Here is a 57,671-nt window from a genome sequence, read left to right as displayed (position 1 = left end):
ATACACTGCGCGAGGCATCCGCCACGTAGGCGGTGATGTCGTTGGTGTACTGCGGTTCGATCTTCACCGCGGTGTGTGCCTGCGAGGTCGTTGCGCCGCCGATCAGCAGTGGCACCTTGAAATCCAGGCGTTGCATTTCCGCGGCCACGTGCGCCATCTCGTCCAGGGAGGGCGTGATCAGACCGGACAGACCGACGATATCCACGTTCTCCTCGCGCGCGACGCGCAGGATTTCCTCGCAGGACACCATCACGCCGAGGTCTATGACCTCGAAGTTGTTGCACTGCAAAACCACGCCGACGATGTTCTTGCCGATGTCGTGCACGTCGCCCTTCACCGTGGCGAGCAGGATTTTGCCGTTGCTGCTGGAGCCTTCGGACTTTTCCTCCTCGATGTACGGTTGCAGGTAGGCGACCGCCTGTTTCATGACGCGCGCGCTTTTTACGACTTGCGGCAGGAACATCTTGCCGTCGCCGAACAGGTCGCCGACCACGTTCATGCCGTCCATGAGCGGGCCTTCGATCACCTGGATAGGGCGCTCGAACTGTTGGCGCGCCGCCTCGGCGTCTTCCACGATGTAGGTGTTGATGCCCTTGACCAGCGCATACTCCAGGCGCTTGGCCACGTCCTGTTCGCGCCAGCTGAGGTCTTCCGTGCGACCGGTTGCGCCGCCGCTATCGCGGAAGCTTTCCGCCAGCTCCAGCAGGCGTTCGGTGGCGTCGTCGCGACGGTTGAGCACGACGTCCTCGACCGCCTCGCGCAGGTCGGCGGGCAGTTCGTCGTAGACCGCGAGCTGGCCGGCGTTGACGATGCCCATGTCCATGCCGGCGCGAATCGCGTGGTAGAGGAACACCGAGTGAATCGCCTCGCGCACCGGATTGTTACCGCGGAAGGAGAACGACACATTGGAAACACCGCCAGAGACCAGCGCGCCGGGCAGTGCCTGCTTGATGAAGCGCGTCGCCTCGATGAAGTCCACCGCGTAGTTGTTGTGTTCCTCAATGCCCGTGGCCACCGCGAAGATGTTCGGGTCGAAGATAATGTCGTGCGGGTCGAAGCCGAGCTCACCGACCAGCAGGTCGTAGGAGCGCTGGCAGATCTGCTGGCGCCGCTCGAGGTTGTCCGCCTGGCCGTTTTCGTCGAAGGCCATGACGACTACCGCGGCACCGTAGCGCTGGCACAGACGTGCCTGGGCGAGGAACTCTTCCTCGCCGGCCTTGAGGCTGATGGAGTTCACCACCGGCTTGCCGGCGATGCACTGCAGGCCGGCCTCGATCACATCCCACTTCGAGGAGTCGACCATCACCGGCACCCGCGCGATGTCGGGCTCGGAGGCGACCAGGTTGAGGAACGTCACCATGGCGTGGTGGGCGTCGAGCATGCCCTCGTCCATGTTCACGTCGATGATCTGCGCGCCGTCCTCGACCTGGGTGCGCGCGACATCCAGCGCGGTCTCGTAATCGCCGTCGAGCACCAGGCGCTTGAAGCGCGCCGAACCGGTCACGTTGCAGCGCTCGCCGACGTTGACGAACAGGCTGTCCTGGCGAATGTTCATGGGCTCGAGGCCGGACAGGCGACATGCCCCCTCCGGTGTGGGCGGTACCCGCGGCGCAACGCCCTCGACCGCGTCGGCAATCGCGCGGATGTGCGCCGGCGTGGTGCCGCAGCAGCCGCCGGCCAGGTTGAGGAAGCCGCGCCCGGCGAACTCGCGGAAGTCCTCGTGCATGATTTCCGGCGTCTCGTCGAACTCGCCGAAAGCATTCGGTAGACCGGCGTTCAGGTGGGCGCTGAAGTAGCACGGCGCCACGTTCGCCAGTTCCTCCAGGAACGGGCGGATCTCCTTGTAGCGGCGCCCGCAGTTGCTGCCGACGATCAGCGGCCTGGCGTGGGCGATGGCGTTGTAGAACGCCTCCGGGTTCTGCCCGGAGAGCACGCGACCGCTGACGTCGGGGAAGGTCACCGAGATCATCAGCGGCAGTTCGTAACCGAGTTGGTCGAAGGCCTGCTTGACCGCGAATATGGCGGCCTTGGCGTTGAGCGCGTCGAAAATCGTTTCGATCAGCAGCAGGTCTGCGCCGCCCTCGACCAGCGCCAGGGTCGCCTCGAGGTAGGATTCGCGCAGGCGGTCGAAGCTGATGCTGCGCGCGCCCGGGTCGTTGACGTCCGGCGAGATCGACGCGGTTTTCGGCGTCGGGCCGAGCACGCCGGCGACAAAGCGCGGCTTGTCCGGGTTACTCGCCGTCACCTCGTCCGCCACCTGTCGCGCGACCTTGGCCGCCGCCAGGTTGATGGCGTGCGCCATGCCGCCCAGCCGGTAATCTTCCTGGCCGACGGAGGTGGCGTTGAAGCTGTTGGTTTCGATAATATCGGCACCGGCGTCGAGGTAGGCGCGGTGGATATCGGCGATGACGTCCGGCCGGGTAATCGACAGCAGGTCGTTATTACCCTTGAGGTCCACCGGGTGCTCGGTAAGATCCGCACCCCGGTAGTCGGCCTCGGTCAGCCCGGCATTCTGGATCATGGTTCCCATGGCGCCGTCGATCACGAGGATCCGCTGCCTGAGGGCCTGTTCCAGGATGGCTACCTTGTTGTCGGGGGCTGTCATGCCGCTGCCTGTCTCCGTTGTTGTCGCCGTTGGCGTCCGTGCGAAAAAGCGGGGCATTCTAGCAGATTCGCGCCGCGCTGTGCGGTAAGCCCTGGAGCGCTCGCACTTTTGCACACAGATTGGTAAAATACCCGAGTAAATTAGTCGGATAGTGAAATCATGATCACAATTACTGAATCGGCACAGGCGTACCTGGCTGAACTGCTTTCCAAGCAGGAAAATGCTTTGGGCGTACGTGTCTTCATCAACCAGCCGGGCACGCCGCGGGCGGAAACCTGTATTGCCTACTGCCGCGATGGCGACGTGCAGGACGATGACGAGCAGCTGAAATTCGACAACCTCACCGCCTGGATCGAGGCGCGCTCGCTGCCGTTCCTCGAAGACGCGTTGGTCGACTACTCGAAAGACCGCATGGGTGGCCAGCTCACAATCAAGGCGCCGAACGCGAAGATGCCGCGGGTGGACGAGAACAGTCCGCTGGAGGACCGCATCAACTATGTCCTCTACAACGAGGTCAACCCGGCGCTGGCGGCCCACGGCGGCGAGGTCAGCCTGGTGGAGGTCACGGAGGACATGTTCGCGGTACTGCAGTTCGGTGGCGGCTGCCAGGGCTGTGCGGCGGTTGACCAGACCCTAAAAGGTGGCGTCGAGAAGACGCTGCTGGAGCAACTTCCGCAACTGGCGGGGGTTCGCGACCTGACTGACCACTCGGATACCTCGAAAGCCTACTACTGAGGTCTGCTCCCTGGCCGGCGGGTTCTTCTTCCCGTCGGCTTTCTGCACGTCCCGGTTCTTCAGCGGTGCCGCGCTAACCGCATTTCCATACTCGGCCTGATTCTTTCGTCTGGACAGGCTGCACCGCGTCCTGGGCTTCCCGGCTTCACCAAAAATCCTAGCGCCGAGTTTGGTCAGACTCCGTTGGCTTGTCTGCCTGCGGTGCGTCTTCCCTCTCTTCTGGGTAGCGAAACGTTTGCTTTGACGGGCGGGTGGTTTCTTTCGGCTAGCCGGCCTGCAACACGTCCCGGCCCTCCCGGGATCGCCAAAAAGCGTACATCCATGTACAGGCTCGGCGGCGGCCATCCATGGCCGCCGACGTCCCGGGAGGGCCGGGACATGCTGCAGGCCTCCTCACAGCTTTCGATGGAACTGGGGGCTTAGCTTCAGCCCGATTACGCTTGGGCGTTTGGAAATTGGAACGAGTTCGTGGGCGTGGGCGGGCTGAGTATGTTCGCGAGCTCAGGAACTCAGAAACTCAGGCACTCTGTGGCTCTGGAGATGCTGGCCGTGTGGTGTCGATCAGAGTCGCTGGTCGGTATCGAGCTGGTAGGATTCGACAGAGTCTGAATGCCTTTTGCATCCGGAGTTGAGATCGCCTTTGCAAACTCTGAGATTGCCCCCAAGCCGATCGGTCAGGCAAAAGCTGGAAAGAGGATCGGGAGTGCCATTACGCCGGCCGAAAACGTCCGAGGCCATGGATGGCCGAGGCCGAGCTGCCATGGACGGCGCTTTTGCGGTTTTCGGCTGGCGTAATGGCGCTCACGAGCCGAGCGGGCCGAAAGACCTCGAGCACCGATCAGCTTGGCCAGTCCCAAAGTCAGGAGAACCCGAGGCGTCCGGCCCCAGCAACTCAGCGCGCCTTCAGAGCGTCCTTCACCTTGTCGCGCAATGCGCGCAAGCAGGCCTCAGTCTCATCCCACCCGATACAGCCGTCAGTCACCGAAACGCCGTACTTGAGCTGCGACAGATCCTCCGGGATCGACTGGTTGCCGCCGTGGATGTTGCTCTCGATCATCAGGCCGACGATCGACTGGTTGCCCTCGACGACCTGGTTGCCGACATTCTCGACCACCAGCGGCTGCAGGTCCGGCTGCTTGTTGGAGTTGGCGTGGGAGCAGTCGACCATGATGTTCTTGGCGAGCTTGGCCTTCTCGAGGGCCTCCTCGCACAGGCGGATATGAACCGAGTCGTAGTTCGGGCCGCTGCTGCCGCCGCGCAGGACGATGTGGCCGTAGGCGTTGCCGCTGGTGGTGAAGACAGCGACCTGGCCCTTGCGATTGATGCCCAGGAAGCGGTGCGGGCGGGAGACCGAGTTGAGCGCGTTGGTGGCCACCGTCAGGCCGCCGTCCGTGCCGTTCTTGAAACCCACAGCGGAGGACAGGCCGCTGGCCATTTCGCGGTGGGTCTGGGATTCGGTGGTGCGCGCGCCGATCGCGGACCAGCTGATCAGGTCCTGCAGGTATTGCGGGGAGATCGGGTCCAGCGCCTCGGTGGCGGTGGGCAGGCCCATCTCGAGGATATCGAGCAGCAGCTTGCGGCCGATGTGCAGGCCTTCCTCGATCTTGAACGAGTCGTCGAGGTAGGGGTCGTTGACCAGGCCTTTCCAGCCCACGGTGGTGCGCGGCTTTTCGAAGTAGACGCGCATGACGATGTACAGGGTGTCGGAGAGCTCGTCCGCCAGTGCCTTGAGGCGGCGCGCGTAGTCCATGGCCGCCGCGGTGTCGTGGATCGAGCAGGGGCCGACCACCACGAACATGCGGTGGTCCTTGCGGTCGAGGATGTCCCAGATGACCTGGCGGCTGTCGGCCACGGTCTGCTGGACCGCATCGCTCATCGGCAGGGTTGCCCAGAGTTCTTCCGGGGTGACCAGGACGACCTGGGAGTCGACGTTGATATTGTGGACTTCGTTGTTGCTCATTGGGGTACCTGATACATTACATCACGGCTCCGCCGCCCATCCTGGCCGGGGAGGGCGCGACATTCTATAGCAGCGGGCGGTATTTGGGTAGGCGCCCCCAGGCGGCTCGGCAGGAGGCTGGCAGGTGCCCACAGGCGGGTTTTCCTCACACTACGAACGCGGCGCACTCGCGTCTTATCTCGAGCAGGGCACACTCCTGCTGACCCCCAACCAGCGACTGGCGCGCTCGGTGAAGAGCGCCTGGGACCGGCGCCAGGCCGATGCCGGGCTGAGCGTGTGGCAGCCCGCGCCGGTCCGCCCTCTGGACAGCTGGCTGCAGCAGTGCTGGCAGGTTGCCGTCAGCGAGGGCCGCTGCTCCCCGCGCATCTGCCTCAGCGCACTGCAGGAGCGCGAACTGTGGTCCGCGGTGATCGCGCGCGATGCCAGCGACAACGCCGCCTACAACCTGTTGCAACCGGGTAGCGCGGTGGACCTGGCCAGCGCCGCCCGCGACGCGCTGCTGCAGGCGCGGCTGGATGCCCATGCGCCGGGCCTGCGCTCAGAATTCGCCCTGGACGCCGATTGCGCCACCTTCCTGCGCTGGTTGCAGGCATTCGACGCCACGCTCACCGAGCGCGGCCTGGCAACCCGCGCGAACTGCCTGGTCGACCTGCTCGGCGCCAGCGACAAACCTGTGCTCGACACGGTGGTGCTCCTGGATTGTGGTGAGGCCACGCAACTGCAACAGGCTTGCGTCGCGGCGCTGGCCGCGCAGGTCATCCCGGCGCAGGGCGCCTTTGGCGAAGCGGCAGCGCTGCAAGCCTGCAGTTGGCCCGAGCGCCGCGCCGAACTGGCCGCGGTAGCGAACTGGGCGGCGAGGGAGCACAGCGCCAATCCCCGCAGCCGCCTGGGCATCGTACTCGGCGACATGCAGGGCGACCGGGCGACGCTCGAATACGAACTGCGCCGCGCCTTCGACTGCCTCGGCGAGGCCTACGCCGCGCTGCCGGTGAACTTCTCCACCGGCATCACCCTGGAGCGGGCGCCGGTAGTGCGCGATGCATTGCGCATGCTCTCCTGTTGCGAGCGCGATATCCCCCTGGCGGACATTCTCGGTCTGCTTGTCACACGCTTCGCCGGCCGCTGTGCGGCCCTCGACGAAGACTGTGTGCAACTGGTCCAGCGGCTGTATGCGGACGGGCGCGAGCGGGTCGATGGCGGGCGCCTGCGCGCACTTGCGGCCAGCGTATCCGACCAGGGAGTGTCCAAAGACGCCGGGGCCGGTGTCGGACATGTGGGTAACGCCCTGGCGACCCCGCTCCTGCAGTCCCATGCGCTGCGCCTACACCGCCTGCGCCAGTTGCCGTCGGCCTGGGTCGAGAGCCTGCGCGCGGTGCTCGAACTGTGGGGCTGGCCGGGGCCGGGGCCGCTCGACTCCCTGGAATTCCAGCAGGTCGAGGTCTGGTATGGCGTACTCGAGGATTTCGCCGCCTGCGATAACACCAGCGGCGAGTTGGACTTCCCTGCCGCGCTGGCCCTGTTGCGTCGCTGCTGCCAGGCCACTATTTCCCAACCGCAGACCGCGGACAGCCCCGTGCAGGTGCTGGGCCCGCTGGAGGCCGCCGGGCTGCAGTTCGACGCCCTGTGGCTGTGCGGCATGGAGGCCAGTCGCTGGCCGGCGCCGCTGCGTCCCAATCCGTTCATCCCGGTCCGCCTGCAGCGCGTCCACCGCATGCCGCACAGCAGCGCCGAGGATGAGTGGCACTACGCCGAGCGCCTGCTGCAGCAGTATGTCGCCGGCAGTACCCAATTGCTGGCCAGCTATGCGCGCCAGGTTGAGGGCGCGCCGGAGCTGCCCAGCCCGCTGTTGCGCGAGGTGGCCATCACCCACAACGAGGCCGCGGACGTATTGCCCGAAGCGTGGCGCGCGCAGCACAGCGCGGCGCAGGTCGAGGCGCAGTTCGATGATTGCGGACCGGGGCTCGCGGCCCGCGACGGAACCGCCGGCGGCAGCGCGATCCTCCAGAACCAGGCCAGCTGCCCGTTCCGCGCCTTCGCCGTGCACCGCCTCGGCGCCCAGGTGCTGGACCCGCCCCACGCGGGCCTCTCGGCGCGGCAGCGGGGTGACCTGCTGCACGACGCCCTGTTCGCGCTGTGGGGTGCGCTGGGTGACAGCGCCGCGCTGGCGCGGCTGGACGATACCGCATGCGCGCAGGCGCTGAGCACCGCTGTGGATGCCGCCCTGGCCGCAATGCCGGAGCCCGTGCGCCTGCTGGTGGGCGCACCCTGCCTGGACCTGGAGCACCGGCGCCTGGTGCAGGTGTTATCCGAGTGGCTGGACGCAGAACGAGCGCGGCCGCCGTTCCGGGTCAAGGTGCGCGAGGCGCCGGACACGTTTCAACTGGGCGGCCTGACCCTGCGCCTGCGGGTGGACCGCGTCGATACGCTCTCGGATGGGCGCGAACTGGTCATCGATTACAAGTCCGGGCGCTGCGCGATCGGCGACTGGCTCGGCGAGCGGCCGCGGGCGCCGCAGCTGCCGCTGTATGCCCTGGCAACCGGTGCCGCGGGGGTCGCGTTCGCCCAGGTGCGGGCGCGCGACTGTCGCCTGCTCGGCATGGGCGACGCACTGGACGTCCCGGGCGTCGCGGCTGACCCGGCAAAAGCCAGCCGCGGCAGGGAGGAGGCACAGGACTGGCCAGACCTGGTCGGCAACTGGCAGGCGCGGCTCGAGCAGCTGGCGCGGGCCTACGTGGCAGGCGAGGCCGAGGTCGACCCGCTGCGCGGTGCCTGCGACTACTGCGGCCTGCAGGCCCTGTGCCGCGTCGGTATCGAAGGGGAGGGCGACGCGTGATCGCCGATACCGCCCAGCGCGCCGAAGCGCTGGATATCGACCGCAGTTTCTGCGTTACCGCCCCCGCCGGGTCCGGCAAGACCGAGCTGCTGATCCAGCGCTTCCTCGCCCTGCTGACCCGCGTCAACCGCCCCGAACAGGTGCTGGCGATCACCTTCACCCGCAAGGCGGCGGCGGAGATGCTCGAGCGCGTCCTGCAGGCGCTGTGGGCGGCTGAGTCCGCAGCGCCGGTGGATAGCGAACACCAGCAGCGCACCCGCGACCTGGCCCTGGCGGCACTGGCCCACGGCCGGGCGCAGGGCTGGGCCCTGTCGCGGGATATCGGTCGTTTCAATATCCGCACCATCGACGGCTTCTGCGCGGCGCTGGCGCGGCAGATGCCGATCCTCAGCCGTTTCGGCGGCCAGGCGCGGCCGGTCGACGACGCCGACTACCTCTACCGCCTGGCGGTGGGCGAACTGTTCAGCACGCTGGGCAGTGCACGGGCGCACGCCGCCGCGCTGGATGCCCTGCTGCTGCACTTCGATAACGACTGGGGCCGCCTGGAAAACCTCCTGGTAGGCATGCTGGCGAAGCGCGAGCAGTGGCAGGACTACGTGGCCGCCGGCGGCGACCAGGATGCCGCGGAAGCGCGCCTGCGGCGTACCGTGCAGCTGGTCATCGAGGAAGAACTGGAGAGCCTGGTACAGACACTGGCGCCCTGGCTGGACCAAATACTCGATTTGCTGGCTGGGGCCCAGGCGAGCCGCGGGGTGGCGGCGACTGTTCCGTCCCTGCCGCTGGAGCCGGCGCAACTGCCCGCCTGGCGCGCCCTGAAGCCTTTCCTGCTCACCACATCGGGCAGCCTGCGCAAGACGGTGACCGTGCGCGAAGGCTTCCCGGTCAAGAGCGAGGCGGATAAAGCGCGCAAGGCGCAGATGCTGGAACTGCTGCAGGTACTGGCCGCGGAAGTGCCGGACTTGCCCCTGCAATTACAGCGCCTGGGTCGCCTGCCCGACATGGACGACCACGCCGAGGCATGGCAGCTGGTGTTGCACCTGTCGCATGTGCTGCCGCTGCTGTCCGCCTGCCTGCTGCTGGTGTTCGAGCGCGAGGGCGCCGCCGACCATACTCAGGTTGCGCTGGCCGCGCTGGATGCCCTGGGGGAGGACGACGCGCCGACCGAGCTGGCCCTGCGCCTGGACTACCAGATCGAACATATCCTGGTCGACGAATTCCAGGACACCGCACTCAACCAGTATCGCCTGGTGCAGCGCCTGACCCGCGGCTGGGAGCAACACAATGTCGCGCATCCCGAGGCCCCGCGAACGCTGTTTATCGTCGGCGACGGCATGCAGTCCATCTACGGTTTCCGCAACGCCAATGTCGGTCTGTTCCTGCGCGCGCGGCAGGAGGGCTTCAACGGCGTCATCCCGCAGTTGCTGGCACTGCAGTGTAATTTCCGCTCGACCCCGGGCATCGTCGACTGGGTCAACACCACGTTTGCCGAGGCGTTTCCCGCCGAGGACGACCCGCGGCGCGGCAGTGTGCGCTTTACAGCGGCGCAGGCGGTGCGTCCCGCGGGGTACGAACCTGCGGTAGACACACACGCCTTCGTTGGCGATGGCGCCGCCGACAACGAGGCACTGTGGCTGGCCGGTGAGCTCGAGGCGGCCGTGCAGCAACAGCGCTTCGACTCCATCGCCGTGCTCGGCCGCAGCCGTGGCCAGCTCGCCCCGTTACTCGCGGAGCTGCGCCGGCGCGGTGTCGCCTTCGCCGCCCAGGACATGGACTCCCTCGCCAGCTCGCCGGCGATTGTCGACCTGTTGACCCTGTGCCGGGCGCTCGCCAACCCCGGGGACCGGGTCGCCTGGCTGGCGTTGCTGCGCGCACCCTGGTGTGGACTGACCCTGGATGAACTGCACGCATTGGCCGGTCAGGCCAAAGACCCGCGCCGGCAAAACCTGGCGGCACTGCTGCTGGCCGGCGAGCTTCCCGCGATACTGCCGGAGAACGCAGCGGCGCGGCTGGCGCGACTGCGCGACTGCCTGCGCTGGGCCTGGGCCAAGCGCGACCGCCTGGCGCTGCGTGTATGGGTGGAGCAGTGCTGGCGCCAACTCGGCGGTCCCGCCTGCCTGGAAAACCCGATGCAGTTGGAGGACGCCGCGCGTTTCTTCGACCTGCTGCAGGATGCCGAGCGCGAGGGTGTCGGCCTGGATATCGCCTGGCTGGAACAGAAGGTCACCCGCCTGTTCGCCTCCGGCGGCGCGCCGGATGCAGCCTTGCAGATCATGACCCTGCACAAGGCCAAGGGCCTGGAGTTCGACTGGGTAGTGATTCCCGCGCTGGCCCGGGCGCCGCGCAGTGACGACCGGCAATTGCTGCTGTGGGACGACTACACCGCCGCGCACGGGGAGGGCGGCTTCCTGCTGGCGGCGGATGACCACAGCGAGGCGAACACTCCGGGGCTGTACAACTACCTCAAGGGCCAGCGCAGCGAGAAGCAACGCAATGAGTCGGCACGACTGTTGTATGTGGGCGCCACCCGGGCAGCACAACGGTTGACCCTGAGCGCCTGCCTCAAAACCGAAGGCGAGGAGGGCGCAGGCGAGTTGCGCGCGCCGGGGGACAGCGCCTTGCTGTCCCACATCTGGCCCGCGTTCCAGCGCGGGGTGCAGATTCATGAAGACAGCGGCGAGCCAGCGGACACCGTCAGCCGCAGCATTGCGCTGCGGGTGCTGCGCAATCCTCCGCAGCCGGAGGCGATGCCGCCGCAGGCCGAAGGGCCGAATATCCCGGAACCCGTGCTCAACCGCGTCGAGCGTCATGTGGGCACCGCCATTCACCTGATGCTGGAGCGCCTGTCACTGGTCGCGGAGCTGCCCGAGCAGCCGCCGGCACAATACGCGGAACTGGCGCGGCAGTGCCTGGCGCAACTGGGCCTGCACGGGAGCACGCTGGGTACCGCGCTGGAGACAGTCCTGGATGCGCTCAGGCGCACCCTGGCAGACCCACAGGGCCGCTGGCTGCTGGATGCCGCGCACCCCGAGGCGCACAGCGAATTTGCCCTGACCTGGCAGCGCGATGGCGCGATACGCGATATCGTGATCGACCGTTGTTTTGTCGATGCCGGCAGCGGCGAGCGCTGGATCATCGACTACAAGAGCAGCGTGCCGCCCGCGGGCGTGTCTCTGGATACGTTTATCGCCGGACAGGCGCAGGCCTACACAGAGCAACTGGCCGGCTACCGCGATGCCCTGCGTGCGCTGGGCGACGAACCCCTGCGCTGCGCCCTGTACTTTCCGCGCCTGGGTGTCCTGCACCGGCTTACCCAACTCGATACCTGACAGGAGGCGAGCGTGCCCGAATCACGCCTGGGACAGTACCAGCGCATTGTCATACTTACTGGTGCTGGGGTCTCCGCGGAGTCCGGTATCGCCACCTTCCGCGACGCCGGTGGCCTGTGGGAGAACCACGATCCCATGGAGATCGCCACGCCGGAGGCGTTTGCCCGCGACCCCGGCCTTGTCTATCGCTTCTACAACGCGCGCCGTGAACAGCTGCGCAATGTCGATGCTAATCCCGGGCACCGGGCCATCGCCAGGCTGCAACGCGAGTTTGCCGGGGAGGTCTTCCTGGTCACCCAGAACGTGGACGACCTGCACGAACGCGGCGGCAGCGAGCAGGTGTGTCACATGCACGGTGAATTGCGCGCGGCACTGTGCCTGCACTGCGGTGCGCGCCATCGCACCGAGTCAAGTTTCGATCACGCCACACCGTGCCCGGACTGCGCGGTCAGCGGCGGCCTGCGCCCGGATATCGTGTGGTTTGGCGAGATGCCGTATCACATGCAGGAAATCGATGTGCACCTGGCGCGCTGTGACCTTTTTATCTCGGTCGGCACGTCGGGACAGGTCTACCCGGCCGCGGGCTTCGTGCGCGAGGCACTCGCCGCCGGTGCGGATACGATCGAGATCAACAAGGACACCAGCGGTGTTTCGACCTGGTTTCACCAGCAGCGCCAGGGTCCTTCCGGTGAATTACTGCCGCGCCTGGTCGAGGAAATCCTCGGTGCCGGGGCCTGACCCGGCACACCCCGTATCGTTTTTGCAATCACCCGGTCGATGTTTATAATCGGGGGCAGACATACTTTCGCGTGGCCGCGGAACCGTTTCATTCCCGGCCCAGCTGTCGCGCATACCAATAATTGATAACAACAATCGATAACGACAATCGATAACGACACAGCCGCAGAGGAACGGATCCCAGGCTATGAAAGTATTGCGTTCAAGTTCCCTTTATCTGTTTCTGGCTTCACTGGCGCTGGCGACCTTGGTATCGGCACCTCTCTCGCTTGCCGCGAACAAGGTCGACGACCGCTCTAACACCGACGCCCAGGGCCAGCCGCGCACCGATATCATTCCCACCAGCCACGCCGACCTCGAAGACCTGATCGCCAAGGCGCAGGGAATATCCGAGTTTGCGGCGGCCTGCCAGGGCATGGAGTGCCCGATCCTCGATTGCGAGGTCGCCGGCTTCTTCCAGGACAACCTGGACAAGGCCGAGGACTACCTCAAGCATATGCTGCGCTGGCTGGAGAAGGCCAACGATGCGCATTTCGCCCATTTCATGAGCTTGCGCGCGCAAAGTACGCTCACTGGTGAACGCCTGGCCGAGGTACAGGAGATCCTCGCCTACCAGGAATACGTCATGGGTATCGCCAACGCGATGCTGGATATCGCCGATATTTCCGACCTGTTCGAAACCTACGCCAAGGACCCGAGCAAACTCAACCCGGAAAATTTCGAGGAACTGGTCAACCACGTGTGGCGACTCGACAAGTTGATCAAGAAAGTCGAGTCCGGCTCCACCAACGTGGCGAAGGGGCTTTCCGGCGGCAAGGATTTTCCCGCGCCCTACGCCGGGCTGACACCGGATGCCCTGGGGCTGAACGGCAGTGACTGGAATGCGCTCAAGGGCTACACCGGTGAAGTCCTCGGCATGGTCCACGAAACCCGCAAGGGTCTGGCCAAGGGCGAAAAACTCTTCGAGGCCTTCAACAAGCCCGGCGGCGCACGCGCCAACCTGCTATCCGCCCTGGGTTCCATCGCCAGCGCCTGGGGCAAGGCCGAGTTGGAAGAGCGCGCCGCGTTTGCCCAGCAACTGAGCGTCGATCTCGCCGCCGAGGATCTCGCCGCCGCCAGGGCCTACGAGGCGCGGCGCCAGGTGCTGCTGCGCATCGAAAAGGCCGAGGAGGCCCTGGCCGCGGTACAGGCGGCCAACACCGCATTACAGGCCTGCATGGTCAAGGCGCAGTGTCCCCTGCGTTCGAAAACCCGGCCGGGCAACAACCTGCCCGACTTCATCCAGATCGGTCCCAACGGCACCCAGATCGAGAGCTGGGCCTGGGCGCTGTCGCGTATCCAGATCGAACTGGACGATGTGCGTCCGCGCCTGGCGCCGCCCTACCCGGAGTTACGCGATCACTGCCCCGGCACTGATGATGGCGCCGTGCGTATCGGCGACGACTTCCCCGGTGGCGGGCCACACATCCTGATTGGCTCGGACAGCACCCAGTGGTGCCGCTACCAGGGCGGCAACGGCACACCGACCGGGCTGACCCCGCCGCCGGGAGGGACCGATGATGACGACGGTGACGACCCTCGCGACGCCCCGCCCCCGGAGGGCGGCGGAACGCCACCGGACGACGGCGACGACCCGCGCGATGTGCCGCAGCAGCCCTGCGAACAGGAACTGGCCATCATCAACCGCTTCCTCGCCGAGCACGGCGACGCGCTGCGCCGGGAAATCGCCGACCCTTCAACCCCCGCGGAATTGCGCGCGAGCAAGCAATCCGACCTCGACAAGATCGAGGCACGCAAGCGCGAACTGGAGAAGGACTGTCCCGCAGCCGATGGTGACGACCCGCGCGATACCTCACCCCCCGGCAGCGATGGCGACGACCCGCGCGACATCCCGCTGCCCCCGGTGCCGGAGGACGAAGACGACGGCGATGACCCACGCGATGCCGGCCCGCCGAACGAGGAGCCGCCGGCGATCCGCATCTACGTCAAGGCCAAGAGCAGCGTCACCGATGGCCAGACCGAAGTGGGGCAGGGCCTGGCGCGCCAGCAGATCAAGTTGCTGGCGCCTTCCACCCAGGTTGCGCTGCCCGGCCCGGGCGCCGACAAACCGCAGACCGACCACGATCGTGAACCGGTGCAGGGCACGACCGACGACGATGGCAACCTGGCGCTGGACGTGCCCGCCGGCATGCTGCCGGCCGGCTTCATCCCCGCGGGGGGGACGCCGGCCTACGCCGTGAATATCGACAGCGCCAGCCAGGGCAGCGTCAACGCCCTGATGGCCGGCCCCTCCCTGGCTGCCGGCCTGGCCTCGATACCGGTGCCCATGCTGGCCTTCCTCGACGGTTCGCAGGTCATCGGCGGCGATACCTACCTGACCTTCACCTACCCGGCGAGCCTGGATGCCACGATGCAGTCGGTGCTCGCCCTGCTGCCCGGCGTCACCTGGGTCGAGGTCAACTTCTGTCGCGACAAACAGGCCCTGCCGGGTGATCCGCTGTTCACCGGCAAGGGTGCCTGGCAGCAGGACTACGACAACCAGTGGGCGATCAAGCGCGTGGGCTTCGACAGCAGCCAGCAGTCCGCCTGGAACCTGCTCGGCGCTGATCCGCAGCCGGTGGTAGTCGCGGTTATCGACACCGGCATCGACTGGAACCACCTGGACATCTACTGGGCCAACCTGTGGAGCAACCCGCTGGAAACCCCGGACAACGGCATCGACGACGACAACAACGGTTACGTCGACGACATCATCGGCTGGGATTTCTACGGCAACAGCAACAAGCCCTGGGACCACGACGGCCACGGCACCTTTGTCGCCGGTGTCATCGCCGCCGCGCACAACGACGTCGGCATCGCTGGCATCAACCCCCACGCGCGCATCATGGTACTCAAGGCGCTGAACAACTTCGGCCACTCGCGGGCCTCCTACCTGGCGCAGGCGATTGTCTACGCGGCGGACAACGGCGCCCGCATCATCAACATGAGTGTCGGCGGCAAGCACCTGACGCGCATCGAGCAGGCAGCGATCGACTACGCCCGCGACAAGGACGTGCTGATCGTCGTCGCCTCCGGCAACGAGGGCGTGGATATCAGCGGCTTCGGGCCGGCGGGTGCGCCGGGCGTGCTCAGCGTCGGCGCCACCGGCTTCAAGGACGAGCACCAGAAGTTCTCCAACTGGGGCGAGAATCTGGATATCGTCGCGCCCGGCCTCGACGTGCTCGGCCTGCGCGCACGGCGCACGGACACCATGCGCGACATCCCGGAGGTAGAGTATGTCGACGGCGCCAACTATGTCGGCAGTGACCGGCGCTACTATCGCGCCAGCGGCACCTCGTTCGCGGCGCCGATCGTCACCGGCGTCGCCTCCACACTGCTCTCCAAGTGGCCGCACCTGGGTGCGGAGAACCTGCGCCAGTTGCTGCTGCAATCGGCCCAGGACATCGGTGTTTCCGGCGTGGACCAGTTAACCGGCTACGGCCTGGTGGATGCCCGGGCGGCATTGAGCGCCGATCCGGACTTCTTCATCACCGGCGCCATCGACGGGGTGGAAGTCGTGCAGGAGGGCGGGGCGACCAACGTACGCGTGATCGGCTCGCTCGATGCCAGCCGCCTGAAGCGTGCCTGGGTGGAACTGGGCGCCGGGGAATCGCCGGCGAAGTGGAAAAAAGTGACGGGCGACATCAAGGGGAAACGCCTGCACGAGGCGCTCGGGGATATCGACGCCGGCGAGTTTGGCGGCTCCGCCGTGTGGACCTTGCGCCTGATCGTCGAACACGAGAACGGACAGCGGCGAGAGAATCGCTTTGTACTCAACCTCGGCTGAGTCAAGCCGGGGCGGAACGCACATAAAACAGGGGAAACCACATGCAGCGATACCCACACAGAGTTCTGACCAGCTGCCTGCTGGCATTGTGCCTGGCCCTGGCGCCGGCGGCCCAGGCCATCGTCACCGTGCTCGACCCGGGTGGACAGCCGGTGGTGCACAAGACCGTCACCATCACCCTGCCCGGACAGGAGCCGAAGGAAGCCGAGACCGACGACGACGGCATCCTCTTCTGGCTCGATGGCAGCAAGGTCGATGAACTGCCACCCGGCACGATCATCAGTGACGGCTACTCGTTTGAAGTCACGACCGGGATGTCCACCACGACCAAGGTGCTGATCGGGGTCGGTGTGGCCGCGGGTATCGGCGCCGCGATTGCCCTGAGCGATGACGACGGCGGCAACGGCGGGGGCGGTACGCCGACCGAGCCGGACCCGGACCCGCCGCCCACCACCCCGGGGCCGGCCATGCTCAGCGTGGACCCCCTCAGCCTGAGTGCCACACGCACTGTCGGCGACCCCTGTCCACTGGACCTGGGCAGCGTGACTGTCGGCAATACCGGCGAGTCCAGCCTGGATTACACGGTCACGCCCGCCGCCTCGACGGTGGAGAACTTCAGCTACCCGGATGGCGGCGGAACGCTCGCCCAGGGCAGCCAGGACTCCCTCGACTTCGATTTCGACTGCACCCCGGCCACTGACCAGCCCGGCACCGAAACCCACAGCGTAACTATCGATGCCGGCGATGCGGGCACCCAGAGCGTCAGCCTGTCGGTCACCACTGATGCCGCGCCGACCGAACCGCCGGCGCTGGCCAACGATGGCCCGAGCAGCTACACCAAGATCCACACCGTGTCGGTGAGCCCCTGCCCGGACCCCTATGGTCCGCTGCGCATCTCCAATACCGGTGGCGCCCCGCTGGAGTGGAGCATCCCGGATTCCCCGGATTTCGTCACCGTGGGCGCCTCCTCGGGCACCCTGGCGCCGGGAGAAACGGTGGAGATCCCACTGGATTTCCCCTGCAGCGGCTTTGTGATGGGCACCAACATGGGGGAGATCGCGGTCTGGTCCAACGCGCTGGATGACCCGGGTATGGACACCGGTACCGTAACGGTCACCATCGAACTGACCGTACAGGACCCGTGAGGCCGCGCAGCACCCGCAGCTCGTTTCGCACCGGGGAGAGCCGTCGGCGGTATTGCTAAGGTGGTGGTGGAGAGGTTTTGTAGCGCGCTGTCGCTGGCGCTGCTGGTCAGCGCCGGGGCCAGTGCCGGTGCGCGAGAGGGCGGCGGCGAGGGTGTCGGCAATCGTGCATTCGATAACGGCATCGCGAGTGCGCTCGCCGCGCCTGTCACCCGCGGGTCTGCACTCGAGTTGTCGCTCGACGACGCCGTCGCCTTCGCCCTGCGCGCCAATCACCGCTACCTCAACCTCGTCGACCAGGTGGCCGCCAGTGACCTCGACTACGAGGCGGCGCAGACCGTCTACAAAACCCACTTCGGCTCCTCCCTGTCCAGCGATGCGCGCCTCGGTGCCGAGGTGGGCAGCAGCTACAGCCTGTTCATGGACAAGCGCAACGAGTCCGGTTCCCGCTACGGCCTCGGTTTCTATAACTCGACCTTCGGTGACAACACGCTCTCCGAATGGCGGCTCAGCTACACGCTGCCGTTTTTCCGCAATCCGCTGGACAGCCAGCGCCTGGCTATTTTCCAGGCGGAAATCAACGCCGCCCGCAGCCGCCGCCTGGCCCAGATCGGCCGCGACGAACTCGCCAACCAGGTGGTGGCTGCCTACCTGCGCCTGGCCATGAGCATGCAGGCGGAACTGCTCACTGCGGAGGAGTATGCGATCGCCGAGACTTTCCTCGCGCGGCAGCGGGTGCGGCAGCGCAATGGCGAAGTCTCCGCACTGGAGTTGTCCGAGGCGCAACTGAACACGATCGACGCCCGCCAGGCCCAGGACCAGGCGGCCCTGGAGCGCAGCAGCCAGGAGGACAGCTTCCGCCTGTTGCTGGGTATGGATCCGCACCGCGAGCTGTCCATCGATGGGGAGGTGCTGGGCGAAGTGCCGGAGCCGCTGGTGGCGCAGCCGCTGGCGGAACTCGAAACCGGTGCCCTGACCCGGCGCGCCGAGGTGCAGGCGAAGAAGGAAGAACTGCTGATGCTGGGCCGGCGCATCGAGTCCACCCGGGTCGGCGTGATTCCTCCGCTGGAGGTCAGCCTGCATTACTCGCTGGTCGGGGAGGGCGACGGGCTGGAGGATAGCTTCAGCGTCGACGACCAGCGCTTCGGTGTCGGCCTGCGCATGGACACCGACCTGCAGAATTCGGAAGTGCGCATCCGCCAGCGCCAGCTGCAACTGCAGCGCGCCGCACTACAGCGCGAATACGACTACCTGCAGCGCTCGCTGGTGGCCGAAGTGCGCAAGGCTTACCACAAGGCCCAGCGCGCCCACAGCTTCCTGGATTACCTGCAGCAGTTTCTCGCCGTGGCGGAGCAGAAGCACGAGCAGGCGGAGGTGCTCTACCAGCGCGGCGAAGTCACCGAGCTCGAACTGTTCCAGAGCCACCACCAGGTTAGCCAGGCCAACCACCGGATATTGTCGGCAAGGGTGGACTACCTGCTGGCAGAACAGTCGCTGGCCCTGGCCGCCGGCGTGCTGCGGTACTGAGTGTGATCGGCGCGCGGCGACGCACCCTGACCCTCGGCAGCGCTGCCATCGCGCTGGTGCTGGTCGCAGTGGGGCTGCGCCAGTGTTCAGGCAATAGCGCAGCGCCCATGCAGGTATTGTTTGAACCGGTGGCCAGCGTCCGGCAGGCGCCGTTCGAGGCGCGCGTCCTGGCCGGCGCCGAGCTCGACGCCGCCCAGTCCGTGCTACTGTCCTCCGACCTGCCCAGCAACCGCGCCAAGGCGGTGTTCCTGGTGCCCGAGGGCGAGCTGGTCCAGGCCGGGGATGTGGTCGCGCGTTTCGATCCCACGACCTTCCGCGAAGAACTGGAAAACATCGACCATGAGATCCGCGAACAACAGATCAAGTTGCAGCAGGCACAGGCCGACCTCGCGCTGCATGAAAACGGCGCCGGCGACCGCGCCGCGCAGCTGGAGCACGATATCGAAGTGGCGCGCCTGCGCCTGGAGAGTCTCGACCAGGCGAGCATCCCGATCCGCATCGCCCAGGCCGAAAAAGAGGCGCGACGGGCACAGGCCGAAAGTGAGCGGGCCGCGCAGTTGCTGGCCACCGAGCGCGAACTGTTCGAGCGCGGGCTCACGCCGCAGAAGACCCTCGACGAGGCCGAACTGCAGCAGCGCGACGCGCTTGCGGCGCAGCGGCTGGCGCAACACCAGCTCCAGGTGCTGAACGAGGTGACCCTGCCGTCCGAGCGGCGCCAGGCAGAGATGCAGTGGCGCAACAGCCAGCGCGAGGTCGAGGTCTACCAGCAGGCCTACCGGGAGAACCGGCGCAAGCTGGAGGCGGCCGCGGCGCAGATCGAAAACCGAATCGAGCTGCTGCAACTGGAGCGCGAGCGCACCGCCGGCTATCTCGAACAAACGGAGCTGCGCGCCCCGGTCTCCGGCCTGTTGCTGTACAAGACCGTGTCGATGCAGGGCGAGAAGCGCAAGGTCCAGGTCGGTGATTCGCTGTGGAACCGACAGGGGTTCGCGGTTATCCCGGACCTGTCCTCGCTGGTTGCCAGGGTTACCGTCGGCGAGTCGGAGGTGGGCAAGCTGCGTCCCGGGCAAGTAGCCGCGGTCTACCCGGCGGCGTGGCCGGACCTTGAACTGCGCGGCGCCGTGGACACGGTAGGCATGCTCGCGGCGCAGTCGGCGGAGGCCCAGGAACGGCAGTTCTCCGTGCGCATCCGCCTGGAAGAAGTGGACCCGCGGCTGCGGCCCGGAATGTCTGCGCGCGCCTCGATTCTCGTGCAGAGCCTGGACAGTGCCACGCTGATCCCGGTCGAGTCCGTGTTTTACCAGCAGAATCAGGGCGTGGTGTTCCTGTGGCGCGACGGCGACCCACTGCGGGTCCCGGTGCGCCTGGGCCTGAGCGATGGCGAGCAGGTGGTGGTCGAGGAGGGCCTGGCGGCGGGGCAGGAGGTGATGCTGGTGTACCCGGATAATTTCGATGTTGCGGATTGAGGGGCTGGGCAAGCGTTACCCGCACCCGGAGCGCCCGGTCGAGGTGTTTAGCGACCTCGCCCTGGACGTGCCCCGGGGGCAGTTCGTCTCGCTCATGGGACCGTCCGGGGAGGGCAAGTCGACCCTGCTGCACCTGCTCGGCTGCCTGGATCGGCCGAGCGCGGGGCGCTACTGGCTGGAGGGCATCGAGGTCTCCGGCCTGCCGGAGGAGGCCCTGGCGGCGGTGCGCAATCGCAAGATCGGTTTCGTGTTCCAGAGTAGCCACTTTGTCGATTACCTCGACCTGCGCGAGAATGTCGCACTGCCCGGCTTTTACGGCCGCGATAGCGACATGCGCGCGTGCTATGCCCGTGCCGGGCAACTGCTGGAGGATGTCGGCCTTGGTCATCGCCTGCACCACCGGCCGGCGGCGCTGTCCGGGGGCGAGCGCCAGCGCGCCGCAGTGGCCCGGGCCCTGTTCAACCGGCCTTGCCTGGTGCTGGCGGACGAGCCCACCGGCAACCTGGATACCGAGAACTCCCGTCTGCTGCTGACCCGGCTGCGCGAGTTGGCGGACTCGGGCATCACCGTGGTGATGGTCACCCACGACGAGCAGGCGGCGGGTTTTGCCGACCGGGTCATCGACCTGGCCGCGGGTGAGTTGCGGGAGCGAAACGGTGCGCTTGCCTGAACTCCAGGTATGGGTGTGGGCCTGGAAGCTCTGGCGCACCCGCGCCACCCAGGCCCTGCTTAGCGTGCTGGGTGTGGTGAGCGGCGTGGGCGGGCTGGTCCTGGTGCTCGCAGTCGGCGCCGGAGCGCAGCAGGAAATGCGCTCGGCGCTCGGTGCGCTGGGCAGCGGCACCGTGATCCTGCAGGCGGACAACCACGGCGCACTGGATGCAGCACGGCTGGCGCGCATCGGCGCCCTGTTGCCTGAACTGGTGGAGCAATCCACCGGCGTGGCCTATCGCCAGGCCGAGGTCGGTGCGGGGGAGTCTCATCCCGGGCGCGCGCGGCTGGTCGGCGTCGACAGCCAGTATGCATCCATGTTCAGCCTGCGCCTGCACAGTGGGCGCTTCGTCACACCCTACGACGTGGTGCACCGCTCGCCGGTCTGCGTGGTTGGCGCTCGCCTCGGTCGGGCGCTGTTCCCGCGCCGCCAGGTCCTCGGCCAGGTGGTGCAGTACGGCGCGAGCTGGTGCCGGGTGGTCGGCGTATTGGCGGACAATCGCACCCGCCTGCCAGACCTGGAAGGCGTCGGCGTTTCCGCCAGCGATTACCTGCTGTATCTGCCGGTCACGACAATCGTCGGAAGTGGCAGCGCCTACGCACTGGACGAGATCACCGTGCGGTTTTCCGATGAGGCCCATCTCGGCGCCGGTCTCGACAGCCTGCGGCGCATCGTGGAGCGACAGCGTGCCGAGGGTGAGATTCGCGTGGTGGTGCCGGTGGAAGTGTTGCGCCAGAAGCACCGCTTGCAACAGGTGTTCCAGTACCTTTTGCTGGGGGCGACCTTCGTGCTGTTGGTGGTCGGTGGCACCGGCATCATGAATAACATGATGCTCAACGTGTTGTCGCGCCGCGCCGAAATCGGCCTGCGGCGGGCCCTGGGCGCTACGCGTGCGGACATCATCGCGCAGTTCGTCAGCGAGGCCATGGTGATTGCAGTGGCCGGTGGACTCGCCGGCATCATTCTTGGGGCATTGTCTGCGATGCTGCTGGGCTGGGTGAGCGACTGGCAAACGCAGTTCAGCCTGGCCGCGGGCGCCGCCGGGTTCGCGGTATCACTGCTGGTCGGGATCGTCTTCGGCAGCTACCCGGCGCTGCAGGCGGCGGCGGTTTCCCCGGTGCGCTCCCTGCACGAACTGTAGAGCCGACGGCTCACATGCCGCCGACGTACAGGGTCAGCTGCTGGCCCGGACGCAGGTAATCCTCGGGGTCGAGGGAATTCCAGGCGATGATGTCGTCGATGGATACCTTGAAGCGGCCGGCGATGCGGTACAGGGAATCGCCGCGTCGCACCTTGTAACCCCGCTTCTGGGCCTTGCCGTTGGCGGTCATGGCCAGGCTGCCGGACCAGTCGCCGCCGGAGGGGATCATCAGCGTGTCGCCGGCGCGGATCAGGTTGCCGCGGATGCTGTTGACCTCGCGCAGCAGGGCGACCTCGGTATCGAACTTGCGGGCGATGCGGATCAGGCTGTCGCCGCGGCGAATGCGGTAGTGATCCCAGCGCACCCGCTGCTCCGGGTCCAGTGCGGCGATACCCGCATTGAAGCTGGTCTCGCTGCCCACCGGGACCAGCAACTCCTGGGCGGCGTCCGGTGACGTCGCCCAGCGCAACTGCCCGGGGTTGAGCGCCCGCAGGGCGGCGGGTTCCACGCCGGCGAGGAGGGCGGCGCGGGACAGCTCCAGTTGCCCGCCGGTAGCGACCACCGTGAACGCCGGCGTATTGGCCAGCGGCGGCAATTCCACGCCGTAGCGCTCGGGATCGCCGATGATCTGCGACAGGGCCAGCAGGCGGGGCAGGTAGTAGCGGGTCTCCCGCGGCAGCGAGAGCGACCAGAAATCCGTGGGCTTGCCGCGCCGCGCGTTGCTGCGCTGTGCGGAGGCGACCCGTCCACCGCCGGAATTGTAGGCGGCCAGCGCCAGCATCCAGTCGCCGTCGAAATCCCGGTGCAGGGCCTCGAGGTAGTCCAGCGCCGCGCGGGTGGAGTCGCGCAGGTCGCGGCGGCCGTCGTACCACCAGTCCTGGCGCAGGCCGAGGTGGCGGCCGGTGGCGGGCATGATCTGCCACAGGCCAGCGGCGTGGTTGGGTGAGGTGGCGAAGGGGTCCAGGGTGCTTTCCACCAGCGGTAACAGGGCCACCTCCATGGGCATGTCGCGGCGCTCCACCTCGTCGGCGATGTATTTCAGGTAGTAGGCCGCGCGTTCGCCGACCAGGTCGAAGTAGTTGTGCTGGGCGAGGTAGCGCTCGCGCTCGCGGTCGACCTCTGCCCGTTCGATGTCCTGCCAGCGCAGCCCCGCCCGCAGGGTGACCCAGAGGTCATCCTGGACAGCTTCGGCGGTGGGGGCCGGTCGCGCGCGCGCTGGTTGCGCCTTCGCCGTCGCGCTGTGTGCCTCCTGCCCGGCAGCCGGGGTGCTTGTACGCGAACCGGTGTCCGTCGTCGTGGTACAACCTGCGGCTAAAATGCACGCAGTAATTACGGCAAAAAGGTTCCGTAACATATTGAATTAAAAGCCTTATCGGTAAACTTAAAGTAAATTCTCAGTACTATATTGCCGGAATCGGCAGCCCAGATACCAGCCAAAACTGGGGAAAAGCGTCACCCGCGAAAGTTGTCCTTCCAGGCCCGCACACTGGCGAAGACTTGCGCCGGCGCCTCGCCCTGCAGTTGCTCCCCGGCCTTGAGTCCGGCTATCACGGGCGCCTCGCGACAGCGCAGGAACGGGTTGGTGGCGAGTTCGTCGGCAAGGGTCGAAGGCACGGTGGGCGCCCGGCGCGCGCGAGTGGCCTCGGCGGCGGCCTGGCGGGCCTGTAATGCCTCATTCTCCGGCTCGACCGCCCGGGCGAAGCGCAGGTTGGCCAGGGTGTACTCGTGCGCGCAGTAGACCCGTGTGGCTGGGGGGAGGGCGGCCAGGGCGTCCAGCGAGGCGAGCATCTGCGCCGGCTGCCCCTCGAACATGCGCCCGCAGCCACCGGCGAACAGGGTGTCGCCGCAAAACACCAGTGGGTCGTCACCGCTATGGAAGTAGGCGATATGGTCCAGGGTGTGGCCCGGCACGGCGAGGACCTCGAAGGTCCGGCCCAGCACTTCGACGCTATCGCCCTGGCCGACGCGCACATCGATACCCTCGATGGCTGGGTTGTCCGGCCCGTACACGCGCGGCGCGTGGCGCTCGCGCAGCTGTGGCAGGCCGCCGACATGGTCGAAGTGGTGGTGGGTGATCAACACGGCATCCAGTTGCAGGCCGGCGGCCTGCAGCGCCTGTTCCACGGGGGCCGCGTCACCGGGGTCGACGACACAGGCGCGCTCGCCGGCGGCGTCGGTGAACAGCCAGATGTAGTTGTCGTCGAAGGCGGGAATGGGCTGGATGTCGAGCATGGGATACCGTTCACTTGGACTGGAAATGCAGTAACATGTGGCAATCGCCGCGGCACAAAGCGGCTCGTTACGACAGCGAAATGGCCAATCAGTTTACCGACATCAGCGCTATTCTGGAAACCTGGTACCAGGGCGAGCGTGGCAGCTACCTGCTCGCACAGTTGCAGGCAGAGCTCGACCGGCGCCTGGAGACTGCGTTCGGCTACCACATGCTGCAGCTGGGTCCGCTGGACTGCGGACCGCTGTTCGGCGAATGCCGCATCCGCCACCGCATCTTTGCCGGCGAGCAGGCCGGAGCGGACATCGGCCTGCTGTGCGAGCGCGGCGAGCTGCCGCTTGAGAGCGACAGCATCGATGTGATCATCGCCCACCACGCGCTGGAGTTCGTCGAGAACCCGCACCAGGTATTGCGCGAGCTGCAGCGCGTGCTGGTGCCCCAGGGCCAGCTCCTGATCACCGGGTGGAACCCGCACAGCCTGGTCGGCCTGGGCAGCGCACTGCGCGGGCTGCACCGGCGATCGCCCTGGCGCGCACACCGCCCGGTCAGCCCGCACCGCCTCACCGACTGGCTCAACCTGCTGGGCTGCGATGCCGAGCATTGCAGCTACCTGTACAACCTGCCGCCACTGGGCACGGGGCGCCTGCGCCAGTGGATGGAAAAGGGCGACCAGTGGTGCGCTACTCACGGCCTGCCGACCGGCGGCCTGTACCTGATGCACGCGGTGAAACAGGTGCCCGCTCACAAGCGGCCGCGCTCCGTACGCCGCCGCGCCGGCAAGCTGATTGGCCTGGCCGTTCCCGGCCCCGCGGCGCAACCGAGTCCGGCCCCCGCGGCGCGCCCGATTGCCGGCGCCGCACGTAAACCCACGGACCCTGCCCGGCATTGAAAGACGTCGAGATATTTACCGACGGGGCCTGCCGCGGCAATCCCGGTCCCGGCGGCTGGGGCGTGCTGCTGCGTTACCAGGGGCGTGAAAAGTCACTGCACGGCGGTGAGCCCCAGACCACCAACAATCGCATGGAGCTGCGCGCCGCGATCGAGGGGCTGCGGGCGCTGAAGGAGCCCTGCCGGGTCGTCCTGACTACCGACTCCGCTTACGTGCGCAACGGCATTACCAGCTGGCTGCGCGACTGGAAGGCCCGCGGCTGGAAGACGGCGGCGAAAAAGCCGGTGAAGAACGCCGACCTGTGGCAGGCGCTGGACGAGGAAAACGCCCGCCACGAGGTCGACTGGCGCTGGGTCAAGGGGCACAGCGGCCATCGCGAAAACGAGATCGCGGACCAGCTGGCCAACCGCGGCATCGACGAACTGGACTGAGCGAGGAGCGCGCAGCGTGCGACAAATCGTACTGGACACCGAAACCACCGGACTGGAAGTCTCCCAGGGGCACCGCATTATCGAGATCGGCTGTGTCGAGCTGGACAACCGGCGGCTGACCGGCAACCACTTCCACCGCTACATCAAGCCGGACCGGGAGATCGACCAGGGCGCCATCGAGGTGCACGGGATCACCAACGAATTCCTCGCCGACAAGCCGCGCTTTGCCCAGGTCGCCGCGGACTTCATGGAATTCATCGAAGGTGCGGAGCTGGTGATCCACAACGCGCCCTTCGACCTCGGCTTCCTGAACAGCGAACTGCAGCGCCTGGACGCGGAGCGCAGCGCCCTGGAACAGCTGTGCCCGGTCATCGACACCCTGGTCATGGCGCGCAGCAGGCACCCCGGCCAGCGCAACAACCTCGACGCCCTGTGCCAGCGCTACGGCGTCGACAATTCCCAGCGCGACCTGCACGGCGCGCTGCTCGACGCGGAAATCCTGGCCGACGTCTACCTGGCGATGACCGGTGGGCAGACCGCCTTCCAGTTGTCGGATAGCGATGGCGCCGGGAGCGAGGGCAGCGCGCGCGGCGAGCGAATTCGTCGCCTGCCCGCCGGTCGCCCGGCACTGCCTGTCATCGCGGCGAGCGCCGAGGAACTGGCCGCACACGAGGCGCAGTTGGATGCTATTGCCGCCGGCGGCGGCAGGGTGATCTGGCGCGACTGAACCACCAGCGCGGCGATGGACGCCGCGGCCAGTCGCCAGTCGCTAGAGGAACAGGCTGACGCAGGCCAGGCCGACGCCACCCAGCACCAGGGTGTAGGGCAGGGCCATGATCACCATGCGTCCGTAGGACAGGCGAATCAGCGGCGCCAGTGCCGAGGTCAGCAGGAACAGAAATGCCGCCTGGCCGTTCGGGGTGGCCACGCTGGGCAGGTTGGTGCCGGTGTTGATCGCCACCGCGAGGTGGTCGAATTCCGTGCGGGTGATGGTACCCGCGTCCAGGGCCGCTTTTACTTCACTGATATACACCGTGGCCACGAACACATTGTCGCTGATCATCGACAGCACGCCGTTGGCGAGGAAGAACATGGCCGGGCGTATGCTCGCGTCCATGGCCAGCACGTGGCTGATCACCGGGTGGAACAGGTGCTGGTCGTGGATGACGGCGACGATGGCAAAGAACACCACGAGCAGCGCGGTGAAGGGCAGCGCCTCCTCGAAGGCGTGGCCGATCTGGTGCTCCTCCACGATGCCGTTGAAGGCGGTGAGCAGCACGATCACCATGAGTCCCACCAGGCCGACCGCCGCCCAGTGCATGGCCAGGGCCAGTACCAGGATCAACGCGACCAGGCTCTGCACCGCGAGTCGTGCGTTGGTGCGGTTGTTGCGGTGTTTGGCCTCATTCTCCGCGAATTCCTCGAGTACGCCGCGCACACTTTCCGGCAGTTGCGAGCCGTAGCCGAACTTGCCGGTGACCTCGAGCAGGGCACAGGTGGCCAGGCCGCAGACCAGCACCGGCATGGTGATCGGCGCCATGTACAGGGCGAAGGTGACGAAATCCCATTCGGCGACGGTGGCAATCAGCAGATTCTGTGGCTCGCCGACCAGGGTGCAGACACCGCCGAGGGCGGTACCCACCGCGCCATGCATCAGCAGGCTGCGCAGGAAGGCGCGGAACGATTCGAGGTCGTCGCGGTGATGCTCGTGTACGGATTCGTCCTTCGAGTGATCGTGATCCGCGTGGGCCATGCCCTTGCCGGAGGCGACCTTGTGGTACACCGAGTAGAAACCGACGCCGACGCTGATCAACACCGCGGTTACGGTGAGCGCGTCGAGGAAGGCGGACAGGAAGGCGGCCACCAGGGAGAACATCAGCGACAGCAGCACCTTGGAGCGCACCGTGAGCAGGATCTTGGTGAACACGAACAGCAGCAGTTCCTTCATGAAGAAAATGCCGGCCACCATGAACATCAACAGCAGGATAACTTCGAAATTCAGCAGCGCTTCGTGGTAGACGGATTCGGGGGAGGTCATGCCCAGCAGGACCGCCTCGATGGCCAACAGACCGCCCGGTTGCAGCGGGTAGCAGCGCAACGCCAGGGCCAGGGTGAAGATGAATTCGCCAATCAGCAGCCAGCCAGTGACGAACGGCCCCAGGATCAACAAAAACAGCGGATTGAGCACAAGAAAGGCGATGATCGTCTGCTTGTACCAGATCGGGGATGAACCCAGGAAATTACGCCAGAACGCGTTGCTGATCGAATCGGTCATGGAGGCTGTGTCTTCTACGGTCTGAACCTGCGAAATTCTACGCGAAAAATGCGCCGAGTGGCCAAGCGCGCCCAAAATAAATGCCCGTTGTGCAACTTGCGACCGGCAGGACTGCCGCATACCATAGCCGGTCCGTCGACCCCGGCGTCAGCGGGGTCGGTTACCACCGCCTGACGTCCACAGGAGTCACTCTTGCACTACATCTTCGAATACGGCCTGTTCCTCGCCCAGGCAGTCACCCTGGTCGGCGCCGTGCTGATCCTGGTTGCCGGTATCGTCGCCATCGGCCAGCGCAATCGCACCGAACAGCACGAGGGCCATCTCGAAATTCGTAAACTCAATGACAAGTATCGGCATATCGGCGAATCCATTGAGGCCGTGGCCTGCGAAGAGGAAGAACTGAAACAGCGGCGCAAGGCGCGGCGCAAGGAAGAGAAGCAGAAGGCAAAGGCACGCAAGGGCGAGGAGGGTAAAAGCCGGCCGCGCCTTTTCGTGCTCGGCTTCGATGGCGATATGAAAGCCAGCGCCACGGATAACCTGCGCGAGGAGATCACCGCGATCCTCGGCCAGGCGCAGACCGGTGACGAGATCCTGGTGCGCCTGGAGAGCCCGGGCGGCCTGGTGCACGGCTACGGCCTGGCGGCCAGCCAGCTGCGCCGCATCCGCGACGCGGGCATCCCGCTTACCGTCGCCGTGGACAAGGTGGCCGCCAGCGGCGGCTACATGATGGCCTGTGTCGCCGACCGCATCATCGCTGCGCCCTTCGCCGTGATCGGCTCGATCGGCGTGCTCGCGCAGCTGCCCAACTTTCACCGCCTGCTGCAAAAGCACGACATCGATTTCGAGTTGTTCACCGCGGGGGAATACAAGCGCACCATCACCATGTTCGGCGAAAACACCGACAAGGGCCGGGCGAAGTTCGTCCAGGAACTTGAGGACACCCACGTACTGTTCAAGGAGTTCGTCAGCGCCAACCGCCCGGCACTGGATGTGGCCGCGGTGGCCACCGGCGAAATCTGGTACGGCAGCCAGGCACTGGACAATGGACTGGTGGATGCGCTGCAGACCTCGGACGACTTCATCCAGCAACAGCTGAAAGAGCGCGACGTATTCGACCTGCGATTTGTGCACAAGAAGAACTGGCAGGAAAAACTCGGGCTTGCCACCGAGTCGGCGCTGGAGCGGACTTTCCTGAAGATCTGGCAGCAGGGTAGCGACCGTCCGCGACTCTGAGTCACGCTGCTCTTGCTGGGACTGCTTTGATTGACGCTGCTCTGGTTGAGCCTGGCTGGGGTTAACGCTTCTCGGTGGCGATACCCGCGGTGGCGGTGGCTCCCGGCAATTGCTCACAGCGACCGTCGCGGTCGTGTTCGCTCATCAGCTCGCGAAACCGCACCTCAGTGCACAGCGGGTCGAAGAATGGCAGGTCGAACATCACGCCCGAGACTCCCGCTTCCAGCGCCCGGTCCACCTCGACCAGTGCCACCAGGTGCTGCCCCGCAAGCGTGTAGACCAGCGCGGCGCTGACTGCCGGGCTGGAGGCCTGTTCGCGCGCCAGGCTGATTTTCTTCAGGGTCGCCATGGCCTCCTCGAATTGCCCCAGCTGCGCATAGGCCTGGGCGGCGACCGTGGTAATCACCGAGGGGTCTCCCTCGCTGTAGCGCGCTACCAGTTGCCGGTACAACTCGCGCCCGCGCTCGACATTGCCCAGTAGCTGCTCGGTATCGGCGAGGTTGAGCAACACCACGGAATCCCGGCTATCCGCGTCATAGGCCTCGAGGAACTGCTCGCGTGCGGCGGGATAGTTGCGCATCAGCAGGTAGACCATGCCCAGGTTGGCGCGCACCAGCGGATTGGGCTGGATATCCAGGCTGAGCCGCAGGGCCTGCTCCGCCGCCGCCAGCTTGCCCTGCTCCAACAGGATGACCGCGCGCAGGCCCAGTGCGTGAGTGTTGTATTCATAGCGCTTGAGCAGGCCGTCCAACGTGGCCAGGGCCGCATCGGGCTGGCCGTTCCAGTACTGATTGCGCGCCTGTGCGTAGAGGTACTGCATGCTGGGCTGCAGCGCGGCCGCGCGCGCGAAACTCTCGCCGGCGGCCCTGAACTGGTCCTGGGCGCCGTGCCACTCGCCGGTCAGGTAGGCCACCAGTGCGTCGTCGGCCCCCTCCTGTTCCAGTTCCCGGATCACCTCGCGCGCAGCCTGGTAATCGCCGCGGTAGAGGTCCAGGCGAAAGCGACTGCGGCGCAGGAACAGCGACCGTGCCAGCGCGGGATCCGCCAGTTCCAGGGTGCGCTCGAGGCGGTCGAGGTACATCGGGTCACCCATCTCCTCGTAGGTGTCGAGGGCCACCTGTGCGTAGAGATAGTACAGCGGCGCGAAATCCCGCCGCGCCCGCAGCAGCGACTCGACGGCGGCGAGAATGGAGCGCGAGGAGCGGCTGAACTGCTGCGCCGCCAGGTTCAATTCCGTGTACTTCAGGTAGTCCGCCTCGTCGAGCGCTCCCGCACCGTTGTTCGCCGTCGTCTGCCCGGGGAACAGGTAGGTCCACTGGCGGCTGACCGCCTCGTGGGTGCCCAATGGGGAATCGGCGATCACCGAGACCTTGCGGTAACTGGTCACCTGGCCGCTGGGTTTCTCCAGCCGCTGCAGGTCCAGGTCGCACACGGTTCCGCTGCATTTCACCTGGGAAGCGATGAGGATGTCCGCGCCCAGTGCCACGAGCTTTTCCGCGGCGCTGCCCTGTACGGTATCGACTTCGGTCATGCCCACCAGCGACAGGCGCTGGCTACCCAGTACCGCCTCCTGCAGCGACTGTGCGACGGCGGATTCCAGGATCTGCTGTTGCCGCTCGCTGAGCTGGCCGGGGTCGCGCATCACTGGTGGCAGGATGGCGACCGCCTGGGCTTTGGCCGGCGTGCGCAATTGCCAGGCCAGGACGACTGCCGAGACAACCAGCACGGCGACCAGTGCGGCGGTGGCGCGGCGGCGTCCGCGACGCTGCTGGGCGCGCAGTTGGCTGGGTAGGGGGGTTTCGCTCTGGGTTTGTTCGAGCCAGGCGTGGCGCCACTGCGCCGCCGCTTCGCGGGCGGTGAGGGCGCCGCGCTTTGACAACCGGCGCAGCAGGTCGCGGACCGTGGGCGAGACGACTGCGGCGTTATCCGCCAGCAATTCCTGGGCGAGCACGCCGAGGGCGGCGACGTCGTCGGCGCGATCACCGCTGTGACTGGCGATGCCGAAGTCGGTGACCTTGGCGCTACCCTCCGCGTTGATCAGTACATTTTCCGCTTTCAGGTCGCAGTGCACCACGCCCGCGTCGTGGGAGGCGGCCAGGCCCGCCGATATCTCGCTCAGCCAGCGCAGCTTGTCCGCCAGTTCCGCGCGATGTTCGCGCAGGTAGATGCGCAGGTTGCGCCCGCGCACATATTCCATGACCAGCGCTGGCGCTTCCCCGGCCTCGAAGAAATCGTAAATCTGGACGATGTTGGGGTGGTTGAGCCGCGCCAGCAACAGGGCCTCATGTTGCATGCGCTCGTGCCAGTCGCCGTCTTCCGTGAGGTCCGTTCGCAGGTACTTGATCGCTACTTCGCGCTGCAGGCGGTTGTCCAGCGCCAGGTAAACCTCACCCATACCGCCGCGACCCAACGGGCGCAAAATACTGTATTTGCCCTCAGAATCGGGCATCGAACCTTCGGTCATCACTGCTTCTGGGCTTGTTGCCCGGGCATGCTATGGGTAAGGGCGGCACCTTTGTAGATTCGGAAACGCGAACCGCCGAAGCGTACCCGGCCCTTGCTGCGTTCTACCAGCAGTTCCGAGTCCAGCGTCGTGGTGAGAGTCTCGGCGATCTGTTTGCGGGCCCGGAAGATCATGATGTTGATATGCGGCATTTCCAGGCCGAGGTCGCGTTTGAGTTGTTCGTTGTCTATCCAGCCCTGGGTCAGGCTGTCGTAACCGCTGGCGGCCTGGTCCGCGCGCAGGCGCGCCAGGTGCAGCAGCAGGTAGTGATGGGAGCGCTCGCCGAGATCGAGTTTGTGGCCGCTGAATTTCAGCTCCAGGGCGGTGTTTTCCTCGTCCTGGCTGAGGTGGAAGACAAACTCGATGTCTTCCAGGCTGCTCTCCGGCGCAGTGCTGATCTCCGTCATCTGCTCGGTTTCAGCCAGGAAGACCTGCCATTCGCGGCCGCCGTAGCCGACGCGATCGCCGTGATGCAGCATGCGCTCCAGGTGTTGCGGGCTGTCCTGTTCCATGGGGTGCACCATCCACGCCCGCCGGTGGAAGGAGTAGATCACCACCGCTTCCGGCTCGTTCTGGTCCGGGAGGAAGACGAAGGAGGCGAGTTCCAGCGAATCGCTGCCGTTCAGGCCCACCAGGGTGGATTGCGGCGGACCGTCATCGACCACTTCGAGCGCAGGCATTTCCGGCGCGCCGAGATGCAGTTTGTCACCCCGGGCGATCGGCGTGCTCTCGTTGCTGATCAGCCGTTTGTTGCCGAGCCAGGTACCGTTCTTGCTGAGGTCGCGCGCGTTCCACTGGTCGCCGTCCCACTCCAGGGCGACGTGTATACGCGAAGTGATCGGGCTGCTGACGACGGTGTCCGAACGTTCCGCGTCGCGGCCTAGGGTATGGTGCGCGCGCAGAAAGAAGGTTCTCTGTGTGTCTGTATCGCGAATCTGCGCCATCTAAATTGTTTGAAGTGCTGGACCGCGCTGCCCGGGTCCATGGGCTGCGAATTACAGCTTGTTGTTGAAAAGAGACAGTCGTTCAATGACTTAGCAGAGAAAATAGATGAAAAGCACGAATGGCGCAACCGCGAACTGTAATTCTGCGTAATCGCTATTTCTCCGCTGGCCGGGCACCATTATACGCGTGCATGGGATTGCACTTCACGCGGAAATTGGCGGCCAGGGATGGCCGCCTTTTTTTTGTGCCGCGTACGGGCCCGCGAACATGACAGGGAGGGCCTTGCAGGAGGAGTCTGTCAGGGTCGCGACTGCGCTCTCAGGCAAACCCCGTGACCGTTATAAGTTTGAAAATGATGGGGGTTGAGAGCACGGGGTCAGGGTCGCGACTCTGACCCCAGGGTGGTACCCCCTGACTGCCATGCGTCCGGGACTGGTGGGTTTCGCAGTGATTGTGGACATCACCGCCACCGGGGAAGTGGCGGCGCAGGTATGAGGGCCGCGGCAGCGGCTCTGGCTCAGGCGGCCTCGACCCAGTGGGCTTCCACCGGCGGTTGCAGTGTGCCGCTGGGCAGGCCGAACTGGCCGAAGATGCGACCTTCGTAGCGCGGACCCATGGCCTTGCGCAAACCGTCGAGATAGCTGCGGTCGGCACCGGGCGCGGCGATGTACAGGTCACCGAAATACTCGAAGGGCAGCACCGACTCGCGCAACCAGTCCGCCAGGGCCTGGGGGGTGAAGCTGGGCTCACCTTGCGGATGGCCGATCAAGCGGCCGTTGCCAGCGGCGGAGGCGGTGATGAAGAGATCCTCTGCCTGCGCAAGATAGCTGCAGTATTCGTCCCAGGCGGCGTAGGCGAAAGCGAGGCCGTAGATGGCTCGCGGGTAGTGGCGATAGATGCGATGGACGTGATCTTCACTCAATACGTCGAGACTGATAATCACTTTGCGTTCCCCCTGCGTTCTTGTTACACCGCCGGCTTACGCATCGCCGGCGGCGGTTTCACAAAAGTATCTGCAGCGGGTAGGGCGCCCTCAATTACGTGGGATTACATTCGGGCGCCAATTCATTACAGCGAGCCGACCAGGTGGCCGCCGTCCACCGGCAGGGCGACGCCGTTGATGAAGCTGCCGCCGTCACCGGCCAGCAACAGCAGGGGGGCGGCGAGTTCATCCAGTTCCCCCATGCGCCCCGCGGGCGTGTTACGCAGGTAGGCCTGGCCGGCCTCCGAGAGCAGGTAGTCGGAGTTCATTTCGGTGGCGAAATAACCGGGGCACAGGGCATTGACGCGCACGTTCTTGCGTCCCAGTTCCATGGCCAGCGCGCGCGTCATCTGCACCACGCCGGCCTTGGCGATGGCGTAGACAGTCTCGCCGAAGCCGACCCGCAGGCCGAGGATCGAGGCGATGTTGACAATGCTGCAGGGCTTCTCAGCCTCGATTGCGCGGCGCGCAACGGCCTGGGCTACCCGCCAGGCGCCCTTGAGGTTGGTGTCCATGACGAAATCCCAGTTTTCGTCATCCACTTTCAGGCTGTAGCGTGAAGCGGCGACCCCCGCGTTATTGACCAGGATATCGACGCCGCCCATGCGGGTTCCTATCTCGTCCAGCGCCGCCGCTACGCTTTCGGCGTCGGTGACGTCCATCGCCACCGCAATCGCCTCGCCGCCCGCGGCAGTGATCTCCCCGACCAGTTGTTCGAGGCGGTCGCGCCGCCGCGCCGCCGCTACCACCCGGGCCCCGGCGCCGGCCAGGATACGCGCGAAGTGCGCGCCCAGGCCGCTGGACGCGCCGGTTACCAGGGCGACCTTACCCTCCACGCCGAGCAGTTTGTCCATGTCCGCCATTCGTCTATTCCTCCGTGTAGCGCTTGATCAGCATCTTGCCCAGGGCCATCTGGTGCACCTGGTCCGGGCCGTCCGCCTGGCGGCACCAGCGGGCGTAGTTGAAGCCCTCGGCCATGCAGTAGTCGCTGGTCAGGCCGCCGGCACCGTGAATCTGCATGCAGCGATCGATGATGGTCTGCACCATCAGCGGCACGCTGGTCTTGCTCGCGGCGATCAGGTCCATGGCGCCCTTGGCGCCGACCTCGTCCATGCGGGCGCAGGTCTTCAGGACAAGCAGGCGGGCCATCTCGATTTCCGAGAAGCACTTCGCGATGTCCTCGCGTACCGACTGGTGCTCCGCCAGCTTGCGGCCGAAGGTGGTGCGACTCACCGACCGCGCGCAGGCCAGTTCCAGCGAACGCTGGGCGATACCGATGAGGCGCATGCAGTGGTGAATACGGCCCGGCCCCAGGCGCCCCTGGGCGATCTCGAAGCCGCGACCCTCGCCGAGCAGGATGTTCTCCAGCGGCACGCGCACATCGGTAAACCGCAGCTCCGCGTGACCGGTCGGCGCATCGTCGTAGCCCATGGTGGTCAGGGCGCGGACCAGTTCCAGCCCGGGCGTGCCCTTGGGTACCAGCACCTGGCTCTGCTGCTTGTGGCGACTGGGGTTGTCCGGGTCCGACTTGCCCATGACGATAAAGATTTTGGTGCGCTCGTACATGGCGTTGGTGATGAACCACTTGCGGCCGTTGAGCACCCATTCGTCGCCGTCGCGCTCGATGCGCAATTCCACGTTGGTGGCGTCGGAGGAGGCGACCTGCGGTTCGGTCATCGCGTAGGCGGAGCGGATCTCGCCGGCCAGCAGCGGGGTGAGCCACTGCGCCTGCTGTTCCTCGGTGGCGTATTTCATGAACACTTCCATGTTGCCGGTGTCCGGCGCGGAACAGTTGAAAATCTCCGGCGACCAGAACACCCGCCCCATGATTTCCGCCAGCGGTGCGTAGTCGAAGTTGCTCAGGCCCTCGTGATCGACGAACTGTGCCAGGCTCGGCGGCACGAACAGGTTCCACAGGCCCTCGGCCTGTGCCCTGGCTTTTAGCTCGTCCATCAGCGGTACCGCTGCCCAGCGGTTCTCGGCAGTATTGATCGCCTCGGCGTAGGCGTGTTCGTTGGGGTAGACATGCTCCTCCATGAACGCCTGCAGTTGTGCCTGCAGGGCCTGGGAGCGTTCGCTGAATTGGTACATGGGGCGTATCTCTTATTGCGACTGGGGTCGACGGCAAGCTTAGGGGGCGCTCGATAATCACTCAAATTTATTTATATAATAGGTCATCATTAATTTGAGTGATGAGAAAAGATGCGCCTGGACAGGATAGACCTCAATCTTTTTGTCGTCTTCGAGGCGGTGTACCGTGAGCGCAGCGTCACCCGTGTCGCCCAGGAGTTGCACCTGACCCAGCCCGCGGTGAGCAATGCCCTCGGCCGCCTGCGCCAGGCCTTCGCCGACCAGTTGTTCGTGCGCACGCCCCAGGGTATGCAGCCGACGCCGGTGGCAGACAACGTGATCGGCGACGTACGCCGGGCACTGTTGTTGCTACAGGACAGTATCGGCGTCGGCGCGCAGTTCGACCCGCAAAGCTCGGAAAAAGTCTTCCGGCTGGCGGTCAACGACCTGCTGTTGACGCTGCTGCTCCCGGTCCTGCACCGGCGCCTGTTGCCGGAAGCGCCCGGTGTGGTGCTGCAGGCGTTCTACCCCGGTCGCGAGGCGGCGGTGGCGGAACTCAAGGCGGGAGACATTGACCTGCTGGTGGATTCGCCGCAGATCAACGCCCGGGAACTGGGGCAGGCGCCGCTGGCCTGCCTGCCCTATGTGGTTGCGATGCGGCCCGGACACCCGCTGGCAAGCTCTCCGTTGACCCTCGACGCCTACCTTGGCGCAGACCACCTGCATGTTTCCGGCAGGCCGCGCGGGCGCGGGCACGTGGATATCGCGCTGCACGCACTGGGCCGGCGGCGGCAGGTGAAAGTGCGCCTGCAGCACCACGCCCCGGCAGCGGCGCTGACCGCTGACAGCGACCTGTTGTGGACCACCACGGAACTCGCCGCGCGCAACAGCGGTCTGCATTGCGTACCGCCGCCGTTTGCCGTCGAACCCCTGGCGCTCAACCTGTACTACAGCCGCAGCGCTGCGGAGGACCCGGCCAATCGATGGTTGCGCGAGCACTGCCTGGCCGCGGTGGCTGCTGGCGCCCTGCAGGCCGCTTGACTAGAATCCTGCAGGCTCGCCAGCCAGCGCGATGGATTCATGACTATCATCTGGAGAAATACAATGCATAAACTGGCTATTGCCCTGCGCAGCAGCGCGCTTGCCGCTGTCGTCCTGCTCGCTGCCTGCGCCGAAACCGGACCGAAAACCGAAGCCTACGGCGTGTCCTTCGACGGCCTGGAGCAGGTCACCGGTACCGGGTTCGCCGACGTCTATAAAAAGCCGGGGGTGCAACTCGGCGAGTACGACACCTTCGCCCTGGCACCATGCGAAGTGGCGTTCCGCAAGAACTGGCTGCGCGACCAGAACTCTTCCCGGCTGGACCTCACCAGTCGCGTCACGCAAAAAGATGTCGACCGGATCAAGGGGCAGTTGAGCGAAATGTGCACCGGCACATTCCGCGAGGAACTGGAAAAAGCACCGCCCTACAAACTGGTGGACGAGTTCCCCGAGGGTGAGCAGGTACTGGTGCTGGCACCGGCGATCATCAACCTCGACATCAACGCCCCGGACGTCATGTCCGCCGGTCGTTCGCGCAGCTATACCACGCAGTCCGGCGAGATGACCCTGTACCTGGAACTGAAGGACGGCGCCACCGGCGACACGCTGGCGAGGATTGTCGATCGGCGCAAGGACTTCGACGACATGCGCCTGCAGTGGACCAACTCCGTGAGTAACCGCGCCGATGCTCAACTGATCCTCAACCGCTGGGCGAAGTACCTGCGCGACGGGCTGGACGAAGTTCAGGCAGGTAAATGAGGCGCGTGTCGGCCAGCCAGGGCATGACCTGATGACCGGTGCATTGCGCCTGCTCCGGATCGCAGCACTGCTGGTCGCAGCATGGCTGCCATCGGCCGGAGCGGGCGCCGCCCCCGACCCCCTGCCATCCTGGGTGGCGGGGGCGAGTAAATCCGCCATCGTGCAATTCGTAACCACGGTCACCGACGCTGGGTCCGATGGCTTCGTGCCCCCCGCGGAGCGCATCGCGACCTTCGATAACGACGGCACCCTGTGGAGCGAACAGCCGCTGTATTTCCAGGGCTATTTCGCGCTGCAGCAGATTCGCGACATGGCCCCGGACCATCCCGAGTGGAAGGAGCGCGAACCCTATCGCAGCGTGCTGGCCAACGACCTGCCGGCGCTGCTCGCCCACGGCAAGGCCGGCTTGATGGAGGTGTTGCTCACCGCCCACTCGGGGATGACCGCGGACGAGTTCGTCGCCTCGGTGGCGCGCTGGCGCGAGAAGGCCCGCCACCCGGGCACCGGCAAGCCGTTTACGCAGATGGTCTACCAGCCCATGCTGGAGTTGCTCGACTACCTGCGCGACAACGACTTCAAGGTGTATATCGTCTCCGGTGGCGGTGTCGATTTCATGCGGGTCTTTGCCGAGGAGGTCTACGGCGTGCCGCCGGAACAGGTGGTCGGCTCCACACTGGATGCGACCCTGGAGATGCGCGACGGCATTCCCACCATCGTCAAGGCGCCCAAGTTGGTTCTGATAGACGACAAGGCGGGCAAGCCGGTGGGTATCTACCGGCATATCGGTCGTCGTCCGATCCTGGCCGGCGGCAATTCCGACGGCGACCTGCAGATGCTCGAGTACACCACCGTGCAGCGCAGCGGCGCCGATACCACGCCCCGACTGGGCCTGATCGTGCACCACACCGATGCCGAACGCGAATACGCCTACGACCGTGACTCCCACATGGGGCGGTTGGACAAAGCCCTGGATGTGGCGCCCGAGCGGGGCTGGCTGGTCGTGGACATGAAGCGGGACTGGAAGCGTGTGTATCCCGGCGAACAGTGATCGAGCGCCGGTACCCTTGTCAGTAGTGCTGTAGGTCTCTGCAGCGCCGCTGCGACGAGCTACCGGCCCGGGCCGCTCAGAAATTCCAGCGCGCGCTGACACCCATCTGGTAGGTGAACGGTTTGTCGTAGCCCCGCGGCTGGGCAGCTTCACCGCCTGCGTCGGCGTCCAGGTAGTTGAGGTACCCGCGGAAGCTCAGCGATGTGTTGAGTTCGTACTCGCCGCCCACCCCCACCTGCAGGCGCGGGTCCAGCACCGCCGAGGGTGTGCGACCCCACAGTGCATCCGTATTGCGGTCGTAGCTGAAATCCGCAGTCAGCATGAGTCGCGGCGTCACCACGTATTCCAGGCCCACGGCGACATCGCTGGTGCCGCGGGAGTGGCGGGCGATGAAGGGCAGGGCGTTGGCCTGGTCGACCATCTGGTCGAGCGCGTTCCAGTTGTCCCAGCCCAGGGTCAGGTCCAGCGCCAGTTGTTCGCTGAACTGGTGGTACAGGCCCAGCCTTGCAGATTCCGGACGCTCGCGCTGGCTGACAGGGCCGGGAAGGCGGAAGCCCGAGCCGGGCGCGGCAACCCTGCCCGGTCGGTAATCGATGCCGATGTGGGTGGTGTCCGAGAGGCGGTAGTTGAGGTCGGCGGCGGCCGGTTGCTGGTAGGTGAACAGGCGGGGAGAAAGCGCCAGCGCGGGGGGTTCCGCCCGGGCCGAGAGCGTCGGGGCGAGACCCACGAGTGCCGCGCCCACCGCTGTTACAGCCGTACCCGGGCCCTTCAAGGCCCTTGCCAATTGCCCTACCACAGCAACCTCCCCGACCGGCCCGGGAGCCGGTATCTGGTCGCGCAGCCCCCCTAGACAGCCGCTGGAAAATCGCGGCTCGCCGGGCAGTGCGATGAATTCTCAGGTTAGCACACCCTCACCGGCTGTCTACTGCGCCGCCTGTATCGGATATGGCGCTATTCGGCGGGAATACCGAGGGCAAACACCAGCAGGCAGGCGCCGCCCAGCAGGCCGTAGCCGACAACGCGCCAGCGGCGATGTGCCAGGCCGCGCTCACCCCAGGCCACCTGCAGCGCGACCAGGCACTGCAGGGCGTAGAACAGGGCGAAAGCCCGCGATGCATAGGCGATGATCTGGTTCACGTTGCTCGACCAGGTGATCGCGAGGGTTGCCAGCAGCACGAAGGCGTAGGCATAGCGGATGGGCAGTCGGCCGTGGGTAATGTCCTCGACCAGGCCGCCCGCAGCCTCGTTGTCCGCCGCCGCGGCGCTGAACTGGCTGCTGATGGCGGCGATGGCGATCAGCGCCGGCAGAACCGCCGCCACCGGGCCCATCAGGTGAATGATGGCGGTGACGTCGGCGCCGGTATCGCCGGTGAACAACACCGTCGCCAGGCCGATGAAGACCAGGTAGACCGCCGCCGAGATCCATTGCGCGAGGCGCATGGTGGCGATGCGTTCCTCGGCGCAGTGTTCATCGCCCAGGTAGCGCGAGGTCTCGAAACCTTGCACCACGATCAGCAAGCCGAGCAGCACACGCAGGTCGTGCCCGTCGGCGCCGGACGCCAGCGTCGGCAGTTGCCACTGCCCGGAGACGGCCAGGCCGGCGTTGTAGATGGCCAGGGCCAGCAGCAGTGCGCCGATCATCCCCAGGTTCAATGCCACCGTGTACTTTTCCAGCCCTTCGAGCATGTCGAGTCCCCGCCACATGCCGATGCCGCCGATCAGGACCAGCAGCGCAGTGGTGGTGAGTTCCTCGAACATCTCCGATTCGATTCCGAGCCCGGTGCCCAGGAATGCCGCCAGCAGTTGCAGGTAGTAGCTCACGGAAATGAAATAGGCGCCCGAAAGCACGACACGCGAGAGAAAGGCCAGGGTCTGCGTCGGACCGTGGCCCGCGTGTTCGATGGGTTCGAAATAGCGGATGTTGAAGCGGATGGCGCCGCCGATGGTGTAGGCCAGGAGCAACAGGCAGGCCATTGCCGGGAGCGCGTAGAGACCCACGGTCGTGGCCAGCAGCGGGGCGCTGACCAGGAAGCCGCTGCCCATGATGGAGGCCAGCGGCGTGACGGTCGCTTTCCAGCGCGAGGAGCGCGCCAGCCGCGGCGAGAAGGCGAGGTAGCCAGCGATTGCCGCTGCGGCGAGCAGGACGATGGCGTTGATCACGGTGTTCTCCTTTCGTTTTCCGACACTTGTCGAACAGTTGTCCTGTAGTTGTCCTGTAGTTGTCCTGGAGCCGTGCTTGAGCCGTTCTGTGGTCCGACCGAGCCTGCCTGTGATTGCGTGGACAAATGCACTGCGCAGCGCATTGACCGGGGCAGAAACAGCGCTAGCCACGCGGCGATGGGTGTTTTCCACGGCCGATGCAGCGCATAATACGCGTTTCAGAAACCTGATTTTGGAGTAGGCATGCTGCAAGCGACCGAGTCGCTGGCCGACGGCCAGGTACTGGTCAGCCGGGGCCAGGGTATCGCACTGGTAGAACTCAATCGCCCGGAACAGTTCAACGCGTTGACCCTGGCCCTGCTGGACGGCCTGCGCGCGGCACTCGAGGCCCTGTCCGACGACCCCGCCGTGCACGCCATCGTCCTTACCGGGCGCGGCAAGGCGTTCTGCGCCGGCCTGGACCTCAACGTGCTCACCGAGGACAACAGCGTGCTGGCCCGCGACGATTTCCTCGGCTACGACGCGCCGCTGATGCAGGCCTTTGCCCGCTGCTGCAAGCCGCTGATAGGCGCGATCAACGGCGTGGCGGTCACTGGCGGTTTTGAACTGGCCCTGGCCTGTGACTTTATTTACGCGTCGGAAAAAGCCCGCTTCGCCGACACCCATGCGCGGGTCGGCCTGCTGCCCGGGTGGGGGTTGTCACAGAAGCTGCCGCGCCTGGTCGGTATCAACCGCGCCCGCGAGATCAGTTTCACCGGCGACTATTTCAGCGCGCAGGAGGCCTGCGACTGGGGGCTGGTCAACCGCGTGTTCCCGGCGGACGATCTCCTCGAATCGACACTGGAGTGCGCGCGGCAGATCGCAACATGCATCCCCGACACCCTCGAGCACATCAAGGCGATGATGAACGAGGGTTGGGAAGACAGCCTGGCCAACGGCCTGGCGATGGAAGGCCAGCGCTCGCGTGCCTATAACAGCAAGGTGGATGTCTCGGTGATGGAGGAGCGCCTGGCGCAACTTCGCGCGCGCGGCAAGCGCAGCTGAGCACAGTCCTTCCCTCAAGAGCCCCTATTCAAAGAATTGCACAGGAGTTAAATCCCCATGTGGTACGCCATTATCAGCCAGGACGCGGATGACACCCTGGCCCTGCGCATGGCCAACCGGCCGGCACACCTGGCCCGGGTGCAGGAACTGCTCGAGCAGGGACGCCTGCTGCTCGCCGGGCCGCACCCGGCGGTGGATGCCGAGGACCCGGGCGAGGCGGGTTTCACCGGCAGCCTGATCGTCGCCGAATTCGATTCCCTGGAGGCCGCGCAGGCCTGGGCCGACGCCGACCCGTATGTGATCAACGGCGTGCACAAGAGCCTCAAGGTCAAGCCCTTCAAGAAGGTGTTGCCGTGAGCGCGGCAGGCCCGGGGAGGGCGGTGCGGTGAGCGCGGTGCGACCGCGGCGTTCCGTGCTGTACATGCCGGGCTCAAACGCGCGTGCGCTGGACAAGGCGCGCAGCCTGCCTGCCGATGCCCTGATTCTGGACCTCGAGGACGCGGTAGCGCCCGAGGCCAAGGCCGAAGCGCGCAGCCTGGTGGTGCAAGCGCTGCAGGCGGGGGGTTACGGCGAGCGCGAACTGATCGTGCGGGTCAACGCCCCGGGTTCGGCCTGGTGGCGGGATGACCTGGCGGCGCTGGGGCGCAGTGGCGTTCGACCGGATGCGCTGCTGTTCCCCAAGATCGGTTCGCCCGAGCACCTGCTGGCAGCTATCGACGCAGCTGACTCCGCCGATTGCGACGATGGCATCCCGGTGTGGATCATGGCGGAGACACCGCAGTGCATCCTGCAGATCGGCCAGATTGCCTGCACCCACCCGCGCCTTGCCGGCATCGTGCTGGGCACCTCCGACCTGGCCAAGGATACCCGGGTGCGCCACACCCGCGAGCGCCTCGGGTTTATCGCTGCGCTCAACCTCTGTGTGTACGCCGCCCGCGCCAACGAACTGGCGGTGATCGACGGCGTGCACCTCGACCTGGAAGACAACGAGGGCCTGGCCTTCGCCTGTGCCCAGGGGCGTGAACTCGGCTTCGACGGCAAGAGCCTGATCCACCCGCGGCAGATCGAGGCGGCCAACCTGGCCTTCGCCCCCGACGCCGCCGAGCTGGCCTCGTCGCGGGAGATCATCGAGGCGTTTGAAAACGCCAGTGCCGAGGGCAAGGGCGTGGTAGTGGTGCGCGGCCGGTTGGTCGAAGCACTGCACGTGGAGGAAGCCCGGCGCACGCTGGCACTGGCCGAGGCTATCGCGGCGCGCTAGCCGACACGGCGGGTAGCTTCCGCCGGCAGAAAATAACAAGAGAACAATAAGAGCAGACTAAGCGTCGCCCGGCGACGACAGGAGGTCTACATGTTGCAGGAAAAGACCGCCAGGATGAGTATTTTTCGCTTCGCCGAAGCGGTGGATCTCGAGGACACTGGCATCATGCGTCACGCACCGCTGACTCCGGTACAGGCCGAGGGCGTGCAGGCGCTGGTCGACGCCGGCTACGGCGAGGGCGCGCGCTCACGCGTGCTGGTCGACCTGCCCGGATTCAGCCTGGTGCACGTCTGGTTCAAGGCGGAGTTCCCGCTGCTGCTGCACAGTCACGACCAGGATTGCCTGTATTACGTGATCGCGGGGTCGCTGCGCCTGGGCCGCGAGACGCTCGAGGCCGGCGACGGGTTCTTCATCGAAGCTGACGTTCCCTACACCTATACGGCAGGTCCCGAGGGCGTAGAGGTACTCGAGTACCGCAACGCGAACGGCTTCGATTTCGTCAACCACGCCCGCGACGCCGCGTTCTACCAGCGCGCGGCGCAGATAGCCGCCAGCCAGCGCCAAGCCTGGCTGGATATGCCGCCGCCCTCGGCGGCCAGAAAATAACCCCAGAAAAACCGAAAAAAAACACAATGACCGACAATAACCACAATGAAAAAGGAGAACACCGGTGAGCGGTGAAACCTACCAGCCTGGCGTGCCTGAAACCGCCAGCACTTTTCCCCAGTTTATTCGCGCCATCGCGGCCGCCTATGGCGACGCCGTTGCGGTTCGTTTCCAGGATCCGGCGCTGCCGGAAGAAACCATCACCTTCGCGGCACTCGAACGCGAATCCGCCCGGTTGGCCCGCGCGCTGCTCGCCCGCGGTGCCGGCAAGGGCACGCGCATCGGGTTTATCGCGGCGAACAGTGTGGGCTTTGTCGTGCAGTTCTGCGCCATCGCCCGCATCGGCGCCATCGCCGTGCCCCTGAGCACCCTGCTCAAGTCGCACGACCTGGTGCGCGTGCTGCGCCAGTCCGATGTCACAGGCCTGATCGTGCAACGCCAGATCCTGGGCAAGGACTACGCACAGCGTGTCGCCGAAGCACTGCCGGGCCTCTATGGCTGTGCCCAGGAACTGCGCCTGACCGATGTGCCGTTCCTGCGCTGGGTGGTCTCCGATGGCGACGACCTGCCGCAGGGTGTGCGCGCGCGCAGCTGGTTGTTGGCCGAGGCGGAGAGCGTCGACGAGGCCCTGCTCGAGGCGGTGGAGGCGGAGATCTACCCGACCGACCAGGTCATGGAGATCTACACCTCGGGCTCGATGGCCATGCCCAAGGGCGTCAAGCACAACCACGGGGCGGTGCTCGCGCGCACCCACTTCCTGCGCCGCAAACTGCCCTTGCAGTCCGGCCAGGAATACCCGGCGCTGATGCCGATGTTCTGGGTCGGCGGCCTGATGATGTACCTGCTCCCCAACCTGGCCGCCGGTGCGGCCACCCTGTGCGCCGAGGCGACCCTGCGCAACAGCCGCTACGCCATGGGCAGCGTGCTCGCCGAGGGCGACGAGATGCGCCCGCCGGAGGGCTGGCCGATCTGGGCACTGGGTATGACCGAGACCATCGGGCCGTACTCCTGGGGTGACGAGGTGCGCGTGCCGGGCTACCCCCTGTGCCCGCCGCTGGATCACATCGCCGACGGCTTCGAAGTCCGAGTTGCGGACGAGAACGACCAACCGGTGGCCGAGGGCGAGCGCGGCGAAATCCAGGTGCGCGGTTATGCGTTGACACCGGGCCTGCACAAGCTCGAACGCGAGGGCTATTTCACCGCGGACGGCTACTACCACACCGGCGACATGGGTGAACGCCACGGTGAGCGTATCCTGTTTGTCGGCCGCGACGGCGACATGATCAAGACCGCCAGTGCCAACGTCTCCCCGGCCGAGGTCGAGCAGGAAATGCAGCAACTGGAGGGGGTGCACTCCGCCTATGTGCTGGGCATCCCGGACCAGGAGCGCGGCCAGTTACTGGTGGCGGCGGTGGTGCCGCGCGACGGTGAGACCGTCGAGCCGGAGGCGCTGCGCGCCGCCCTGGGCGAGTGCCTGTCGAGCTACAAGGTGCCGCGCGAGTACGTGGTCATCTCGCGCGAGGAAGTGCCGCTGCTGCCCAGCAACAAGGTGGCGCGGCGCGAACTCGAGGTGATGCTCGCGCAGCGACTGGGACGCGCCTGAGCCGGGGCAACCGGCGCCGATGATCGTGTCCGAAAATGGCTAGCAGTCGCCGGCGGCGGGCACTACAGTGTCCGCCATGACTGCTGCCGACCTAGACCCCTCCCACTGTTACGCCGCCGTTAAGGCCCATGACACCCGTTTCGACGGCGTCTTCTTTGTCGGCGTGACCAGCACCGGTGTCTACTGTCGCCCGGTGTGCCGGGTGCGCACGCCGCTGGCGAAAAACTGCCGATTTTTCGCCCATGCAGCCGCGGCCGAGCAGGCGGGCTTTCGTCCCTGTCTGCGCTGCCGGCCGGAACTGGCCCCGGGCAACGCGCCCAGCGATGCGGTGAGCCGGCTCGCCCAGCGCGCCGCCATCCGCATCCGGGAGGGCGCCCTGCAGGGCGATTCGCTGGAAAACCTGGCCGCGCAGATGCAGGTCAGCAGCCGCCAATTGCGACGCGCGGTGGAGCAGGAATTCGGTGTCAGCCCCATCGCCCTGGCGCAGACATATCGCCTGTTGCTGGCCAAGCAATTGCTGACCGAGACCTCCCTGAAGGTTGTCGATATCGCCTTTGCCAGCGGCTATTCCAGCCTGCGGCGCTTCAACGACGCGTTCCGCCGCCACTACCGTTTGAGCCCCTCGGACCTGCGCAGCCAGCGCGGCAGACAGGCGGCGGGCGAGGGCGTGCGGCTGCGGCTGTCCTACCGTCCCCCCCTGGCGTGGGAGGCGCTGGCGGGCTTTCTCGGCTCGCGCAGTGGCGGCGGGCTGGTCAGTTACGACGGCGAGCGTTTTACCGGCAGCTTGCGTACACGCTCTGCGGTAGGCTGGTTCAGCGCGCGCGATGTACCCGGCCAGCATCATCTTGAGGTGCATATCGCGCCTGCGCTGGTCCCGCAAATCAGCCAGGTGGTGGCGCAATTACGCCAGCTGTTCGACCTCGACGCGCACCCGCAGGTCGTCGATGCGCAGCTGGCCGGCGATCCGCTACTGGCGCCACTGGTGGCGGCGACGCCGGGGCTGCGTATTCCCGGCACCGTCGATGGCTTTGAACTCGCCCTGCGCGCCGTGCTCGGCCAGCAGGTGTCGGTAAGGGCCGCTTCAACGGTATTCACGCGCTTCGTGGAGCGGTTTGGCGAACCGCTGGAGACACCCTTGCCCGGCATCGAGCGACTGCCGCCGGATGCGACAGCGATAGCCGCTGCCGATGTCACCGAACTGGCGACACTGGGGCTTAACCGGCGGCGTGCTGAAACCGTCTGGCACCTGGCGCGGCTGGTTGCCGAGGGCACGTTCGAATTGCACCCCGGCACAGACGTCGAGCGCACCCGCGCGCAGTTGCTGGCGATTCCCGGCATCGGGCCGTGGACCACCGATTACATTGCCATGCGCGCCCTGGGTGACCCGGACGCCATGCCGCAGTCGGACCTCGGCCTGATGCGCGCGCTGGGCGTCGACAAGCCCGCGGGGGTACACAGCGCGGCGCAGGGCTGGCGACCCTGGCGAGCCTACGGCGCCATGCACTGCTGGCACTGCCTCGCCAGCGGCGGATGAACAGGAGCGAAATATGCAACAGACCACGGTTTACTACAGTGTGATCGACTCACCGATCGACCCCCTGTTGTTGTCGGGCGACGGCGAGCGCCTGCGCGGCGTGCAGATGGGCGCGACGAAGCCAGACCAGGGTGGGGCGGTGAACTGGCATCGCGATGACGCACTGTTCGCGGCGGCGCGGGCGCAGTTGCAGGCCTATTTTGGCGGGGAACTGAAGGAATTCGACCTGCCGCTGGACCTCGCCGGCACCGGGTTCCAGTGCGAGGTCTGGGCAGCGCTGCAGGCGATTCCCTTCGGCGTCACTGCGAGCTATGCAGAACTTGCCGAGCGGGTGGGGCGGCCGCGTGCGGTGCGGGCTGTCGGCCAGGCCAACGGCAGGAACCCGCTGGCGATCGTGGTGCCCTGCCACCGGGTCATCGGCGCCGACGGCAGCCTGACCGGCTACGCCGGCGGCGTGGCGCGCAAACAGTGGCTGTTGCGGCACGAGGGCGTGGCGACCGTGCAGCGGACCATGTTCTGATCATCCGCAGGCGCGCAGGCAGGGTTGCCGTACCTGCTGATCCCGCACCCTGCGCAATCCCGCGGTGTGCCCCGGTTCACAAAATCATCGAATCCGTAGATATTTTCGAAAATGGCCTAAACCTGCCTCCTGCGCTGCCGATAGCGTGAATGTCCGGGCAACTTCTGCCCGAAAGGAGGTCTCTGTACGATGATTGGCACCCAAAGCTTCACCCAGCTGGTTCCCGCCACCGCACCCAGCGTCCACGCGATGCCCCCGCTGGCAATCGATGCCAACCAGGCAAAACGCCGCGCCGTGAGTGCGATTACCCGCCTGCTGTGGGCCGAGATCCACGGCCGTTGCGGTGTACGTGTCGAGGTTCCGCGCTTCGAAGTTGGCCAATTACGTGAAGATGGCCCCGCTGTCAGGTTGCTGACGAAACACTGAGTTCCCCGGTCCGGGCGCTGCGCCACTCGTAGCGCCTGGTACCTGCAAGTTCTTCCCCGGGCTGCAGCCCGACATCCACCGCACCGGCTTTTTCCAGCACCCGCTGGGAAGCGCGATTTTCCGGCGCCACGGTGGCGATAACCAGGTCCAGGCCAAACTGGTTCTGGGCGGCTTCCAGCAGTGCGCGCACGATCTCGCTGGCGAAGCCCTGGCCCCAGTAGCTGCGCAGGAATGCGTACTTGATTTCAGCCTCGGCTTGGTCGTCGGGATGTACCAGGCCGGCAAAGCCGATTACCTGTCCTGTCGCGTGTTCGACGAGGGCGAACATGCCGTAGCCACGGTTTGCGTAGTTCTCCAGCGTCCTGGTGAGCCAGGCCTTGCATTCGGGCCGGCTGATGGGTGAACCGTCGCCCACCCAGCGCATCGCCAGCGGGTCCGAGTAGACCTCGTAGAGCGCGGCCAGGTCAGATTCATCCAGGTGCCGGCAACCCAGGCGCGCGGTTTCGAAGAGTGTGTCGACCATGGAATGTGGGGCACTCCGGGCAACAAAAACCTGCCAGAAAGGCTAGGTGACACCCCGCTCGCAGGCAAGCTGTAACTGGTGATTTCTCCGGTTTGGTGCAGGCACCGCGCGACGGATATAGGCACGTTGTCCAACACGGGCAATTGTCCTCCCAAGCGCAGGGCGGTGGCGCGGCACCAAGCGTTGTCCCCCCACGGGGGTATGGTTGGCCTCCTCGCGGCGTGATTACACTCGTTGCATTCCCCAGTTCAAAAAACCAGCGGCCGCCGTCGTCGTTTCGGGAGATTCAATGCACGAAGATTTACGCCAGTGTCTGTGGTTCGACACGCTGGCGGAGCAGGGCAACGCCCGGACAGCTCTGGAACAGGACATAACCGCCGATGTCGCCATCGTCGGCGCCGGTTACACTGGGCTGTGGACGGCATACCACCTGCTGCAGTTACAGCCCGACCTCTCGGTGGTCATACTCGAAGCCGAACACGTGGGCTTTGGAGCCTCGGGCCGGAACGGCGGCTGGTTGATGGGCGCCATCGAGGGCCTGGATAGCTACCTTGCGCCCTGTGATCCCCACACCCGTGCCCTCGCTCTGGGCGAAGTACACGCCATTCCCGAGCGCGCCGGCGCGGTGCTCGAGCGCGAGGGCATCGACTGCGATTTTGCCCACGGCGGGGCGGTGTATGCCGCGGCCCGCTATCCACAACAGCGGGCCCTGGCCCGCGCCCATCTCGACAGCCTGCGTGGCGCGGGCCACTCGGAGCAGGACTACCGCTGGCTCGAGGCCGACGAACTCGCGGGGCGTGTGCGCATCGCCGGGGCCAGCGGCGCGATCTATACCCCCCATGTTGCCGCAATCCAGCCCGCAAAACTGGCGGCAGGCCTGGCGACTGCTTGCGAGCGCCTGGGTGCGCGTATCTTCGAAGGCAGCCGGGTCATCGCGTCGGGCTCACAGGGGCTGCGCACATCGTCGGGATCCGTGCGTGCACCCGTGGTGATTTCCGCCGTGGAAGGCTACGGCGCTGGCGGCTGGCCGCAGGGGATGTACGTGCTGCCTTTCCAAAGCGGCATGGTCGCGACGCAACCGCTGCCCGCGGCGGTGTGGGAGGAGATGGGTTTTACCGGCCGCCCGGTATTGTCGGACTACAGCCGGCTCTCCACCTACATGCAGCGCACCGCCGACGACCGACTGGTGTTCGGCGCCCGCGGCAACTATCGCTTCGGCGGCGCGCCGATCAGCCGCTTCGACGCCAACGACCCCGCCTTCGAGATGCGCCGGGAACTCGCGCGCACGTTTTTCCCGGTGTTGCGGGAGGTCTCCTTCACGCATGCCTGGGGCGGCACGCTCGGTATTTCACGCCGGTTCGCGCCGCATGTCGTCTACGACGCGGCCAGCGGCACCGGCACCGCGGGCGGCTACACGGGGGAGGGCGTGGGCGCGTCCTTCCTGTTCGGGCAGACCCTGGCGGAGCTTATTCTCTCGCGCGATTCGCTGCGCACGCGCCTGCCCTGGGTATTGCATGGCCCCGCGGCCAGCACCCTGCGCCGCTGGGAACCGGAACCCCTGCGCTGGCTCGGCTTCAAGGCCGCCTGGAGTATTTATGGCTGGGAGGAAGCGGTGCTCAGCGGCGGCCGGGCAGGGCGCTGGCACCAACACCTGGCCAGCCTCTCGGCGCGCCTGGTCGAGCGCATATTGACACCGTGACACCGCGGCGCGCGCGAAGCCGGCCGACACCCGGGTGACGCTGCATCAACCCAGCTGGCATAATTTCGCGCGTCAACGCACAAGCAGGATACCCATGACGCAAAGCAAGCCCCCCGAGCCGTGGATGCAGGACAGCCTGCGCGAGGGCTATGCAGCCCTGGCGCGGGGCGACTTCCACGGCGCTATCGACCGCGCCCGCCGCGTGCTCACCGCCAAGCCGGACCTGCCGGAGGGACATTTCCTTGTGGGGCTGGTGGCGCAGGCCCGCGAGGACATTGGTACCGCGGTCCAGGCCTTTGGCTCGGTGACCAAGCTGGCGCCGCAGCACGGTGCCGCCTGGGCGCAACTGGCGCGCTTGTTCATGCGCATGGGGCACGTCAACCGCGCCGACGAGGCGCTGGCCCAGGCCGTGGCCCACCAGGACGGCAATCCCATGGTCGAGGATGCCATCGCCACCGTGTTCAGCCTGCTCGGCGACCAGCAGGAGGCCTCGCATTGGCTGCAGAAGGCACTGGCTCAGCAGCCGCGACACCTGCCATTCCTGATCAATCGGGCCAACAACCAGATGTTCCTCGGCGACTTCGACGGTGCCGAGCAGACCCTGCGCAGCGCGCTGCAGGTCGACCCCGGCAATGCCAACGCGCACTGGCTGTTATCCGGCCTGCGTAAGGCGACCGGGCGCGAGCACGTCGACCAGCTAAACGGCATGATCGCGAACAGCCGCAACCCGAAGGACCTTGCCTATCTGCAGTACGCCCTGGGCAAAGAGCTCGAGGACCTCGGCGACTGGTCCGCCGCCTTCACGGCCTACGCCGCCGGCGCCGCTGCCCGGCGCAGCACCCTGCACTACGACGAGGCGGCCGAAGCGGCGATGTTCGACGCCCTGCAGAACAGCCTGACCCGGGAGTGGCTGGACAGCCGCAGCGAGGGCTGCCCCGACGCCTCACCGATTTTCATCGTCGGCCAGCCGCGCACTGGCACCACTTTGGTAGAGCGTATCGTGACCAGCCACTCGATGGTGCACTCCGCGGGGGAGCTGCGGCAGTTCGATAGCGCCGTGCGTCGCCTGGTGAACTACCGCGGCCGTGCCCGCTACTCGGCGGAACTGGTGCAGGCCGCTGCGGGCATCGACGTAGCGCGCCTGGGCGAGGCGTATCTCAGCACCACGCGCGCTCTGCGCGGGGAGCTGCCGCGCTTCGTCGACAAGCTGCCGGCCAACTACCGTTTCCTGCCATTGATTCTCGCCGCGCTGCCCAACGCGAAGATCGTGCACCTGCAGCGCGACCCGATGGATGCCTGTTTTTCCAGCTTCAAACAGCTGTTCGCCGATGCCTACCCGCACTCCTACGAGCAGCGCGAGATGGGCCGGCATCACGCGCGCTACTTCCGCCTCATGCAGTGCTGGCGGGAGCGTTTCGGCGAGCGTTTTATCGATCTTTCCTACGAGACCGTGGCCGCCGACCCGGAGCCCAGCACCCGGCGCCTGATCGAGTTTCTCGGCCTGCCCTGGGAGGATGCCTGCCTGGACTTCCACCGCCAGGACGGCGCGGTGACCACCGCCAGCGTGGTGCAGGTGCGCGAAGCGGCGCACACGCGCTCAGTGGGGCGCTGGCAGCGCTACGGCGAGGCCCTGGCGCCGCTGCGGGAAACCCTGGAATCTGAGGGTATTCCGCTACAATTGCCGCGTTGAACGCCTGCCCGACACCTTGTCGCAGGTGCGCCTACCCCCAAGGTGTTAGACCTTTTCGCACCGGCCGTATTGAATTGCCACGAAGTAATCCGTAGCCTGAAATGGTCCCCATCGGAACGCCAGACTGTCCCAGGCAGCGCAGAGCCCCAGACTGAAGAACGCTGGACCGGTGGCCGAAACACATAGCTAAGGCCGATGTGTTTCGCACAACACAATGACGCCCGCAAGCAGATAGATTTCGTCCGGCCGCAAGCGCCAGACGGTGAACGTACTCGGTAACATCCCAGGGGGAGTCATGAACCTATCCGGCCGTCGCCGCGCTCCGGCGTCGCACACTTCAGCTTTTCGTTCTTCAAAAACCAACCTGGCACCGCGCGTACCGCGCAGTGCCCTGGCCCTAGCCGTTTCCTCCTCCCTGCTCGTCGGCACTGCCCACGCACAGCAGATGGAAGAGGTGATCATCACCGCGACCAAGCGCGCCGAATCCGTGATGGACGTACCCCTGGCGGTGACGGCACTGTCCGGCGACTTCGTTCGCGACGCCAACCTCGACGACGTCAAGGACCTGGTGATCTTCACCCCGGGTGTAACCGGTAACTCCAAGGACAGCTTCCTCGACTCGATCGCGGTACGCGGCATCGTCACCAACGACTTCGGCAACGGCGGTGACCCCTCCCTGGGCGTGTACAAGAACGGTTTCTACCAGGGGCGCAACGGCTCCGCCGTCACCAGCCTCTACGACCTGGAGCGCTCCGAGGTACTGCGCGGGCCGCAGGGCTTCCTGTTCGGCCGCAACTCCATCGCCGGCGCGCTCAACATCATCACGCGCAAGCCGGTACAGGGCGACCCGGACAGCTACATCGATGTGCGGGCAGGGGAGCGCGACATCTTCCGTGCCGAAGGTGGCACCAACTTCGATATCGGCGACAACTTCGCCGTGCGCGTCGCTGGCATGTACTCCACCGAGGACGGCTACGTCGACAACCAGATCACCGGTGACGACCACATCGAACACGACAAGAAGGCACTGCGCCTGACCGGCCTGTATGACGCGGGCGGTGCGCTGACCGCAACGCTGTACCTCGACTACGAGGACCGCGAGCAGTCGGGCACCATCTACCGGGCCACTGGCAAGGGGCCCGCCTACGAATTCCTCGAAAGCATCTACGGTGATATCCCTGTGCCCGGGGACGACCGTACCGTGCGCATCGACGAACCCCTCAACGGGATCATCGACAACGGCGAAGTCTGGAGCGCCGGCCTCGAACTCAACTACGACCTGGGCTGGGGTACCCTGACCTCGCTGACCGGGTACAAGGACCACGACTACCACTACACCGAGGATTTCGACGCCACCGCGCTCACCATCTTCAACTACGAGCAGATCCAGTCCGGCGATTACTTCGAGCAGGAACTGCGCATCACCTCGGAAAACGACGGCATGTTCAACTGGTATGCCGGCGTCTCCTACTACAGCGAAGAGCTTGAAACCGAGTTCCTCGGCCAGCAGGACGAAGACCTGTACTGCAACGTTTACTGGGGCGACAGCTGCCAGGGCGTGTTCGACTACTACAACAACGCCTACGGCGGCGCGTACGCCTATGTGCTGTACGACTACTGGGGCACCTACACCTGGAGCCCCAGCCCCAACAACGGCCTGGTCGATGACTGGAACCGCACCGTTGGCAAATACTCCGGTTGGGCCGCCTACATCGACCTGCAATTCCAGTTCTCCGAGACCTGGGACGCGGCCTTCGGCGTGCGCTACAACGACGACGAGAAGAAGATGAGCCAGGAAGTGCTGACCGAGCGCAACCAGAGCATTCTCGGCCAGGTGGTGCAGACCGGTTTCACCACGCCCCAGGGCCCGGTATCGGACACCCAGAGCTGGAGCAAGCCGACCTACCGCGCGGTGCTCAACTGGCACCCGGCGGACGAGGCCCTGGTGTTCGCCAGCGTGACCACTGGCTACAAGCAGGGCGGCTTCAACAGCTTCTCCGTCGATCCCGGCGGTCCGTTCAGCGGCGTGGAAGCGCTGCCGGGTGTGCATCGCCCATCCACCTTCGACGAGGAAACGGTCATCTCCTACGAGTTAGGTTTCAAGGGCACCCAGCTCGACGGTGCCAGCCAACTGGCGTTGAACGCGTTCTACTACGAGTACAAGGATCTGCAGGCGACCTGCAGCGAGCCGGGCTCGCCGGTGGTGGTGGTCTGTAACACCGGGCAGGTGGATGCGCAGGGTCTGGAAGGTACCTGGAACCTCGCTTTCTTCGAGTACTGGCGCCTCGGCCTGGGCTTTTCCTGGTTCGACAGCGAGGCGACCGGCGTAGAAGCCTTCTGCCAGAACGGCAGGGAGTGGCTGGGTGACGCCACCGCCTGCGAGGGCTCACCGCGTCCGGGGATTCCCGAGTACACCGCCTTCGCCTCGCTCAACGCGAACATCCCGGTGGGTAGCGGCGAAGTGTTCGGTGGCCTGGTGGCCAGCTGGGAGGACGGCGCGCCCTCCAACTGGGAACCGGAGAACGCGATCACCCGCGCCGCCGGCTGGCGTTACACGGGCGAGTACACCGAAGTGCAGGCCAACGCCGGCTACCGCGGTGCCGCGGGCTGGGCGCTCTCGATGTATGTCGAGAACCTGCTCGACGAGGAGTACTACGACTCGGGCAACGGTATGACTTCGGCCAGTTCACCCTACGTGCAGTCCGATATCAGCCCCAGCCGTCCGCGCACCTTCGGACTGCGCTTCAGCTACGGCCTTTGAGCGGAGTAGAGCATGGCTAAACGACGCAACATCAGCCGCCGGGATTTTCTCGGCGGCGTAGCGCTGGGCGCCGCCGCGGGCAGCTTCGGTGGTTTTTCCGGCCTGGCCAGGGCACTGGAAACCAAGGGGGAGGGGGGTTATCCGCCCTCCCGCACCGGACTGCGCGGCAGCCACCCCGGTTCGTTCGAGGTCGCCCACTCGGTGGCCTGGGGCGGTGCGAAATACCCTGTCCCCGCTATGCAGACCGACAAGACCTACGACCTCGTTGTGGTCGGCGGCGGCATCTCCGGTCTCGCCGCGGCGCACTTCTATCGCCAGAAGATGGGACCGAAGGCCAGCATCCTGGTACTCGACAACCACGACGATTTTGGCGGCCACGCCAAGCGCAATGAGTTCGATGTCGACGGGAAACGCCTGATTTGCTACGGCGGCAGCCAGTCCATCGACACCCCCGGTTCCTACTCACCGCAGTCGGCGCAAATGCTCAAGGACCTGAACATTCATACCGACCGGTTCTACGAGTACTACGACCGCGAATTCGATACGCGCAAGCACCTGGAGCGCGGCTACTACTTCAGCAAGGCTGCCTACGGCGAGGACGTGATCGCTCCGCATTTCGATGGGGCAGGGGGCGTGGAAGCCGCTGCGCACAACGCAGAGATTATCGCCCGGTATCCGCTGCCGGCAGAGGCCCGCGCTGCGCTGGAAAAACTGCTCAGCAGTGACACCAACTACCTCGCCGATACCCCGAAAGGCGAGCGCGCCGCCTACCTGCGCGGCATCACCTACCGGGAGTTCCTGCTCGACGTGGTCGGTGTGCCGGAGCCGGTCTACGTCCTGCTGCGCGACAATATCCGCGGCTGGTGGGGTGTGGGCTGGGACGCCCAGTCCGCGCTGGAAGCGGTGCGCATGGAGATGCCCGGAACGCTGCACCTGGACGTCGGCGAGATGAAACAGCGCGAACCGGAGCGCAACGAGCCCTATATTTTCCACTTCCCCGACGGCAACGCCGGAGTGGCCCGGGCGCTGGTGCGCAAGCTCATTCCCGCTGCCATGCCCGGTAACACCATGGAGGACATGGTCCTCGCGCGGGTGGATTACAGCGTGCTGGACCGCCCGGAAAACCCCTGCCGCATCCGCCTCAACAGCACGGCAGTGAACGTCCAGCACGGGCCGCAACAGAAGTTTGTGGACGTGACCTATGTGCGCGGCGGGGAGGTCGAGCGGGTGCGCGGACAACACGTGGTGATGGCCTGCTACAACGACATCATCCCCTACATCTGTCCTGAACTGCCGGCGGACCAGCGCGAAGCCATCGAGTACTCGACCAAGGTGCCGCTGGTGTACCTGAGTATCGCGGTGCGCAACTGGCGCGCTTTTGCCGAGCTCGGTTACAGCCACCTGAGCATGCCCAACCCGCAGATGATGCACTCCATCGCGCTGGACTTCCCAGTGAGCATGGGCGGCTACCAGTTCGCCGACGACCCGGACCAGCCGACCGTGCTGCACGGCTCGTTCGTGCCCTGTGTGCCGGACCAGGGCCTGCAGGCCAAGCAGCAGCATATCGCCGGGCGCCGGCAGCTTTACGAGACCACCTTCGAGCAATTCGAGGAGCATATCGTGAGCACCCTCGATGGCGCGCTCGGCAAGGCCGGCTTCGACGTGGACCGGGACCTCGCGGCGATTACCGTCAACCGCTGGCCCCACGGTTACGCCTACGAGTACAACGAGTACTCAGACCCGCCGGAATACGGCCCGCACAACGGCCCGCACCTGCTCGGCGCCCGCCAGATGGGCAGGATCTCCATCGCCAACTCCGACGCCTCGGCCTACGCGTTTGTCGATGGCGCCGTGGACGCCGCCTGGCGGGCAACCCAGGAACAGCTGAGCATCTGACCCATGGAAACCAGCGGAACCGCTCTCACGCTGGTGCCGACGGCACTGGTCTTCATCCTCGCCGTGTGGACGCGGCGGCCCATCGAGTCGCTGCTGTGTGGCGGCCTGCTCGGGCTCGTCATGCTGCACGGCACCGGTTTTGTCGGTGGCCTCGCCGAGACCTCGTTAAGGGTAATGACCGACGAGGACGTAGCCTGGGTCATCCTGGTCTGCGGATTCATGGGCAGTCTCATTGCCCTGTTGATCCGCACCGGCTCGGCGCGGGCGTTTACCAATGCGCTCGCCGGCAGGGTGCGCAGCCGGCAGGGCGCCTTGATGACCACCTGGGGCCTGGGCATTTTCATGTTCGTGGACGACTACCTGAATTCATTGGCGGTGGGCGCTGCCATGCGCGACCTCACCGACAAGTTCAAGGTGTCACGCGAACGGCTGGCCTACGTGGTGGATTCCACCGCCGCGCCGATCAGCGTGCTCATCCCGTATTCCACATGGGGCGCATTCTTCGGGGGGCTGCTGGTCGCCAACGGCCTGGCGGAGGAGGGGCAGGGGCTCGCAGTGTACATCTCCGCGATTCCCTACATGTTCTACGCCTGGACCGCAGCGCTGCTGGTACCGCTGGTGATCTGGGGCGTGATCCCGTCACTGGGGCCGATGAAAACCGCCGACGCCCGGGCCGAGGGCGGGGTAATGGTGCCGCCGGAAGCGGCGCACATCGAGGCGGCCAACCAGGCGATCAAGGTCGACAGCCACATCAAGCCGCGGGTCTGGCTGTTCGTGGTGCCCATGCTGCTGCTGGTGGGCAGCACCATGTATTTCGACAACGATTTCCTGGTGGGCATCTACATCACCCTGGGCGCGACCATGGCGCTGGTGCTGGGCATGCGCCTGCTGAACATGCACGATGCATTCGACACCACCATCGACGGTTTCAAGACCATGATCGAGCCGCTGTCGGTACTGATTGCGGCGTTTATCCTCAAGGACGTCAACGACGCGCTGGGCCTGCCGGCCTACGTCGTGAGCGCCATGGAGCCGATCCTGACCGCGGAGTTACTGCCACTGGCGATATTTATCAGCATGGCGCTGGTGTCTTTCATGACCGGCTCCAACTGGGGTGTATTCGTTATCGTACTGCCCATCGTCACCACCCTGGGTACCAACCTGGACGCCGACATGACCCTGGTGATTGGCGCGACGCTTTCCGCCAGTACCTTTGGCAGCCATGCCTGCTTTTATTCCGATGCCACCGTGCTGACCTCCCAGGCGACCGGCTGCACGCCGCTGCAGCACGCCCTGACGCAGTTTCCCTATGCCCTGATAGCGGCAGCGCTGGCGGCGCTCGCTTACCTCGGCATTGCCTTTGTCTAACCCGAACCGATAACCCGAGAGGAGTTTTACATGCGACTGATCATGACGACCTGCGCTGCCCTGATGGCAAGTTCCATCGCCTTCGCCGGCGATGCCATCACGCCGGCGGAAATGAGCAAGGAGGACATCGCGGGCAAGCTGTTCGAGAGCCCGGAGACGATCAAGACCG

Annotated in this window: 44 protein-coding genes (2 of these 44 only partly in view); 31 read left to right on the top strand and 13 right to left on the bottom strand. The window is 66.0% G+C overall.

Annotated elements, in window-relative coordinates; genetic code table 11:
* Positions 1-2,605, bottom strand: partial view of a methionine synthase gene (gene metH, locus E4634_RS04905; RefSeq protein WP_135441472.1) — the 5' portion only. The gene continues 1,088 nt to the left of window position 1, outside the view; the window shows 2,605 of its 3,693 coding nt (coding positions 1-2,605); its start codon is at positions 2,603-2,605; its stop codon lies beyond the left edge, outside the window.
* A 159-nt stretch (positions 2,606-2,764) separates the two neighbouring features.
* On the opposite strand from metH, the gene nfuA reads away from it, so the two are divergent.
* Positions 2,765-3,340 (top strand): Fe-S biogenesis protein NfuA, encoded by a 576-nt coding sequence (gene nfuA / locus E4634_RS04900; RefSeq protein WP_135441471.1) that lies wholly within the window; start codon positions 2,765-2,767, stop codon positions 3,338-3,340.
* Between the two features lie 892 nt (positions 3,341-4,232).
* Here nfuA and E4634_RS04895 read toward each other — a convergent pair.
* Entirely contained in the window at positions 4,233-5,300 is a 1,068-nt protein-coding gene (locus E4634_RS04895) for a 3-deoxy-7-phosphoheptulonate synthase (protein ID WP_135441470.1), read from the bottom strand.
* A 124-nt stretch (positions 5,301-5,424) separates the two neighbouring features.
* Between E4634_RS04895 and E4634_RS04890 the strand changes: the two genes are divergently transcribed.
* The 9 genes from E4634_RS04890 to E4634_RS04850 all read left to right on the top strand — a co-directional run bounded on the left by E4634_RS04890 (position 5,425) and on the right by E4634_RS04850 (position 22,008).
* Positions 5,425-8,133, top strand: coding sequence for a PD-(D/E)XK nuclease family protein (locus E4634_RS04890; protein WP_135441469.1), 2,709 nt, complete (start codon positions 5,425-5,427; stop codon positions 8,131-8,133).
* Complete coding sequence (locus tag E4634_RS04885) at positions 8,130-11,459, top strand: UvrD-helicase domain-containing protein (protein WP_135441468.1); 3,330 nt, start codon at positions 8,130-8,132, stop codon at positions 11,457-11,459. The genes E4634_RS04890 and E4634_RS04885 overlap by 4 nt, the downstream gene beginning before the upstream one ends.
* Before the next feature lie 12 nt (positions 11,460-11,471).
* Positions 11,472-12,197 carry an NAD-dependent deacylase gene (locus E4634_RS04880; RefSeq protein ID WP_240725091.1) on the top strand — a complete coding sequence of 242 codons (726 nt, stop codon included), beginning with the start codon at positions 11,472-11,474 and terminating at the stop codon, positions 12,195-12,197.
* 247 nt (positions 12,198-12,444) lie between these two features.
* Positions 12,445-16,023, top strand: a complete 3,579-nt coding sequence (locus E4634_RS04875) for a S8 family peptidase (protein ID WP_135441467.1) — start codon at positions 12,445-12,447, stop codon at positions 16,021-16,023.
* Positions 16,024-16,064: 41 nt separating this feature from the next.
* Complete coding sequence (locus E4634_RS04870; protein WP_135441466.1) at positions 16,065-17,168, top strand: hypothetical protein; 1,104 nt, start codon at positions 16,065-16,067, stop codon at positions 17,166-17,168.
* Positions 17,169-17,234: 66 nt separating this feature from the next.
* Positions 17,235-18,692 (top strand): TolC family protein, encoded by a 1,458-nt coding sequence (locus tag E4634_RS04865; protein WP_135441465.1) that lies wholly within the window; start codon positions 17,235-17,237, stop codon positions 18,690-18,692.
* A gap of 2 nt (positions 18,693-18,694) precedes the next feature.
* A complete protein-coding gene (locus E4634_RS04860; protein ID WP_135441464.1) occupies positions 18,695-20,158 on the top strand; it encodes an efflux RND transporter periplasmic adaptor subunit in 1,464 nt (487 codons plus the stop codon).
* Positions 20,145-20,828: an ABC transporter ATP-binding protein gene (locus E4634_RS04855; RefSeq protein ID WP_135441463.1), complete on the top strand. Its 684-nt coding sequence runs from the start codon at positions 20,145-20,147 to the stop codon at positions 20,826-20,828. The genes E4634_RS04860 and E4634_RS04855 overlap by 14 nt, the downstream gene beginning before the upstream one ends.
* Complete coding sequence (locus E4634_RS04850; protein WP_167854772.1) at positions 20,821-22,008, top strand: ABC transporter permease; 1,188 nt, start codon at positions 20,821-20,823, stop codon at positions 22,006-22,008. The genes E4634_RS04855 and E4634_RS04850 overlap by 8 nt, the downstream gene beginning before the upstream one ends.
* Before the next feature lie 10 nt (positions 22,009-22,018).
* Here E4634_RS04850 and E4634_RS04845 read toward each other — a convergent pair whose 3' ends face one another.
* Entirely contained in the window at positions 22,019-23,362 is a 1,344-nt protein-coding gene (locus E4634_RS04845; protein ID WP_135441461.1) for a LysM peptidoglycan-binding domain-containing protein, read from the bottom strand.
* Between the two features lie 98 nt (positions 23,363-23,460).
* On the bottom strand, positions 23,461-24,240 hold the full coding sequence (gloB, locus tag E4634_RS04840) for a hydroxyacylglutathione hydrolase (RefSeq protein WP_135441460.1): 780 nt from the start codon (positions 24,238-24,240) through the stop codon (positions 23,461-23,463).
* Between the two features lie 80 nt (positions 24,241-24,320).
* Here gloB and E4634_RS04835 point away from each other — a divergent pair, with 80 nt between their 5' ends.
* The 3 genes from E4634_RS04835 to dnaQ are packed head-to-tail and all read left to right on the top strand — an operon-like array spanning position 24,321 to position 26,285.
* On the top strand, positions 24,321-25,127 hold the full coding sequence (locus E4634_RS04835; RefSeq protein ID WP_167854771.1) for a class I SAM-dependent methyltransferase: 807 nt from the start codon (positions 24,321-24,323) through the stop codon (positions 25,125-25,127).
* Positions 25,124-25,558 carry a ribonuclease HI gene (rnhA, locus tag E4634_RS04830; RefSeq protein WP_135441458.1) on the top strand — a complete coding sequence of 145 codons (435 nt, stop codon included), beginning with the start codon at positions 25,124-25,126 and terminating at the stop codon, positions 25,556-25,558. The genes E4634_RS04835 and rnhA overlap by 4 nt, the downstream gene beginning before the upstream one ends.
* Before the next feature lie 16 nt (positions 25,559-25,574).
* Positions 25,575-26,285 (top strand): DNA polymerase III subunit epsilon, encoded by a 711-nt coding sequence (gene dnaQ, locus E4634_RS04825; RefSeq protein WP_135441457.1) that lies wholly within the window; start codon positions 25,575-25,577, stop codon positions 26,283-26,285.
* A 42-nt stretch (positions 26,286-26,327) separates the two neighbouring features.
* Here dnaQ and nhaB read toward each other — a convergent pair whose 3' ends face one another.
* Positions 26,328-27,833: a sodium/proton antiporter NhaB gene (nhaB, locus tag E4634_RS04820; RefSeq protein ID WP_135441456.1), complete on the bottom strand. Its 1,506-nt coding sequence runs from the start codon at positions 27,831-27,833 to the stop codon at positions 26,328-26,330.
* A gap of 192 nt (positions 27,834-28,025) precedes the next feature.
* Between nhaB and sohB the strand changes: the two genes are divergently transcribed.
* The gene (gene sohB / locus E4634_RS04815) at positions 28,026-29,066 is read left to right on the top strand and encodes a protease SohB (protein ID WP_135441455.1); all 1,041 of its coding nucleotides are present in this window, start codon (positions 28,026-28,028) and stop codon (positions 29,064-29,066) included.
* Positions 29,067-29,127: 61 nt separating this feature from the next.
* Here the strand turns inward: sohB and E4634_RS04810 are convergent, their stop codons facing one another.
* From E4634_RS04810 to E4634_RS04790, 5 genes are all read right to left on the bottom strand, one after another.
* Entirely contained in the window at positions 29,128-31,515 is a 2,388-nt protein-coding gene (locus E4634_RS04810) for a protein kinase domain-containing protein (RefSeq protein WP_240725090.1), read from the bottom strand.
* 14 nt (positions 31,516-31,529) lie between these two features.
* Complete coding sequence (locus E4634_RS04805) at positions 31,530-32,513, bottom strand: FHA domain-containing protein (RefSeq protein ID WP_135441453.1); 984 nt, start codon at positions 32,511-32,513, stop codon at positions 31,530-31,532.
* 518 nt (positions 32,514-33,031) lie between these two features.
* Complete coding sequence (locus E4634_RS04800; protein WP_135441452.1) at positions 33,032-33,457, bottom strand: hypothetical protein; 426 nt, start codon at positions 33,455-33,457, stop codon at positions 33,032-33,034.
* 125 nt (positions 33,458-33,582) lie between these two features.
* Complete coding sequence (locus E4634_RS04795; RefSeq protein ID WP_240725089.1) at positions 33,583-34,359, bottom strand: SDR family NAD(P)-dependent oxidoreductase; 777 nt, start codon at positions 34,357-34,359, stop codon at positions 33,583-33,585.
* A gap of 4 nt (positions 34,360-34,363) precedes the next feature.
* A complete protein-coding gene (locus E4634_RS04790; RefSeq protein WP_135441451.1) occupies positions 34,364-35,587 on the bottom strand; it encodes an acyl-CoA dehydrogenase family protein in 1,224 nt (407 codons plus the stop codon).
* 111 nt (positions 35,588-35,698) lie between these two features.
* On the opposite strand from E4634_RS04790, the gene E4634_RS04785 reads away from it, so the two are divergent.
* The 3 genes from E4634_RS04785 to E4634_RS04775 all read left to right on the top strand — a co-directional run bounded on the left by E4634_RS04785 (position 35,699) and on the right by E4634_RS04775 (position 38,414).
* Positions 35,699-36,607, top strand: coding sequence for a LysR family transcriptional regulator (locus E4634_RS04785; RefSeq protein ID WP_135441450.1), 909 nt, complete (start codon positions 35,699-35,701; stop codon positions 36,605-36,607).
* Positions 36,608-36,670: 63 nt separating this feature from the next.
* Positions 36,671-37,366: a DUF3313 family protein gene (locus E4634_RS04780; RefSeq protein ID WP_167854770.1), complete on the top strand. Its 696-nt coding sequence runs from the start codon at positions 36,671-36,673 to the stop codon at positions 37,364-37,366.
* 160 nt (positions 37,367-37,526) lie between these two features.
* Positions 37,527-38,414: an HAD family hydrolase gene (locus tag E4634_RS04775; RefSeq protein WP_240725088.1), complete on the top strand. Its 888-nt coding sequence runs from the start codon at positions 37,527-37,529 to the stop codon at positions 38,412-38,414.
* A gap of 76 nt (positions 38,415-38,490) precedes the next feature.
* On the opposite strand, the gene E4634_RS04770 is transcribed toward E4634_RS04775, so the two are convergent.
* Together E4634_RS04770 and E4634_RS04765 are read right to left on the bottom strand one after the other, a co-directional pair.
* On the bottom strand, positions 38,491-39,156 hold the full coding sequence (locus E4634_RS04770) for an outer membrane protein transport protein (protein WP_167854769.1): 666 nt from the start codon (positions 39,154-39,156) through the stop codon (positions 38,491-38,493).
* 209 nt (positions 39,157-39,365) lie between these two features.
* A complete protein-coding gene (locus tag E4634_RS04765; RefSeq protein ID WP_135441446.1) occupies positions 39,366-40,574 on the bottom strand; it encodes an Aq_097 family APC-type transporter in 1,209 nt (402 codons plus the stop codon).
* A gap of 243 nt (positions 40,575-40,817) precedes the next feature.
* Here E4634_RS04765 and E4634_RS04760 point away from each other — a divergent pair, with 243 nt between their 5' ends.
* From E4634_RS04760 to E4634_RS04725, 8 genes are all read left to right on the top strand, one after another.
* The gene (locus tag E4634_RS04760; protein WP_135441445.1) at positions 40,818-41,618 is read left to right on the top strand and encodes an enoyl-CoA hydratase; all 801 of its coding nucleotides are present in this window, start codon (positions 40,818-40,820) and stop codon (positions 41,616-41,618) included.
* Positions 41,619-41,675: 57 nt separating this feature from the next.
* On the top strand, positions 41,676-41,975 hold the full coding sequence (locus tag E4634_RS04755) for a YciI family protein (RefSeq protein ID WP_135441444.1): 300 nt from the start codon (positions 41,676-41,678) through the stop codon (positions 41,973-41,975).
* A gap of 28 nt (positions 41,976-42,003) precedes the next feature.
* Complete coding sequence (locus E4634_RS04750) at positions 42,004-42,876, top strand: HpcH/HpaI aldolase/citrate lyase family protein (RefSeq protein WP_240725087.1); 873 nt, start codon at positions 42,004-42,006, stop codon at positions 42,874-42,876.
* Positions 42,877-42,966: 90 nt separating this feature from the next.
* A complete protein-coding gene (locus E4634_RS04745; RefSeq protein ID WP_135441443.1) occupies positions 42,967-43,482 on the top strand; it encodes a cupin domain-containing protein in 516 nt (171 codons plus the stop codon).
* Positions 43,483-43,546: 64 nt separating this feature from the next.
* The gene (locus tag E4634_RS04740) at positions 43,547-45,085 is read left to right on the top strand and encodes a class I adenylate-forming enzyme family protein (protein ID WP_135441442.1); all 1,539 of its coding nucleotides are present in this window, start codon (positions 43,547-43,549) and stop codon (positions 45,083-45,085) included.
* 76 nt (positions 45,086-45,161) lie between these two features.
* On the top strand, positions 45,162-46,619 hold the full coding sequence (locus E4634_RS04735) for an AlkA N-terminal domain-containing protein (protein ID WP_135441441.1): 1,458 nt from the start codon (positions 45,162-45,164) through the stop codon (positions 46,617-46,619).
* Between the two features lie 13 nt (positions 46,620-46,632).
* Positions 46,633-47,139, top strand: a complete 507-nt coding sequence (locus tag E4634_RS04730; protein WP_135441440.1) for a methylated-DNA--[protein]-cysteine S-methyltransferase — start codon at positions 46,633-46,635, stop codon at positions 47,137-47,139.
* A gap of 189 nt (positions 47,140-47,328) precedes the next feature.
* Positions 47,329-47,565, top strand: a complete 237-nt coding sequence (locus E4634_RS04725) for a hypothetical protein (protein WP_135441439.1) — start codon at positions 47,329-47,331, stop codon at positions 47,563-47,565.
* Here E4634_RS04725 and E4634_RS04720 read toward each other — a convergent pair.
* The gene (locus E4634_RS04720) at positions 47,543-48,088 is read right to left on the bottom strand and encodes a GNAT family N-acetyltransferase (RefSeq protein WP_135441438.1); all 546 of its coding nucleotides are present in this window, start codon (positions 48,086-48,088) and stop codon (positions 47,543-47,545) included. The genes E4634_RS04725 and E4634_RS04720 overlap by 23 nt on opposite strands.
* A 289-nt stretch (positions 48,089-48,377) precedes the next feature.
* On the opposite strand from E4634_RS04720, the gene E4634_RS04715 reads away from it, so the two are divergent.
* The 6 genes from E4634_RS04715 to E4634_RS04690 form a co-directional block, all read left to right on the top strand.
* Complete coding sequence (locus tag E4634_RS04715; protein WP_135441437.1) at positions 48,378-49,787, top strand: NAD(P)/FAD-dependent oxidoreductase; 1,410 nt, start codon at positions 48,378-48,380, stop codon at positions 49,785-49,787.
* A 94-nt stretch (positions 49,788-49,881) separates the two neighbouring features.
* Complete coding sequence (locus tag E4634_RS04710; protein WP_135441436.1) at positions 49,882-51,477, top strand: tetratricopeptide repeat-containing sulfotransferase family protein; 1,596 nt, start codon at positions 49,882-49,884, stop codon at positions 51,475-51,477.
* 295 nt (positions 51,478-51,772) lie between these two features.
* Positions 51,773-54,238, top strand: a complete 2,466-nt coding sequence (locus tag E4634_RS04705) for a TonB-dependent receptor (protein WP_240725086.1) — start codon at positions 51,773-51,775, stop codon at positions 54,236-54,238.
* Positions 54,239-54,250: 12 nt separating this feature from the next.
* Positions 54,251-56,134: an NAD(P)-binding protein gene (locus tag E4634_RS04700; protein ID WP_135441435.1), complete on the top strand. Its 1,884-nt coding sequence runs from the start codon at positions 54,251-54,253 to the stop codon at positions 56,132-56,134.
* 3 nt (positions 56,135-56,137) lie between these two features.
* The gene (locus tag E4634_RS04695) at positions 56,138-57,502 is read left to right on the top strand and encodes a Na+/H+ antiporter NhaC family protein (RefSeq protein ID WP_135441434.1); all 1,365 of its coding nucleotides are present in this window, start codon (positions 56,138-56,140) and stop codon (positions 57,500-57,502) included.
* Between the two features lie 30 nt (positions 57,503-57,532).
* Positions 57,533-57,671: the beginning of a cupin domain-containing protein gene (locus E4634_RS04690; RefSeq protein WP_135441433.1), read on the top strand. Its footprint extends 299 nt past the window's final position; 139 of the gene's 438 nt are visible here — the first part of the coding sequence; the start codon lies at positions 57,533-57,535; its stop codon lies off the right edge, out of view.

It is taken from the genome of Mangrovimicrobium sediminis (assembly GCF_004745945.1).
In the GTDB taxonomy this organism is placed as follows: Bacteria; Pseudomonadota; Gammaproteobacteria; order Pseudomonadales; family Halieaceae; genus Mangrovimicrobium; species Mangrovimicrobium sediminis.
This window is presented reverse-complemented; position numbering and strand designations above follow the sequence as displayed.

What these genes read in the sequence shown, in the direction of transcription:
- nfuA (WP_135441471.1), top strand. Translation starts at nt 2,765, where the DNA reads ATGATCACAATTACTGAATCGGCACAGGCGTACCTGGCTGAACTGCTT.
- E4634_RS04895 (WP_135441470.1), bottom strand. Translation starts at nt 5,300, where the DNA reads ATGAGCAACAACGAAGTCCACAATATCAACGTCGACTCCCAGGTCGTC.
- E4634_RS04870 (WP_135441466.1), top strand. Translation starts at nt 16,065, where the DNA reads ATGCAGCGATACCCACACAGAGTTCTGACCAGCTGCCTGCTGGCATTG.
- E4634_RS04855 (WP_135441463.1), top strand. Translation starts at nt 20,145, where the DNA reads ATGTTGCGGATTGAGGGGCTGGGCAAGCGTTACCCGCACCCGGAGCGC.
- E4634_RS04845 (WP_135441461.1), bottom strand. Translation starts at nt 23,362, where the DNA reads ATGTTACGGAACCTTTTTGCCGTAATTACTGCGTGCATTTTAGCCGCA.
- gloB (WP_135441460.1), bottom strand. Translation starts at nt 24,240, where the DNA reads ATGCTCGACATCCAGCCCATTCCCGCCTTCGACGACAACTACATCTGG.
- E4634_RS04835 (WP_167854771.1), top strand. Translation starts at nt 24,321, where the DNA reads ATGGCCAATCAGTTTACCGACATCAGCGCTATTCTGGAAACCTGGTAC.
- nhaB (WP_135441456.1), bottom strand. Translation starts at nt 27,833, where the DNA reads ATGACCGATTCGATCAGCAACGCGTTCTGGCGTAATTTCCTGGGTTCA.
- E4634_RS04810 (WP_240725090.1), bottom strand. Translation starts at nt 31,515, where the DNA reads ATGCCCGATTCTGAGGGCAAATACAGTATTTTGCGCCCGTTGGGTCGC.
- E4634_RS04805 (WP_135441453.1), bottom strand. Translation starts at nt 32,513, where the DNA reads ATGGCGCAGATTCGCGATACAGACACACAGAGAACCTTCTTTCTGCGC.
- E4634_RS04795 (WP_240725089.1), bottom strand. Translation starts at nt 34,359, where the DNA reads ATGGCGGACATGGACAAACTGCTCGGCGTGGAGGGTAAGGTCGCCCTG.
- E4634_RS04790 (WP_135441451.1), bottom strand. Translation starts at nt 35,587, where the DNA reads ATGTACCAATTCAGCGAACGCTCCCAGGCCCTGCAGGCACAACTGCAG.
- E4634_RS04785 (WP_135441450.1), top strand. Translation starts at nt 35,699, where the DNA reads ATGCGCCTGGACAGGATAGACCTCAATCTTTTTGTCGTCTTCGAGGCG.
- E4634_RS04780 (WP_167854770.1), top strand. Translation starts at nt 36,671, where the DNA reads ATGCATAAACTGGCTATTGCCCTGCGCAGCAGCGCGCTTGCCGCTGTC.
- E4634_RS04760 (WP_135441445.1), top strand. Translation starts at nt 40,818, where the DNA reads ATGCTGCAAGCGACCGAGTCGCTGGCCGACGGCCAGGTACTGGTCAGC.
- E4634_RS04755 (WP_135441444.1), top strand. Translation starts at nt 41,676, where the DNA reads ATGTGGTACGCCATTATCAGCCAGGACGCGGATGACACCCTGGCCCTG.
- E4634_RS04745 (WP_135441443.1), top strand. Translation starts at nt 42,967, where the DNA reads ATGTTGCAGGAAAAGACCGCCAGGATGAGTATTTTTCGCTTCGCCGAA.
- E4634_RS04735 (WP_135441441.1), top strand. Translation starts at nt 45,162, where the DNA reads ATGACTGCTGCCGACCTAGACCCCTCCCACTGTTACGCCGCCGTTAAG.
- E4634_RS04730 (WP_135441440.1), top strand. Translation starts at nt 46,633, where the DNA reads ATGCAACAGACCACGGTTTACTACAGTGTGATCGACTCACCGATCGAC.
- E4634_RS04725 (WP_135441439.1), top strand. Translation starts at nt 47,329, where the DNA reads ATGATTGGCACCCAAAGCTTCACCCAGCTGGTTCCCGCCACCGCACCC.
- E4634_RS04720 (WP_135441438.1), bottom strand. Translation starts at nt 48,088, where the DNA reads ATGGTCGACACACTCTTCGAAACCGCGCGCCTGGGTTGCCGGCACCTG.
- E4634_RS04715 (WP_135441437.1), top strand. Translation starts at nt 48,378, where the DNA reads ATGCACGAAGATTTACGCCAGTGTCTGTGGTTCGACACGCTGGCGGAG.
- E4634_RS04710 (WP_135441436.1), top strand. Translation starts at nt 49,882, where the DNA reads ATGACGCAAAGCAAGCCCCCCGAGCCGTGGATGCAGGACAGCCTGCGC.
- E4634_RS04705 (WP_240725086.1), top strand. Translation starts at nt 51,773, where the DNA reads ATGAACCTATCCGGCCGTCGCCGCGCTCCGGCGTCGCACACTTCAGCT.
- E4634_RS04700 (WP_135441435.1), top strand. Translation starts at nt 54,251, where the DNA reads ATGGCTAAACGACGCAACATCAGCCGCCGGGATTTTCTCGGCGGCGTA.
- E4634_RS04695 (WP_135441434.1), top strand. Translation starts at nt 56,138, where the DNA reads ATGGAAACCAGCGGAACCGCTCTCACGCTGGTGCCGACGGCACTGGTC.